At 57.5% G+C, this 57,671-nt stretch carries 49 protein-coding genes, 1 tRNA gene and 1 other RNA gene (1 of these 51 running past the window's edge); 14 read left to right on the top strand and 37 right to left on the bottom strand.

Annotated elements, in window-relative coordinates; genetic code table 11:
• The 3 genes from epmB to ABYM29_RS02680 all read left to right on the top strand — a co-directional run.
• Window positions 1-372, top strand: the end of a protein-coding gene (gene epmB, locus ABYM29_RS02690) for an EF-P beta-lysylation protein EpmB (protein ID WP_372861784.1). 642 nt of this gene lie to the left of the window's left edge; 372 of the gene's 1,014 nt are visible here — the last part of the coding sequence; its start codon lies off the left edge, out of view; it ends in the stop codon at window positions 370-372.
• Between the two features lie 71 nt (window positions 373-443).
• Window positions 444-2,258, top strand: a complete 1,815-nt coding sequence (locus tag ABYM29_RS02685; protein ID WP_372861782.1) for a hypothetical protein — start codon at window positions 444-446, stop codon at window positions 2,256-2,258.
• Window positions 2,259-2,299: 41 nt separating this feature from the next.
• Window positions 2,300-4,306: an EAL domain-containing protein gene (locus ABYM29_RS02680; protein WP_372861780.1), complete on the top strand. Its 2,007-nt coding sequence runs from the start codon at window positions 2,300-2,302 to the stop codon at window positions 4,304-4,306.
• Here the strand turns inward: ABYM29_RS02680 and serB are convergent.
• Entirely contained in the window at window positions 4,282-5,523 is a 1,242-nt protein-coding gene (gene serB, locus ABYM29_RS02675) for a phosphoserine phosphatase SerB (protein ID WP_372861778.1), read from the bottom strand. The two genes, ABYM29_RS02680 and serB, sit on opposite strands and share 25 nt — an antisense overlap.
• 177 nt (window positions 5,524-5,700) lie before the next feature.
• On the opposite strand from serB, the gene ABYM29_RS02670 reads away from it, so the two are divergent.
• Window positions 5,701-6,903, top strand: a complete 1,203-nt coding sequence (locus tag ABYM29_RS02670; protein WP_372861775.1) for a hypothetical protein — start codon at window positions 5,701-5,703, stop codon at window positions 6,901-6,903.
• On the opposite strand, the gene parC is transcribed toward ABYM29_RS02670, so the two are convergent.
• Window positions 6,900-9,158 carry a DNA topoisomerase IV subunit A gene (gene parC / locus ABYM29_RS02665; protein WP_372861772.1) on the bottom strand — a complete coding sequence of 753 codons (2,259 nt, stop codon included), beginning with the start codon at window positions 9,156-9,158 and terminating at the stop codon, window positions 6,900-6,902. The genes ABYM29_RS02670 and parC overlap by 4 nt on opposite strands.
• A gap of 120 nt (window positions 9,159-9,278) precedes the next feature.
• Between parC and ABYM29_RS02660 the strand changes: the two genes are divergently transcribed.
• On the top strand, window positions 9,279-9,533 hold the full coding sequence (locus ABYM29_RS02660) for a hypothetical protein (protein ID WP_372861770.1): 255 nt from the start codon (window positions 9,279-9,281) through the stop codon (window positions 9,531-9,533).
• Between the two features lie 3 nt (window positions 9,534-9,536).
• On the opposite strand, the gene ABYM29_RS02655 is transcribed toward ABYM29_RS02660, so the two are convergent.
• Window positions 9,537-9,713 carry a hypothetical protein gene (locus ABYM29_RS02655; RefSeq protein ID WP_372861767.1) on the bottom strand — a complete coding sequence of 59 codons (177 nt, stop codon included), beginning with the start codon at window positions 9,711-9,713 and terminating at the stop codon, window positions 9,537-9,539.
• Window positions 9,714-9,810: 97 nt separating this feature from the next.
• Here ABYM29_RS02655 and ABYM29_RS02650 point away from each other — a divergent pair, with 97 nt between their 5' ends.
• Window positions 9,811-10,293, top strand: a complete 483-nt coding sequence (locus ABYM29_RS02650) for a peptidylprolyl isomerase (protein ID WP_372861764.1) — start codon at window positions 9,811-9,813, stop codon at window positions 10,291-10,293.
• On the opposite strand, the gene ABYM29_RS02645 is transcribed toward ABYM29_RS02650, so the two are convergent.
• From ABYM29_RS02645 to rlmE, 17 genes are all read right to left on the bottom strand, one after another.
• Window positions 10,290-11,129 carry an alpha/beta hydrolase gene (locus ABYM29_RS02645; RefSeq protein ID WP_372861762.1) on the bottom strand — a complete coding sequence of 280 codons (840 nt, stop codon included), beginning with the start codon at window positions 11,127-11,129 and terminating at the stop codon, window positions 10,290-10,292. The two genes, ABYM29_RS02650 and ABYM29_RS02645, sit on opposite strands and share 4 nt — an antisense overlap.
• Window positions 11,111-12,952 (bottom strand): DUF4105 domain-containing protein, encoded by a 1,842-nt coding sequence (locus ABYM29_RS02640; protein ID WP_372861760.1) that lies wholly within the window; start codon window positions 12,950-12,952, stop codon window positions 11,111-11,113. The genes ABYM29_RS02645 and ABYM29_RS02640 overlap by 19 nt, the downstream gene beginning before the upstream one ends.
• Before the next feature lie 64 nt (window positions 12,953-13,016).
• On the bottom strand, window positions 13,017-13,499 hold the full coding sequence (locus tag ABYM29_RS02635) for a DUF3015 domain-containing protein (protein WP_372861757.1): 483 nt from the start codon (window positions 13,497-13,499) through the stop codon (window positions 13,017-13,019).
• Between the two features lie 173 nt (window positions 13,500-13,672).
• Window positions 13,673-15,784, bottom strand: coding sequence for a polyribonucleotide nucleotidyltransferase (gene pnp / locus ABYM29_RS02630; protein WP_372861754.1), 2,112 nt, complete (start codon window positions 15,782-15,784; stop codon window positions 13,673-13,675).
• Between the two features lie 75 nt (window positions 15,785-15,859).
• Window positions 15,860-16,129, bottom strand: a complete 270-nt coding sequence (gene rpsO, locus ABYM29_RS02625; protein ID WP_372861752.1) for a 30S ribosomal protein S15 — start codon at window positions 16,127-16,129, stop codon at window positions 15,860-15,862.
• Window positions 16,130-16,257: 128 nt separating this feature from the next.
• Window positions 16,258-17,193 (bottom strand): tRNA pseudouridine(55) synthase TruB, encoded by a 936-nt coding sequence (gene truB, locus ABYM29_RS02620; RefSeq protein ID WP_372861749.1) that lies wholly within the window; start codon window positions 17,191-17,193, stop codon window positions 16,258-16,260.
• Between the two features lie 2 nt (window positions 17,194-17,195).
• Window positions 17,196-17,585, bottom strand: a complete 390-nt coding sequence (gene rbfA, locus ABYM29_RS02615; protein WP_372861746.1) for a 30S ribosome-binding factor RbfA — start codon at window positions 17,583-17,585, stop codon at window positions 17,196-17,198.
• 27 nt (window positions 17,586-17,612) lie between these two features.
• The gene (gene infB / locus ABYM29_RS02610) at window positions 17,613-20,369 is read right to left on the bottom strand and encodes a translation initiation factor IF-2 (protein WP_372861744.1); all 2,757 of its coding nucleotides are present in this window, start codon (window positions 20,367-20,369) and stop codon (window positions 17,613-17,615) included.
• A 29-nt stretch (window positions 20,370-20,398) separates the two neighbouring features.
• On the bottom strand, window positions 20,399-21,901 hold the full coding sequence (gene nusA, locus ABYM29_RS02605) for a transcription termination factor NusA (RefSeq protein ID WP_372861742.1): 1,503 nt from the start codon (window positions 21,899-21,901) through the stop codon (window positions 20,399-20,401).
• A 44-nt stretch (window positions 21,902-21,945) separates the two neighbouring features.
• Window positions 21,946-22,401 carry a ribosome maturation factor RimP gene (gene rimP, locus ABYM29_RS02600; protein WP_372861739.1) on the bottom strand — a complete coding sequence of 152 codons (456 nt, stop codon included), beginning with the start codon at window positions 22,399-22,401 and terminating at the stop codon, window positions 21,946-21,948.
• A 355-nt stretch (window positions 22,402-22,756) separates the two neighbouring features.
• Window positions 22,757-22,842, bottom strand: a tRNA-Leu gene (locus ABYM29_RS02595).
• 6 nt (window positions 22,843-22,848) lie between these two features.
• On the bottom strand, window positions 22,849-23,226 hold the full coding sequence (gene secG / locus ABYM29_RS02590) for a preprotein translocase subunit SecG (protein WP_372861737.1): 378 nt from the start codon (window positions 23,224-23,226) through the stop codon (window positions 22,849-22,851).
• Window positions 23,227-23,982, bottom strand: a complete 756-nt coding sequence (tpiA, locus tag ABYM29_RS02585) for a triose-phosphate isomerase (protein ID WP_372861734.1) — start codon at window positions 23,980-23,982, stop codon at window positions 23,227-23,229.
• A gap of 61 nt (window positions 23,983-24,043) precedes the next feature.
• Window positions 24,044-25,378, bottom strand: a complete 1,335-nt coding sequence (gene glmM / locus ABYM29_RS02580; protein WP_372861824.1) for a phosphoglucosamine mutase — start codon at window positions 25,376-25,378, stop codon at window positions 24,044-24,046.
• Window positions 25,379-25,380: 2 nt separating this feature from the next.
• Window positions 25,381-26,250 (bottom strand): dihydropteroate synthase, encoded by an 870-nt coding sequence (gene folP, locus ABYM29_RS02575; RefSeq protein WP_372861731.1) that lies wholly within the window; start codon window positions 26,248-26,250, stop codon window positions 25,381-25,383.
• Window positions 26,251-26,256: 6 nt separating this feature from the next.
• Window positions 26,257-28,203, bottom strand: coding sequence for an ATP-dependent zinc metalloprotease FtsH (gene ftsH / locus ABYM29_RS02570; protein ID WP_372861823.1), 1,947 nt, complete (start codon window positions 28,201-28,203; stop codon window positions 26,257-26,259).
• 134 nt (window positions 28,204-28,337) lie between these two features.
• Window positions 28,338-28,961 (bottom strand): 23S rRNA (uridine(2552)-2'-O)-methyltransferase RlmE, encoded by a 624-nt coding sequence (gene rlmE / locus ABYM29_RS02565; protein WP_372861729.1) that lies wholly within the window; start codon window positions 28,959-28,961, stop codon window positions 28,338-28,340.
• Window positions 28,962-29,074: 113 nt separating this feature from the next.
• On the opposite strand from rlmE, the gene ABYM29_RS02560 reads away from it, so the two are divergent.
• Window positions 29,075-29,383, top strand: coding sequence for a YhbY family RNA-binding protein (locus tag ABYM29_RS02560; RefSeq protein WP_372861727.1), 309 nt, complete (start codon window positions 29,075-29,077; stop codon window positions 29,381-29,383).
• 25 nt (window positions 29,384-29,408) lie between these two features.
• On the opposite strand, the gene greA is transcribed toward ABYM29_RS02560, so the two are convergent.
• From greA to grpE, 9 genes are all read right to left on the bottom strand, one after another.
• Complete coding sequence (greA, locus tag ABYM29_RS02555; protein WP_372861724.1) at window positions 29,409-29,894, bottom strand: transcription elongation factor GreA; 486 nt, start codon at window positions 29,892-29,894, stop codon at window positions 29,409-29,411.
• A complete protein-coding gene (gene carB / locus ABYM29_RS02550) occupies window positions 29,891-33,112 on the bottom strand; it encodes a carbamoyl-phosphate synthase large subunit (RefSeq protein WP_372861723.1) in 3,222 nt (1,073 codons plus the stop codon). The genes greA and carB overlap by 4 nt, the downstream gene beginning before the upstream one ends.
• A gap of 71 nt (window positions 33,113-33,183) precedes the next feature.
• Complete coding sequence (carA, locus tag ABYM29_RS02545) at window positions 33,184-34,332, bottom strand: glutamine-hydrolyzing carbamoyl-phosphate synthase small subunit (protein WP_372861720.1); 1,149 nt, start codon at window positions 34,330-34,332, stop codon at window positions 33,184-33,186.
• A gap of 244 nt (window positions 34,333-34,576) precedes the next feature.
• Complete coding sequence (locus ABYM29_RS02540) at window positions 34,577-35,005, bottom strand: acyl-CoA thioesterase (RefSeq protein ID WP_372861717.1); 429 nt, start codon at window positions 35,003-35,005, stop codon at window positions 34,577-34,579.
• 3 nt (window positions 35,006-35,008) lie between these two features.
• A complete protein-coding gene (gene dapB / locus ABYM29_RS02535) occupies window positions 35,009-35,821 on the bottom strand; it encodes a 4-hydroxy-tetrahydrodipicolinate reductase (RefSeq protein ID WP_372861715.1) in 813 nt (270 codons plus the stop codon).
• Window positions 35,822-35,832: 11 nt separating this feature from the next.
• A complete protein-coding gene (locus ABYM29_RS02530) occupies window positions 35,833-37,203 on the bottom strand; it encodes a YihY/virulence factor BrkB family protein (RefSeq protein ID WP_372861712.1) in 1,371 nt (456 codons plus the stop codon).
• A gap of 81 nt (window positions 37,204-37,284) precedes the next feature.
• A complete protein-coding gene (dnaJ, locus tag ABYM29_RS02525; protein WP_372861710.1) occupies window positions 37,285-38,412 on the bottom strand; it encodes a molecular chaperone DnaJ in 1,128 nt (375 codons plus the stop codon).
• Window positions 38,413-38,598: 186 nt separating this feature from the next.
• Window positions 38,599-40,524 (bottom strand): molecular chaperone DnaK, encoded by a 1,926-nt coding sequence (gene dnaK, locus ABYM29_RS02520; protein ID WP_372861708.1) that lies wholly within the window; start codon window positions 40,522-40,524, stop codon window positions 38,599-38,601.
• A gap of 135 nt (window positions 40,525-40,659) precedes the next feature.
• Window positions 40,660-41,232, bottom strand: a complete 573-nt coding sequence (gene grpE / locus ABYM29_RS02515; protein ID WP_372861705.1) for a nucleotide exchange factor GrpE — start codon at window positions 41,230-41,232, stop codon at window positions 40,660-40,662.
• Window positions 41,233-41,440: 208 nt separating this feature from the next.
• Here grpE and recN point away from each other — a divergent pair, with 208 nt between their 5' ends.
• The gene (gene recN / locus ABYM29_RS02510; protein WP_372861703.1) at window positions 41,441-43,108 is read left to right on the top strand and encodes a DNA repair protein RecN; all 1,668 of its coding nucleotides are present in this window, start codon (window positions 41,441-41,443) and stop codon (window positions 43,106-43,108) included.
• 57 nt (window positions 43,109-43,165) lie between these two features.
• On the opposite strand, the gene fur is transcribed toward recN, so the two are convergent.
• A complete protein-coding gene (gene fur / locus ABYM29_RS02505; protein ID WP_372861701.1) occupies window positions 43,166-43,582 on the bottom strand; it encodes a ferric iron uptake transcriptional regulator in 417 nt (138 codons plus the stop codon).
• A gap of 74 nt (window positions 43,583-43,656) precedes the next feature.
• Between fur and ABYM29_RS02500 the strand changes: the two genes are divergently transcribed.
• Complete coding sequence (locus ABYM29_RS02500; RefSeq protein WP_372861698.1) at window positions 43,657-44,061, top strand: outer membrane protein assembly factor BamE; 405 nt, start codon at window positions 43,657-43,659, stop codon at window positions 44,059-44,061.
• 7 nt (window positions 44,062-44,068) lie between these two features.
• Here ABYM29_RS02500 and ABYM29_RS02495 read toward each other — a convergent pair whose 3' ends face one another.
• The 3 genes from ABYM29_RS02495 to ABYM29_RS02485 are packed head-to-tail and all read right to left on the bottom strand — an operon-like array spanning window position 44,069 to window position 46,197.
• Window positions 44,069-44,380 carry an RnfH family protein gene (locus tag ABYM29_RS02495; RefSeq protein WP_372861696.1) on the bottom strand — a complete coding sequence of 104 codons (312 nt, stop codon included), beginning with the start codon at window positions 44,378-44,380 and terminating at the stop codon, window positions 44,069-44,071.
• Window positions 44,370-44,804, bottom strand: a complete 435-nt coding sequence (locus ABYM29_RS02490) for a type II toxin-antitoxin system RatA family toxin (protein ID WP_372861694.1) — start codon at window positions 44,802-44,804, stop codon at window positions 44,370-44,372. The genes ABYM29_RS02495 and ABYM29_RS02490 overlap by 11 nt, the downstream gene beginning before the upstream one ends.
• A 22-nt stretch (window positions 44,805-44,826) precedes the next feature.
• Window positions 44,827-46,197 carry a sodium-dependent transporter gene (locus tag ABYM29_RS02485; protein ID WP_372861692.1) on the bottom strand — a complete coding sequence of 457 codons (1,371 nt, stop codon included), beginning with the start codon at window positions 46,195-46,197 and terminating at the stop codon, window positions 44,827-44,829.
• Window positions 46,198-46,284: 87 nt separating this feature from the next.
• Here ABYM29_RS02485 and smpB point away from each other — a divergent pair, with 87 nt between their 5' ends.
• From smpB to ABYM29_RS02470, 3 genes are read left to right on the top strand one after another with little or no spacing between them, the layout of a single operon-like run.
• Window positions 46,285-46,764 carry an SsrA-binding protein SmpB gene (gene smpB, locus ABYM29_RS02480; RefSeq protein ID WP_372861689.1) on the top strand — a complete coding sequence of 160 codons (480 nt, stop codon included), beginning with the start codon at window positions 46,285-46,287 and terminating at the stop codon, window positions 46,762-46,764.
• A 19-nt stretch (window positions 46,765-46,783) separates the two neighbouring features.
• On the top strand, window positions 46,784-47,281 hold the full coding sequence (locus ABYM29_RS02475) for a histidine phosphatase family protein (RefSeq protein ID WP_372861687.1): 498 nt from the start codon (window positions 46,784-46,786) through the stop codon (window positions 47,279-47,281).
• A gap of 27 nt (window positions 47,282-47,308) precedes the next feature.
• Entirely contained in the window at window positions 47,309-47,932 is a 624-nt protein-coding gene (locus ABYM29_RS02470) for a methyltransferase (RefSeq protein ID WP_372861684.1), read from the top strand.
• On the opposite strand, the gene ppk1 is transcribed toward ABYM29_RS02470, so the two are convergent.
• Entirely contained in the window at window positions 47,929-50,058 is a 2,130-nt protein-coding gene (gene ppk1, locus ABYM29_RS02465) for a polyphosphate kinase 1 (protein WP_372861682.1), read from the bottom strand. The genes ABYM29_RS02470 and ppk1 overlap by 4 nt on opposite strands.
• Before the next feature lie 139 nt (window positions 50,059-50,197).
• Between ppk1 and ppx the strand changes: the two genes are divergently transcribed.
• Together ppx and ssrA are read left to right on the top strand one after the other, a co-directional pair.
• The gene (gene ppx, locus ABYM29_RS02460; protein ID WP_372861679.1) at window positions 50,198-51,706 is read left to right on the top strand and encodes an exopolyphosphatase; all 1,509 of its coding nucleotides are present in this window, start codon (window positions 50,198-50,200) and stop codon (window positions 51,704-51,706) included.
• A 53-nt stretch (window positions 51,707-51,759) separates the two neighbouring features.
• Window positions 51,760-52,119, top strand: a transfer-messenger RNA (tmRNA) gene (gene ssrA / locus ABYM29_RS02455).
• Window positions 52,120-52,177: 58 nt separating this feature from the next.
• On the opposite strand, the gene ABYM29_RS02450 is transcribed toward ssrA, so the two are convergent.
• The 3 genes from ABYM29_RS02450 to ABYM29_RS02440 all read right to left on the bottom strand — a co-directional run bounded on the left by ABYM29_RS02450 (window position 52,178) and on the right by ABYM29_RS02440 (window position 56,764).
• On the bottom strand, window positions 52,178-53,152 hold the full coding sequence (locus ABYM29_RS02450; RefSeq protein WP_372861676.1) for a DUF169 domain-containing protein: 975 nt from the start codon (window positions 53,150-53,152) through the stop codon (window positions 52,178-52,180).
• 84 nt (window positions 53,153-53,236) lie between these two features.
• Window positions 53,237-55,876 (bottom strand): TonB-dependent receptor, encoded by a 2,640-nt coding sequence (locus ABYM29_RS02445; protein WP_372861674.1) that lies wholly within the window; start codon window positions 55,874-55,876, stop codon window positions 53,237-53,239.
• Between the two features lie 66 nt (window positions 55,877-55,942).
• A complete protein-coding gene (locus ABYM29_RS02440; RefSeq protein ID WP_372861671.1) occupies window positions 55,943-56,764 on the bottom strand; it encodes a hypothetical protein in 822 nt (273 codons plus the stop codon).
• Window positions 56,765-57,671 lie beyond the last annotated feature (907 nt).

Here is a 57,671-nt window from a genome sequence, read left to right as displayed (position 1 = left end):
AAGCAACTGAGCACCGTGGTCGTCGTGCACGCCAACCACCCAAACGAGCTGGACACACAGAGTAGCCAGGCACTGCTAAACTTAAAAAACGCGGGATTTACCCTGCTCAACCAGAGTGTACTGCTGCGCGACATCAACGATGATGCAAACACCCTGGCTGCACTGAGCCACCGACTATTTGCCTGCGGCGTGCTACCCTACTATTTGCACGTACTGGACAGAGTCACCGGCGCGGGGCACTTCCACGTCGACGACACGCGGGCACAGCAACTTGTCCGCCAACTGCTGGCCACGCTGCCGGGGTATTTAGTGCCGCGGCTAGTGCGTGAAGAACCCGGGCGCGACAGCAAAACGCCTCTTGCGCTATATTAAATAAACGCGTAAAAACATACAGTTATTAGCCATCACACCAGTGATGTATAGCGATTTAAAAACGGGATACCATGAACAGCACACCGAGCCTGCTGGTACCGCTGCCGGAAATTAACCGGCACCAACACAGCTTATTTCCCCTGAGTGCCGCGGCCGTCGGCAAGTGGCTGGAGACACTGCCGCTTGCCAACCTAGGTGAAACTACCCGCAGCCTCTACCAAGCGTTGAACGAACTCAGCCATGTGCGCTGCAAAGGCCGCGACCGCCTCGACATCCTCGAGAAGATCCGCCCCCATGTGCACTACATCACAAAAGGGCTTTCTCAGCACTACCTCAACAAGCCGATCGTACTACCCGAAAAAGCAGAAAAAATCGTCCAGCTGACAGACACCCTCAACACCCTGCTCGCCCTTGGTTACTGCCAGGCCTTTGTAAACCTGGAGGTGGAGTCGCGACTGCTCAAACCCAAAGACGCGCTGGCCACCTGCCTGCACCGTGCGCTCACCGAATACAGCTGCATGCTACTGCGCAGTTACCAGCTCTACCGGACACCGCCGCGCCGCTTTTGGCGCAACCTGCACCATATTTACCACAGTGTGCAGACGCAAAAATTGAGCCGACTGCGGGTAAGTGACCGCCAGCAAGGCAGCTGCACCCTGCAACAGGCCTATCTGCGGCCGTTAATTCTGGCCTGCAGTCGCTGTTACCAGTTACCCCAGCGCTATATCGACCAGGTCTTCCTCGGGCTGCGCTACTGGACCGAGGAAATGGAGCTTCGCCACAAGGGCCTGGAGAGCTGCGTATTTCTCCTCGACCCAGATCAAGACGCGCCGCCGCTCTACCGCGAACTGGCCTCTAAAGCGCCGGCGCCGGGCTGGCTGGGCATCGACACCAAAGCCCTGCAGGGCGGCAGCGCAAGCTTGCTCAACCTGATTCCAGACAGCAAACTCAGCACCGAATTCAGAGTTCCCGAAGCGATTCTCGGCCAACTCAGTATGGCCTGGAGTGCCGCCACCGCCCGCGCTGCCGAGCGCGTGCCCTGCAATGAGGCCGCCCTGATTACCGTGGGCATGAACCCGACCCACTACTACGCGGCCAACCAGGCCGAGTTTGAACAATTCCAAATCGAGGGCGATGACGCAGCGTCGCGCCCCGATCCCTACAGTGCCGCCGACAACAAGCCTAAAAGCGATGTCTGGGCCCAAGGCAAAAGTCGCGACGGCCGCGATTACGATCGCAAGTCCGAACGCGACACCCAGTGGGGCACTCATCGCGGCGAAAACAACGACGTCGAAAACATCGACTACAGCCTGCCCGCAGATCAAAACGGCACCAGCAAAGTCGACACTCAATACCAGTATCTGCGCGCCCGCTTGATGGACAGCAGCAGCGCCGGCTATCGCATTGAGTGGCCAGATACCGTCGCCTCAAGAATCCGCACCGGCGAAGTCATCGGCGTAAAAACCAGCGATTACGAAAGCTGGCGCATCGCCGTAGTGCGCTGGATGCGCAGCGACGACAGCCATCAAATGGGCGTAGAAGTCATCGCCAGCGCCGCTACAGCCTACAGCGCCCGCCTGGTGCAATCAGGTCTCGCCGTGGATGAATTCCAGCGCGCCCTGCTGCTACCCGGCGGCGACAAAGACAGCGGCCCGCTAGTGATGCTCGCCAGTGTCGCCAGCCTGACACCCGGTCAAACTGTCGAGCTGGTTCGCCCTGGTCATGTCATGAGAATAAAACTCGACGAAATCCGGGACAGCTCAAATTCCTACAAGCTGTTCAGCTATCAAGATCTGCGACGCCAACAAAAAATCCCCACCGAACAAGTTATCGCAGAGCGTGACGAAGGCGACAGCGACTTCAACAAACTATGGGATATCCTGTAAAGAAATACGCCACGCTGCGACGGCGATGCTTCTGAGGCAATATGACCCGCAATTCCGCAACCAAACTGCTGTTCATCGGCCTGTCAGACGACGACGTCGAGGACATTATCAGCACCTTCAGGCGTGCCGGCAAAGTCGCTCACAGCCAAGTGGTTGGTGACGGCCCGGCCCTGCAGAAACTGCTCGATGACGGCAGCTGGGATCTCATTTTTTTCAACGGCCTGCGCTCGCCACTCCCCATTGAGCAGTGCGGTAAAATACTGCGCCATGGCAATCTCGACCTGCCCGTTATTTATCTTAACGATGACGACGACATTCCACTCCCGGACGAATCGGTCAGCCTGGTGCTCAGCCCGCACAACCGCGCACGGCTATTCCTCATCGCCCAGCGAGAACTGCAAGCCCTCTTTAGCCGTCGTGAACTCGCCGCCACCCGTGCAGCCCTGCAAGAAGAACAGCAGCGCAATGCCCTGCTGCTCAGCTCCCACCAAGAAGCAATAAGCTATATCACCGACGGCATGATCATCGACGCCAATGAGCTATTTTGCGAGCGCATGGGTTACGAGGAACTGGACGGTTTCCCCATTGTCGATTTAATCTGCAACAAGGATCAGGAACGCTTTAAAAACGCCTTGAAAAAGCAGGTCAGCGGCTCAGAAGTCAGCCAACTGGAAGTCAGCTTTCTGTGCGCCGACCACAGCGAACTAAAGATCCCGATTAGTTGCAACAGCGCCACCTATGATGGTGAGGCCTGCATCCAGCTGACCTTACACGAATCTGGCGCCGAGGCCAGCAGCGCCCTGCTCGACCCGACAACAGGGCTGAACAACCACAAACACTTCCTTAGGTTGCTGCAAGATTTTGTTGATTCGCAGCGCAACAGCAACAGCTCCTTAGTGCTATTGCAGCTGGACGGCTACGACGAGCATCGCCAAGAGCTCAACCTACAGGGCTGCGAGCAGCTCATTCAGCGACTGAGTGAGCGCCTGCAAACTCTGCTGCCGGCGCAGTACTACGGGCGCATCGGCGACGACCTGTTCGCCGCCATCGCCCACCACGTCCCCAGTCAGCGGGCTTTGGAAATCAGCCAGGAATTACTCAAAAGTATCGAGACAGAGATTATCGAAGTCCGCAAACAATCGCGGCAATGCAGCTTCAGTGCCGCCATTATGCCAATCAACCACCTCACCCCGCCCCACGCGCCGGTGCTGCTGGACAGCTGCTTTGAAACCCTGCAAAAAATCTCCGAAAGCGGCGGCAACCAAGCCCAGATCTATCACCGGGATCGCCAGCAACTGCAGAGCAGCGCCGAAATCAACACCCTGATTGACGAGGCCTTTGCCGACCAACGGTTACAATTACTGTTCCAGCCCATTATCAACCTCAGCGATGCCGAGGGCGATTACTACGAGTCCTATCTAGACATCCGCGACTGGTCTGAGGGTGAAGTCACTGCCGGTGAAATGCTCAGGGTTATCGAGAAAGAACCTCAGAATAACAAACTAGACCGCTGGATTATTGTCGAAACCACCAAGCAACTCGCCAAAAAACGCGCCACTGGCGACAATACCAAGCTCACTATCAACCTGAGCGGCAATGTCTTTCACGACCCGGAATTTTGCTCCTGGCTCAGCGTGGCCATGAAGGCCGCGGGCCTGCCAGGCGCCGCCCTCACCCTGCAATTTAGCGAAGAAAGCATCTCCAACTCGCTCAAGCCCGCACTGGACTGCTGCCGGCAACTGGCCTCGCTGGGCGTTGGTTTGGCAGTGCGCAATTTTGGCCGCAACCAGGGCGGCAACAAGTTCCTGGAACACATCAAACCGGCACTTATCAAGCCCGGCGTGCGCAAAACCGACAGCCTCAGTGCGGATGAAATCCGCGAAATCATTGCCGGCGGTCGGCGTCTAAACAGCCGTGTATTGATCCCAAATGTCAGCAGTGCCGCCAGCCTGGCGGTACTGTGGCAACTGGGGCCAGACTTTATTCAAGGCAGCTATGTGCAAGACCCCGTACCGGATATGTCTTACGAATTCGCCGCCTTTGGCTGAGTCGATGCGCTGCTCAGGCGATCACTAATACCCAGCAAATAGAGAATACCGTCCAGGCCCAGAGTAGAAATCGACTGCTTGGCGTTTTCTCTGACAATTGGCTTGGCGCGAAACGCGATGCCCAACCCGGCGATGCTCAACATGGGCAAGTCGTTTGCGCCATCGCCGACGGCGATCACCTGCTCCATATCAATACCTTCGCTGCGGGCAATTTCACGCAGCAGTTCCGCCTTGCGCTGTCCATCGACTACCACCCCGCTGACCTCACCGGTCACCCGGTCGTTTTCAATGGCCAGCTCATTGGCGTAGACATAGTCGATACCCAAGCGCCGCTGTAAGTAGTGACCAAAGTAGGTAAAGCCACCCGACAAAATGGCGGTTTTGTATCCCAGCTGCTTTAGGGTAGACACTAGCCGTTCGGCACCTTCGGTGATCGGCAAGCTGTCGGCAATACCCTCTAGCACCGACTCATCCAGCCCTTTCAACAGGGCAACCCGCGCGGCGAAACTCTCTTTAAAATCGATTTCACCGCGCATTGCCCGCTCGGTAATCTCCGCCACCTGTTCGCCGACGCCAGCCGCCCGCGCCAGCTCGTCGATCACCTCCGCCTCGATCAAGGTCGAGTCCATATCAAAGGCCACCAAGCGACGGGTTCGCCGAAACATGCTGTCTTCCTGATAGGCAATATCAATGTCCATCTCGCTGGCAAGCTGTAACAGCTCGCGACGAAAATCCGAGGCATCGGCCAAATTTCCGCGCACCGACAACTCCACCGAAGCCTTGGACTGCTCATCGACTCCCTCCAGCGGCACCCGCCCAGACAGGCGGTCGATACGGTCGATATTCAGGCCGTAGCGCGACACGATCTCGGTAACATGGGCAATGTGACGAGCACTGATCTTGCGCGCCAGCAAGGTCACGATATGGCGCTGCTTCCCCTGGCCGGCAACCCACTGTTGATAGCTGTCGGCAGCGACCGGCAAAAAGCGCACCTGCAGGGCCATCTCGTGACAGCGAAACAAAATATCTTTCAATATGCTGGCCGCTTCGGTACCGGCCGGCAACGACACCAGCAAGCCCAGCGACAAGGTGTCGTGGATCACCGCCTGGCCGATATCCAATACCGCCACATCATGGTCAGCGAGAATACCGGTAATCGAGCTGGTTACCCCCGGACGATCATCGCCGGCGATATTAATCATTATGACTTCGTTCACACTGCCCCCTTGGTTTGGCGCTATTGTAGCGGTACAGCTCCGCGCGCCCAAGCGCCGCACCCACTTTATCGCCATTTGCCTCAATCGCCGCCATACATATCTTCAGCAACATGCCATGGTGCCAGCAGGCTTGTTATACTCGCCCCAGCCCCAACCACTCGGCTATGGACCAGCACAATGCTGAAACAGCTATTACGCCTGCCACTCTCCGCCAAAAGCGGCCTGATCGCCGCGCTGATCTGCGGTGTAGCCGGCCTCACGCTGCTCGTCACGAGCATGACCGCCAGTAAACAAATCCTGCTTGAAACCACTCAGCTGATCGGCCAGCAATGGACCAAGCAACTGGCCTCGCAGAGCCAACAAGCGCTGCTGCGCAACGACCGCGTCAGCCTGCAGGCGATATTGCAGGATTATATCGACAGTCCACTTATCGTCTACGGCAGTATCGAAAACGCCCGCGGAGAAGCCGTTGCCGAGGCCGGAGTATGGCAGGAACAACAGCTGAACTACCGCGCCGGCGTCGCCGCCGATGGCCGCCTGGGACAGGTTAAACTGGCGCTGGGCAGCGAAATTATCGGCAATGAAATACGCGACCTGGGTAAAACCCTCTTGCTGCTCACGGCTATTCTTTGCTGCCTGAGCTACGCCATGCTCGCCGTACCGATGCGCGGCATCGAGCGCCAGCTTGAGCGCGCCCGTGCGCGACTGGCACAACCACTGCTGGATGACCACAGCGATTATCTGGGCCGCGACGCCCTCGGCGAACTCCTCACCGAGATACACAACCCCAAGATCCGCCTCATGCAGGCCGGCGACAAACGGTATTGCGACTACTATGTGTTGCACTGCCACTGGCAGGCCTATGACGACCTACAGGAAAAAATGACCGCCGAGCGCTTTGAGCAGCAACTGCAAACGGCCTTCGCGCGCAGTGAAGCCATCGCCAGACTGTATCACGCCGAACTACTGCTGCTGCGCCACAACGGCGTCACCCTTAGGTTTTTTGACCTCGATGACTGCGACCCACCGCTGTTCCGCGCACTGTGTGCCGCAGAGCTGCTACAAAAACTGGATCGCAGCCTAAAGATTCGACCGGGAATAGCCAGGGTATGCAGCGAAGGCAATGACTGGCACTGCCAAGCTGCCGAGTGTATCGCCATCGATCGCCTACACTGCGCCACTGCAGACGGCGACGGCATTTGGCTGGACAACAACTGCAGCAACCACCCTCGACTAGACGCCTGGGTCAGCTGCCGGAGCAATCGCGTGGGCAGCCTAAAATCGCCTTACAACGAGTTGCTAGAGCGCCAACACGTGCAACTGAAAAACCTCGCCCTGGAACAGCTGCAACGCCGCCCCGGTGACAGCGTGGACACCTAGCCAGCCGCAATCAGCTCCACACCATCCACTTTTTGGAAGCCGCGCGGCAATTTGTGGCCACGGCGGCCGCGCTCGCCGAGATAGTGCTCCAACTCGGCAAGTTTCAATGACAGGTGACGCTTGCCCGACAATACCTTAATACTGTCAGCCGCCCCCATAACCACCATCGCCACCAAATACTCGTCACGGCTGGCAACCCGGGCACCGGGGATACCCATTAACTTGTTGCCCTTACCCCGCGCCATCACCGGCAAGTCGCTCACCGGGAACAGCAACATGCGCCCCTCGCTACTAATCACCACCACGTAGTGGTCCTGCAACGAGGCCACCGCGACCGGCGCCATCACTCGACCGCCTTTGGGTAGCGTCAGGGTGGCCTTACCGGCCTTGTTTTTACTGTGCAAATCCCCCAGCTTGGCAATAAACCCATAGCCCGCATCGGAGGCCAGCAAATAATGACGGTCATCGCTCCCCATCATCATGCCGGAGAAGCCCACCCCTGAAGGCGGATTAATCCGGCCGGTCAGCGGTTCACCCTGGCCTCTGGCCGACGGCAAGTTATGGGCGGCCACGCTGTAACTGCGGCCCGTGCTATCTAAAATCAATACCGACTGATTGCTGCGGCCGCGCGCCGCCAGCTTGAAGCGGTCACCGGATTTGTAACTGAGCGCCGTCGGCTCAATATCGTGGCCTTTGGCGGCGCGAATCCACCCCATCTCCGACAACACCACCGTCACCGGCTCGGCGGACACAATATCTTCCTCCGCAAATGCTCGAGCCTCGCCGCGCTGTACTAGGGGCGAGCGGCGGTCGTCGCCATACTCCTCGGCGGCAGCCAGTAACTCCTTGCGCACCAGCGTTTTCATCCGGCGAGTCGACCCCAGCGTAAGTTCCAGCTGGTCGCGCTCGGCGGCCAACTCTTGCTGTTCACCGCGGATCTTCATCTCTTCTAACTTGGCCAGGTGGCGCAGCTTCAACTCGAGGATGGCTTCGGCCTGGGTATCGCTCAGCCCAAAGCGCGCCATCAACACCGGCTTGGGCTTGTCTTCTTCGCGAATAATGGCAATAACTTCGTCGATATTCAGGAAGGCAACCAGCAAGCCATCGAGAATATGCAGCCGCTTAAGCACCTTGTCTAAACGGAATTCCAAACGGCGACGCACAGTATTGGTGCGAAACTCCAGCCACTCACCAAGAATCCGATCGAGACTTTTAACTTGCGGGCGACCGTCTATGCCGATCATATTCATATTGACGCGATAACTGCGCTCAAGGTCTGTAGAGGCAAACAGGTGATTCATCAGCGCCTCGGTGTCGACGCGATTTGAACGCGGGACAATCACCAGGCGAGTTGGATTTTCGTGGTCGGACTCATCGCGCAGGTCGACAACCATCGGCAACTTTTTCGCCTGCATCTGCTGGGCAATTTGCTCCAGCACTTTCGACCCCGAGGTTTGATGTGGCAACGCGGTGATCACAATGTCGTCCTGCTCCTCCTGCCACACAGCGCGCATCCGCAGCGACCCGCGACCGCTCTCATAGATCTTACGGATATCCTCTGGAGAGGTGATCAGCTCGGCGTCGGTAGGGAAATCCGGCCCTTTGACATGCTCGCAAAGCTCAGCCACCGACGCCTTGGGCGCGTCCAGCAAATGAATACAGGCACTGACTACCTCGCGCAAATTGTGCGGCGGGATATCGGTGGCCATACCCACGGCAATACCCGTAGTGCCGTTGAGTAAAATATTGGGCACCCTTGCCGGCAACATCGCCGGCTCATCCCGCGCGCCATCAAAATTAGGTATCCAATCGACTGTGCCCTGAGCCAACTCACTCAGCATCACCTCCGCGTAGCGCGTGAGTTTGGACTCGGTGTAACGCATAGCAGCGAAGGACTTGGGGTCATCCGGCGACCCCCAGTTTCCCTGACCGTCAATCAACGGGTAGCGATACGAAAAGTCCTGAGACATCAACACCATCGCCTCGTACACCGCGCTGTCACCATGCGGGTGAAACTTACCGATAACATCACCAACAGTACGCGCCGACTTCTTGTACTTGGCGCTAGCCTTCAAGCCCAGCTCGCTCATCGCATAGACAATACGGCGCTGCACCGGCTTCAAGCCATCGGCAATATTGGGCAGTGCACGATCGAGAATGACGTACATGGAATAATCCAAATAGGCCTTCTCGGTGTAGGTTTTCAATGGGATCTGTTCAACGCCATCGGTGCTGATCACAATATTCTCAGACATAGACTCGGCTAGTTCCTCAGGTTTCCAATATTTCCGCAGATCGGCCCATACGTGTAATTACGAAGCGTTTTGGCTGCGAGGTCATCCTATACTTTTCCCACATCAAGAGAGGGTTACGACATGGCCATGCCAAAAGTAGTCACGCTGTCCGAGTATCGGGAAAGTACTCAGCAGATGCAGATCGACGACATTAGCGCACAGGCGTTTTTGTTTCTACAGGAACAGGCAAACGAGAACAATGTTCCTATGCGTAAATTGCTGATGGAACACCTGCTCGGCATTGCCTGCGTCGTTAAAGCCGTGGAAGGCCACGATGAAGCCCAAAACTGGCTGGCACTCATCAGCGCAGAGATAGACGAAGGCATGGCGCACTAAACTCTAGTGCGCGGTGGTTTTGCGACGCCCACAACGCTGACATTTATACACACTCACTAAACGCCCCTGCTTCACATCAAACTGGCTGTTTTTCTCCACCTTCCACTTGTGATGCCCCTCTCGGCACAGGCTGCTCTTCAACGGCGGCTTGCGCGGCGCAAATTTAACCACATCCCCCATGCTCACCCCCAATTTTCACTACCGCCACCCACGACGGGAGCTTACTATACGCACCGGAAAACACATCCGCAGTCAGCCTATTATCGCAGGGGGAATCATGGAGATCGACAACAATAGTGTAGTGGCATTCCACTACGAGCTGCGCGACAGCGCCGGCAACACCTTGGAAAGTAATTTTGGCGAAACCGCCACACTTTACCTGCACGGCGCCAACAACATCATTCCCGGCTTGGAAAAAGCCCTAGCCGGCCGCGCCGCTGGCGATGAATTTGAAATCACCCTGCCTCCCGAACAGGCCTATGGCATGGTAAAAGAGGGCCAGCAACAGCGGATTCCCGCCAAATATCTCAAACACGAGGGCAAGCTCAAAGTTGGCCAACTCGTGCGCTTCAACACCGACAAGGGCAGCCACAGCGCCACCGTCATCAAAGTGGGGAAATTTTCCGTCGACGTTGACACCAACCACCCACTGGCAGGCCAAACCCTGAGCTTCCGAATTGCGATTGACTCTGTCCGCGCGGCGACTGCCGAGGAAATCGAGCACGGCCACGCCCACGGTGAAGGCGGGCACCAGCATTAATCTGCAAGGCTGTCCGCAATAAAGTCCAGCAGTCTCTGGCGGCTTAGCCGGTCGTGAAAACTGCCGATATGACCACCGTCGTAAAGATACAATTGCTTGGGTTGCGCGGCGCGCTCAAACAGCCGCTGGGCGTGCTGCACACCGACTACCGTATCCTGGCGCCCGTGCACAATTAGCAGCGGCGCCCGGGGCAACTGCGGCAGAGCGTCAATCAAATCGTAGCCCTTGGGCATCGCCCACGCTACGGGCAACTGCAGCAACCAGGTCAACGGCGCTTTAGCTGCTTGCTCGCGAGCAATACTGGCGTAATCGGCAAAACCGGCATCGAGAACTAGGCCCTTAAGCCGCCCGGCCAGCGCCTCGCGCTCACGGGCAACGGCTACGCCCATCAGGCTCGCCCCCAGACTCTGCCCAAAGCCAAGCAAAGGCAGTGGAGCTGCGTCGCCCTGCGCCAACAACCAGTGCCAACTGGCTTGCAAGTCCGCCACGGCATTGTCCAGCGACGGCCGCCCCGGGGAGCGACCATAGCCCCGGTAGTCTACCAACAACACATTGATACCCTCCGACGGCAACCAGTAAACGCTGGCGAGATGGGTGCTGATATTTTCGGCATTACCGTGGGCAAACAGCAGGGTCGCGCGCGGCTCCTGGGCCGGCAGCCACCAGCCATGCAGGGCGCTGTCGGCGACCGGAATACTGACCTCGCGATAGGCCAGCCCCACCGCTGCCGGATCGCGCAGTAACTGCCGCTGGGGGTAGAACAGCAGCGCCTCACAACCGGTCAACAACAGCACCAACAGTAAGGCGCTGCAACGATTTAAAAATAGTGCCGCCATGCCAGCTCCACGCCCGTGGACCGTCCCCAAGGTTGGTCGCGATGATCAATAGCCAAACGCATCCCCCTATCTGTCGACCACTGATAATTCGCCGCCAGCCGATATTGCTTGCGCTGGCCGGCACCCGAAAAGTCCAACAGCTCGGCCGAGGTCTCCAACGCCAGCCGCTCACCCTGCCACAGCAGCCCAGAGCGCAGGCCCGGCGCCACACGCCAATCCTGGCGAAAATCCGGATTGTACTCCGAACGCAGTGCTGGCATCACATAGCCGATGCCGCCCAGCAGTGACCAGCTCGGACCCGCTGCGGCACTGAGCTGGGCAACCAGCGGTTGGCTAGGCGCATCGTCAAGGCGCTCGAGCCCCAACTGAACCTGCCAGCTAAGCGGCGAAAACAAAGCGCCGCGGGGCGACAGTGAGCGAATGTTGAGCAAATCGAAGCCTTGCAAACGCAGCCCCTCGCGGTCCTGCCAGCGCAATTTCACATCCCCCATTACCAAGCTCGCGCCCAGCGGATACCCCAGCACCGGGTCCATGGCATCGTGGTAACTGATTCGCCAGTTCAGGTCAGCATATTCCAGCCCCTTACTCCCCCCAGCATGCCCACCACCGAGTTCACGATGCCCCAGACTTATGGCCAGTAACGACGTCCGATGACCGTCGTCCGGCCGGCCGGGACGGTCCACCGCCGGCAAGCGGGATGCACCGCCACGCTGAGCCCCGCGCAGCAGAGTGAGACTGCGAGCCGCGATATCGGCACGGCGCTGCTGACGGCTTTGCTGATAACGAAGGTAACGGTAGGCCGCCAGATAGATTTGCGCAGACTGCTCGTCGGCAACATCGAGCGCATCGAGGCTCTGTAACTTGCCCTCGGCAAGCCGGCGCACTAAATCATGCTGCTCGACCGGCAGCTGTGCCATTAGCGCATCCAACTCCAAACGCTTAGACGGCCGGTAGCTTATGCCGTCGACCATCGCCGCCTCCGCGACCGCGCGCACGGTGTCCACCGGCATCGCCGCATAGGCAAAGGAGCTGGTTAGATCAACACCTGGCCGCGCGACCTCGAGCAACTCCAGCAAACGGTAGGAGCAGTTTTCGTCAAAAAAGAAGTAATCAAAATTAATATCCCGCAGCTCCCAGACATGCCGCAGCAGCCGGTCGATTTCGACGGCGCTCAAATTCAGCCGGTACTCCCACATATCGCGGTTTTCCAAATGTGTGTATTCCTGAATCTTCTGGTAGTAAGGCTGCATACTGAACAAACCGGGGTAGCCGCCAAACAGCCCGCGGTAGGCATACAGCAGATCGTTTTCGCCCGGCGGAATATTAGCGCCGAAGTTCAGCGCATAGGAGAGAAAGTCCGACTCAGCGCGCTCACCCGCAGGGTCCAGGCGCAAAAAGGTATGACCGTACATCGACGAGGGACTATTCAGGTAACTCGACGCCAACACCAATACGACCGACTCAATATTGAGTTTATCGCGCCACTGCTGGTAGGCCTCACAGCGCTGCTGTGTGTCGGCAATTAAACCCCGCTGTACCATCCACTGTTCACGGGCGGGATACTGGCAACGCATCGCGGGCCGCTCAGTAAACAGCTCTACACTGGCACGCAACTCGACCAGAGGGTCGCGGTGGCCGCGTTCGGCAATAAAAAACTGCGGGTCATCGATATAGCTGGTAGCGCCGCCCCGGGGGAAGTGCAGTAGCGCTCGCCACTGTTGCTGAGCGGCCAGTGCGGCCTCTGCGCTACTGTCATCCCCTGCCTGGGCAGGCGCGCTGCTAAGCACAAATAGCAGCGCCACGGCAACACAAAAGCTCAACATATATAACGCCCAAAAACGGCAAAACGGCCCCGCAGGGCCGTTAACAAAATTTCCCACCACTAAATTAAGACACGTACTTCGCCAATCTCTCTTCGCGCAGCATCACGTTAACAATGGCGTTCATCAGCGCCTCTGCATCCACCTCAGCAGAGGGAAACAGCTGATCAAAATTGTCGTGCAAAACGGCCTTAAACACTTGGCGGTCCTCCTCGGCAATGCCCATAGAAACAGCCACTGCGGTCAGTGCTTCACCGTCGCCTAGAGCAACATCTTCGGAGAATTCCTCCATGATTTGACCAAGATTGATCATCGACTTACCGCCGTAGGTCAATGTACCGTCAGCCGAACAACCGTTAGTACCCGACGTCATACCAAACGTTGCATTGCCCGAAGTGCCATTCGTCACCGAGGCAACCAAATGAGAGGGCAGACCGGATTGGCCAGCAAATAGCATATTTCCCCAACCGCAGTTCGAGCCACCCGGCGCCACTGCCATAGCGGTGCTGGAAGCCAATAGAAATGCCGATGCCATCAATACTTTATTCATGCCTTATCCTCGTTGTGTTGTGCAAAGTCCATCTACCTGCAGGCCGAGCCTATCACAGCACGGCCGCTTGTCTAGCACCGACATCAACAATGGCGCGACGCCGGTAACCCGCATTTTCTTCAGGCATAAAAAAACCCCGCGAGGCGGGGTTTTAACGAGCCGCTAGCAGCGGTTTACTCCTCTGCAGGAGTCGCTTCCTCGGCTTCAACTTCTTTCATTGACAGCTTGATACGGCCGCGCTGATCAACATCCAGCACTTTTACCTTCACTTCCTGACCTTCTTTCAAGTAGTCGCTGACATTTTCAACGCGCTCTTCAGAGATCTGGGAAATATGTACCAGGCCATCTTTGCCGGGCAGGATATTGACGAACGCACCGAAATCAACAATGCGAGCAACTGTACCGACATAGGTCTCGCCAACTTCCGCCTCGGCGGTAATGGCCAGTATGCGCTCAACCGCAGCGTCACGCGATGCCGCATCAGCGCCGTAAACGCGTACTGAGCCGTCATCTTCAATGTCGATCTGCGCTTGGGTTTCTTCGCAAATGCCGCGAATCGTCGCACCGCCCTTGCCAATGATGTCGCGAATCTTGTCAGAATCGACCTTCATGACATGCATGCTTGGCGCATTGTCAGAAACATCCTCACGCGAGGCCGACAGTACCTGATTCATCTGACCAAGGATGTGCAGACGCGCCTGCTGAGCTTGCTCCAGCGCCACTTCCATAATCTTCTGAGTGATACCTTCGATCTTGATATCCATCTGCAGCGCAGTCACACCATCGGCGGTACCGGCCACTTTAAAGTCCATATCACCCAGGTGGTCTTCATCACCGAGGATATCGGTCAATACGGCAAAGCGTTCGCCTTCTTTTACCAGGCCCATGGCGATACCGGCAACCGGCGCCTTCAGCGGCACACCGGCATCCATCAATGACAAGCTGCCCACACAGACAGAGGCCATTGAACTGGAGCCATTGGATTCAGTAATTTCTGAAACCACGCGAATCGTGTAGGGAAACTCTTCGGGGCTGGGCAACACTGCTTCCAGGCTGCGACGCGCCAGACGGCCGTGGCCAATCTCACGACGACCGGTGCTGCCCATACGGCCGCACTCGCCCACCGAGTAGGGAGGGAAGTTATAGTGCAGCATAAAGTTGTCTTTATACTCACCCTGCAATGCATCAATGAACTGCGCATCGCGCGTCGTGCCGAGCGTAGCAACACCAATCGCCTGGGTTTCACCGCGGGTGAACAAGGCTGAACCGTGCGACTTATTCAACACGCCCACTTCAACGGCGATAGGACGAACGGTGCGGCCATCGCGGCCATCGATACGCGGCTCACCATTCAAGATACGCTGGCGAACAATTTGTTTCTCCAGCTTGGCAAACACCGCCTTAACATCTTCGGCGCTGTATTGTGCATCGTCGCCAGTGGCCAATGCCGCAACCGCCTGCTCGCGCAGCTCACCCACTTTGGCGTAGCGCTGCATCTTGTCGGTAATGCGATAGGCCTCGCCCAGACCGGCCTTGTAACCCTCGGCAACAGCACCCAACAAAGCGGTGTTCTCTTGCTCGGGCTGCCAATCCCAAGCAGGCTTGCCCGCTTCAGCGGCCAACTCTTGGATAACTTGGATAACCGCCTGCATTTCCTGGTGAGCGTAAAGTACCGCGCCCAACATTTGGTCTTCGCTCAGCTGCTGGGCTTCAGACTCAACCATCAGCACGGCATCTTTAGTACCGGCAACCACCATATCGAGCAAGCTGGTTTCCAGCTCGGCGAAACTCGGGTTCAGAATGTAGCCATCTTCAGCAGTGAAACCCACGCGCGCCGCACCGACCGGGCCGGCAAATGGCACGCCGGAAACCGCCAGCGCTGCCGAGGTACCAATCAGCGCAGCAATATCGGGATCATTCGCCTTGTCGGCAGACATCACCGTACAGATGACCTGCACTTCATTCTGAAAGCCCTTGGGAAACAATGGGCGAATGGGGCGGTCAATCAGCCGAGAGGTCAGCGTCTCTTTTTCAGAGGGACGCGCTTCGCGCTTGAAGAAACCGCCAGGGATTTTACCCACCGCATAAGTGCGCTCTTGATAGTGCACAGACAGCGGAAAGAAATCTTGACCAGGCTTGGCAGATTTTGCTGCCACAGCAGTACACAACACCTGGGTTTGGTCGATAGTAACCAATACCGCACCGCTAGCCTGACGGGCTATGCGACCGGTTTCTAGCGTGACGGTTTTGCCGCCCCACTGAAATGTTTTAGTAACGGGATTCACCGAGTAATTCCTCCCAAAATGGGGTTTATATAAAGTAATAAGGGGGCCTTTAAGGCCCCCCCACTTTTTCTTTTTTTAGCGACGCAGACCCAAACTTTTAATCAGTTTGCTGTAGCGATCTTGGTCTTTGCGTTTCAGGTAGTCCAGCAGTTTACGGCGCTGGTTTACCATGCGGATCAAACCACGACGTGAGTGGTGATCTTTTTTGTGGCCTTCAAAGTGGCCTTGCAGCTTGTTGATATTAACAGTCAACAGGGCAACCTGGACTTCCGGTGAACCGGTATCGCCCTCGGCAGTTTGGTACTCTTTTACAACTTCAGCTTTCTCAGCGGCAGACAGTGCCATAACATTTTCCTCTTCTGATATGCATCAATAATCGAGCCTGACCGTGCATATCTACAGACAGGTTCGGAAGGCTGTGCCTTCTTCTGGTACCGCGGCTTGAGCCACAAGGCCAAACCAGCGGCGCATTATCACATATTTGCCAGCAAACGACGAGGCGCAAGGCGACCATCGTCCAACAATTCACCAACACCGATAAATTCCGCGGCTGTATCGCCCGGGCCATACAGCCGGAACCGCTCGCCGCTGGGCAGGCGCGGCACAAAAACCGGCTGTCCCTGGCGTAAAAAATCCGCCGCCGCAGCACCTAACTCAGCCGCCGGCAAGTGCCCCAGCGCCGAATCCACCGGCAGCAGCAAGGCATCCAACTCCGCAAAGGCCTCACGGTCACGCAACGGCTGCAAATCATCAAAATTCAGCGCCTGCGATTCAACAAAAGGCCCGGCCTGCAATCGCCGCAACGCCGACACATACGCCCCCACACCCAGAGCCGCCCCCAAGTCCTCGGCCAGCGAACGAATATAGGTACCCTTGCTGCAGTGCACCAAAAAGCTCGCCTCGGCGCGCGGGCCTGGCGCAAAGCTTTCCATGTCAAACCGCGAAATCCTTACTGGCCGCGCCTCTCGCTCAACCTCCAGCCCCCTGCGCGCCAGCTCATACAGCGGCTTGCCGTCCCGCTTTAGCGCCGAGTGCATCGGCGGCACCTGCAGGATATCTCCGCGAAACGCCGGCAGGGCGGCCTCGATATCGGCCGCGCACAAAGCACTGGTATCGCATTCTGCAATCACCTCACCCTCTGCATCACCGGTGCTGCGGCGCTCACCGAACACCACGCTACAGCGATAGACTTTATCGGCATCGAGGAGGTATTGCGAAAACTTGGTGGCCTCGCCAAAACAAATCGGCAACACACCACTGGCCAAAGGGTCCAAAGCCCCCGTATGCCCAGCTTTTGCCGCCTTGTAAATCGCTCGCGCGACAATCATGGCAGAATTTGAACTGCGCTCGAGAGGCTTATCCAAAATGAGAATGCCGCTAACTGCGCGGCCTTTGCGACGACGACCCAAACTCAGGCCTCGTCGTCATTGTCTGCCTGACGGCTGCGATCCGAATCCACCGCCCGCTGGATCAACGCACTGAGGCGCTGACCGCGATCGATAGACGCATCGTAGAAAAACCGCAGCTGTGGCGTAGTACGGGCATTGTTCACTTTGGCGATATGGCTGCGCAAATAGCCCGCAGCCTTGTTTAAGGCCGCCAGTGCCTCTGCAGCCTCTTCCGCCGAGTCCTTGCCCATCACCGTCACGTAAATTTTGGCGTGGCTCAAGTCGCGACTCACTTCGGCATCGGTCACGCTGACCATGCCAATCCGTGGATCGCGCAATTCAAGCTGGATCAAGGTGCCCAGCTCGCGCTTGAGAAAATCGGCAATGCGGGCCGTGCGACTGAATTCCTTCATTGGCACGAACCTCGCTGCGGCGCCAAATTACAGTGTGCGGGCAATTTCTTTCACCTCAAACACTTCGATCTTATCGCCGGGACGAACATCTTTGTAGTTCTTCACGCCGATACCGCACTCCATGCCATTTTTCACTTCACTGGCATCGTCTTTAAAGCGGCGCAAGGATTCCAACTCGCCTTCGTAAATCACCACGTCGTCGCGCAGTACACGAATTGGCTTGCTGCGATACACCGTGCCCTCTACCACCATACAGCCAGCGATATCGCCAAACTTCGGCGAACGGAACACATCGCGGACTTCGGCAATACCGACAATCTCTTCGCGCATTTCCGGGCTGAGCATGCCGCTAAGCGCAGATTTCACGTCGTCGATCAGATCGTAGATCACGCTGTAGTAACGCAAATCCACACCTTCACTTTCGGCAAGCTTGCGGGCACTGCCATCGGCGCGCACATTAAAGCCGAACATCACCGACTCGGAGGTCATCGCCAGGTTCACATCAGACTCAGTGATACCACCGACACCACCGGTGACGATGTTTACTTTGACCTCGTCGTTGCCGAGATCCAGCAATGAGGCCTGAATCGCCTCGAGCGAACCGCGCACATCGGCCTTGAGCACCACATTCAGCGTCTTGCGGTCACCGGCTTCCATGCTTTCGAACATGCGGTCGAGTTTCGCAGCCTGCTGACGCTTGATACGCTGCTCGCGCTCGCGCACCTGTCGGAAATCGGCCACTTCACGAGCGCGCTTGTCATTTTCAACAACGACAAAGCCATCGCCCGCTTCCGGCGTGCCATCAAGACCCAGAATTTCAACCGGGATAGAAGGGCCAGCTTCTTTCACTGGCTGGCCATTCTCATCCAGCATGGCGCGCACACGACCAGAACACTGCCCAGCCAACACGATATCGCCCTGCTTGAGGGTACCCTGCTGAACCAATACAGAGGCAACCGCACCCCGACCCTTGTCAAGCCGCGACTCAATAACCATACCTTGCGCAGGAACGTCTTCAGCCGCTTTCAGCTCAAGCAACTCGGCCTGCAGCAAGATTGCGTCGAGCAAGGTATCAATACCATCGCCACTGTGCGCTGACACATAACAGAACTGCGTATCGCCGCCCCATTCTTCAGAAATCACTTCTTTCTGAGAGAGCTCATTTTTAACGCGCTCGGGGTCGGCCCCCTCTTTATCCATTTTATTAACCGCAACTACCAGCGGCACTTCTGCGGCGCGGGCATGGGCAATTGCCTCTTCCGTTTGCGGCATAACACCATCGTCGGCAGCCACCACCAGAATAACAATATCCGTACTCTTGGCACCGCGCGCGCGCATGGCGGTAAACGCCGCGTGACCCGGGGTATCCAGGAAAGTAATCATGCCGTGGCCGGTTTCGACGTGGTAGGCACCTATATGCTGGGTAATACCGCCGGCCTCACCACTGGCAACTTTAGCCTTGCGAATATAATCAAGCAGCGAGGTTTTACCGTGATCGACGTGACCCATTACCGTCACCACTGGCGCCCGCGGCTTCAAGGTGCCATCACCCGTCTGTGCAACCAGTGTTTCTTCCAACGCTTCTTCGACAGCATCGTCAGAAACAAACTTAACCTTATGCCCCATCTCTTCAACAATCAGCTGGGCCGTTTCCTGGTCCAGTGGCTGGTTGATGGTGACCATCATGCCCATTTTCATCAATTCCTTGATGACTTCGGCAGCCTTCACCTTCATCTGCTGCGCCAGTTCACCGGCACTGCTGGTTTCACCGATAGACACCTCGTAAACGATCTTCTCGGTCGGCGCCTGGAAGGCGTGGCGCTGCTGATCTTCAGGTAACTTCAGCGTCTTTTTCTTACGGCGACCAGCTCCGCGATCATTATCGAATTCGTCGCGACGGCCTTTACCTTTTTTACCTTTCTTGCCCTTTGAGTGATCGTTGTCGCTCGTCGGAGCAGCACGCAGGTGGCGCGGACCCGCCGGCTTTTTGTCATCGACAACTGCGGCGCGCTCCTTGCGCTTGCGCTCGCGCTCTTCTTCCTCGCGTTTTTTATCCGCCAGTACGGCCGCGCGGCGCTCTTTCTCACGCTGCTCTTCTTCCTTACGGCGCAAAATTGCGCGCTGACGAAGAATTTCAGGGTCGACATCACGGAGATCTTCCTCTTCAGGCTTCTCCTCAACGTACTCATCCTGGATAATCGGCGCAGGCGCAGGTGCCGGCTCTTCGGCGACAACTTCTGGCTCACTGGCGACTTCAGGTTCAGCGTCGGGCTCGTCCGCAACGACCTCGGCAAGCTCTTCCACAGCGGGCTCAACAACCTCGGGCTCGGCCTCCGGTTCCGGCACTTTTTCAGCCACAACTTCAGCCGCAGCTTCCGGCTGAGCCACTTGCTCTGGCTCGCTGTCCACGACGTTTGCTTGTTCTGCCGCCTCCAACGCGGCGCGCGCCGCCTCTTCAGCCTCGGCCTCAGCGGCCATTTCGGCCGGATCGCGCTTCACATAGGTCCGTTTTTTACGCACCTCGATATTCACGGTCTTTTTACCAGCGCCAGAACCCGTTTTCAGAGTACTGATTGTTTTACGCTTTAAGGTTATCTTGCGCGGCCCCTCGGTGGATTCACCGTGGCTGCGCTTTAGAAAGGTGAGCAGAGTTTGCTTGTCTTCATCGGACACACTTTGGTCCGCCGAGCTGTGTGACAAACCGGCTTCCTTCATTTGCCTAAGCAGACGCTCCACAGGTGCGCCAACAACTTCGGCTAGCTGGCTCACGGTAACTTCAGCCATTCATTATCTCCCTAAACTGTACGACTCGCTTAGCTTGCTGATTCGTCTTCGTCGGCAAACCAGGGGGCACGGGCGGTCATAATCAACTCAGCAGCCCGCTCTTCAGTCATATCTTCAATATCGAGAAGATCTTCAACGGCTTGTTCAGCCAGATCTTCCATCGTTACAATGCCGCGGCTAGCAAGGATGAACGCAAGGTGTTTCTCCATGCCATCCATCGTCAGCAGGTCTTCTGCTGGCTCGACAGCATCTAGTTGTTCTTCACTTGCGATCGCCTGGGTCAACAAGGCATCCTTCGCGCGCGCACGCAGCTCGTGCGCAATATCCTCGTCAAAGCCCTCAATAGCCATCATTTCTTCCAACGGCACGTAAGCAACTTCTTCCAGCGTGGTAAAACCTTCCTCTACCAGCACTTCAGCTACATCTTCATCAATATCCAGGCTTTCCATAAAGGACTCGATAACCTGGCCTGACTCCTGCTCGTGCTTGGCCGCCATTTCTTCAACGCTCATCACGTTGATCGCCCACGTGGTCAGCTCACTGGCTAAGCGCACATTCTGGCCGGCGCGACCAATAGCTTGCGCCAGGTTGTCTTCGGCAACACCAACATCCATGGTGTGCGTATCTTCATCAACAACAATAGATTCCACTTCAGCGGGCGCCATCGCATTGATAACCAGCTGCGCGGGATTATCGTCCCACAAGATAATGTCGACACGCTCGTTACCCAGCTCACCGGACACCGCCTGAACACGCGAACCGCGCATACCAACACAGGCGCCAATGGGATCGATACGGCCATCATTAGTTTTCACCGCAATCTTGGCCCGTGAACCCGGATCGCGCGCTGCAGCGCGAATCTCGATAACGTCCTCGGACACTTCCGGCACTTCAATCTTAAACAGCTCAATCAGCATTGCTGAGCAGGCGCGACTGAGGAACAACTGGGGACCTCTTGCCTCCGGGCGCACATCTTGCAAAATGGCCCGCACCCGATCATTAATACGGAACACTTCGCGACCCACCAGCTCCTCGCGGGGCAACAGCGCTTCGGCATTATTTCCCAGATCGACAATAATGCTGTCGCGGGTCACTTTCTTCACTGTGCCATTAATCAACTCACCAACGCGGTGTGAGTATTCCTCAACCACCTGAGCACGCTCAGCTTCACGCACTTTTTGCACGATCACCTGTTTGGCAGTCTGAGCAGAAATGCGCCCGAAACCCACATTTTCAATCTGCTCTTCATAAACATCGCCGGCTTTTAGCTCGGCATTATGCTCATGGGCCTCTTCAAGTGTGAACTGAGTACCCAGCAACGCCATCTCATCATCGGGCATAACTTCCCAACGACGGAAGGTCTCGTAATCACCGGTCAGGCGATCAATCACAACGCGGATATCCGAATCTTCCTCGTAGCGCTTTTTTGTCGCAGTGGCCAAAGCCTGTTCCATCGCTTCAAAGATAATGTCCTTGGACACGCCTTTTTCGTTGGATACTGCTTCAACTACCAGCAATATTTCTTTACTCATCGTCCGCCTCTATTCCGTAGCCGGCTGTTATGGTTAATCGCTCCCTAAAAACGGGGAACGATCTGTGCTCTATCAATCTGATCAAAGGGCAGCAGGTATTCGTGTCCGTCGAGCTGGACCACCACCTCGTCACCCTCTATCGCCACCAAACGCCCAAGAAATTTACGCCGCCCTTCAAAGGCAATACGTAAACGAATGTTGATATCACTGCCGATAAACTGGGCGTACTGCGACAAGTGGTATAAAGGGCGGTCCATCCCCGGCGACGACACTTCGAGAGTGTATTCACCAGTAATCGGATCTTCCACGTCCAGCACGCCACTAACTTGGTGACTCACCTTCGCGCAGTCATCCACCGAAATACCCGCCTCGGCATCAATATAGATACGCAGCATGCTGCGCCGTGCGTGAGATTGGTAGTCAATCCCCCACAACTCAAAACCCAGCGCCTCAACACCCGGTCTCAACAGTTCTTCAAGCTTGTCGCTCTGTGCTGACAAATTTCCTACCCACCAATAAAAAATGGGCCCAAGGCCCACCATCGAAATTCCCTGTCGACCGCCTTAAAACCACACCTGGGCGATACGAAAAAGCCCCTGCGTAAGGGGCTTTTTAAAAAACTTCCACTAACATCAAGCAAGTCGCCCTACGCATCAGACCGGCTAATGCTCGCCGCGCTCTGAGCCGACCTGCTCCAAGGAGGCGAAATTATAGACAGTCACTCCCCGAAGGTCAAGATCAGCAGACGCTATTCGCAGCCGCGCCGCCGATAACCCCACCCCAACCACAAGCCGCACCGGGCCAAAAATCACGCCAACAAAAAAGGGGCCTGTACAACAGACCCCTTCTTCAATTTGGTGCCGAAGGCGGGACTTGAACCCGCACGAGCTAAGCTCACTACCCCCTCAAGATAGCGTGTCTACCAATTCCACCACTTCGGCTTATTCTTACCGCCCCTCAGGCAGGTCACCGCCCTCAGCCATCGGCACATCCGATACCGCCGGCGCAACAGGGATCTCCTGATCAGGGATCGGCGCAACCTCGCGACTCTCCTCAAGAACAGGGACGTCAATAATATCGTCACTGGCAACACTGCGCTGCTTGGCCACATAAGCCAGGGACAGACTCGTGACAAAAAACAGCGTTGCCAGGACCGCGGTCGCGCGGGTCAGCACATTACCACTACCGTCACTGCCAAACAATGTCTGCGACGCACCCGCACCAAAAGAAGCACCCATATCGGCACCCTTTCCCTGCTGAACCAAGATCAGACCAATAATGGCCAACGCCGCCAGCACGTGCACAATTAATATAATTTGTTCCATTTACTCCGCCGCCCGACAAATTGCGGAAAATTCCTGCGCATTCAATGATGCGCCACCGACCAAGCCGCCATCGATATCAGCTTGGCTAAAAAGCTCAGCAGCATTTGCCGCCTTCACACTACCGCCGTAGAGAATTCTTATCCCGGCGGCCAACTCTGTACTGCGCTCAGCGACCAAGCCGCGGATAAACGCGTGCACTTCCTGAGCCTGCGCCGGCGTTGCCGTCTTCCCCGTGCCAATCGCCCAAACGGGCTCATAGGCAACTATCAACGAAGCCAATTCCGACACCGGCAACAAATCGAACACCGCCTGAATTTGCTCAGCAACAACTTCCAGCGTGCGCCCCGCGTCCCGATCAGCCTCAGACTCACCGACACAGAGGATCGGCAGCAGCCCGGCATCGAGCACACATTTCACCTTGCTCGCGACCAGCTCGCTGCTTTCGCCATACATCGCACGGCGCTCCGAGTGACCAACGATCACATACCGACAACCAATATCCGCCAGCATTTGCGCCGACACTTCACCGGTATAGGCACCCTCACCCGGTTTCTCGCAAACATTCTGCGCACCGATCGCGACAGGACTACCACTTAACAATGACCGCGTGTCGGCAAGGTATACCGCACTGGGGAATACCGCTATATCGACCCGCGGCTCCGAGGGCAGTTCGGCCTTCAGGGCCGCCAGCAAATCACTGATAGCCGCACGGCTACCGTGCATTTTCCAGTTCCCAGCTACCAGCTTGCTACGCATACCATTTCCCTTAGCGCAAAATGGGCGCCAATCTTACATAAACTTATAGGCACATACAACATCAGCCTGCCAGGCTTTCAACACAGCCCGCCAGGCGCTCACACAATTCCAAAACCTGCCGGCGGTCGCGCCCCTCTACCATCACCCTAATCAGCGGCTCAGTGCCCGAAGCGCGCAACAATACCCGCCCCTCGTCACCCAGCTCACTTTCAACAGCGGCGACACCAGCTTGCAACTCGGCATTCATCAAATCTACCGCTGCCGCCGTACGGACATTAATCATGATCTGCGGCAACATCCGCAGAGGGGCGCGCAGCGCAGCCAAACTCTCCCCCCGGCCACACACGGCCGTCAGCACCTGCAAGGCCGCAACAATGCCGTCACCGGTAGTACTGACGTCCGCACAGATAATATGACCGGAGTTCTCCCCTCCCAGGGAAAAACCGTGCGCATTCATCTGCTCTTTGACATAGCGATCGCCCACCTTGGCCCGCACAAAGGGAATACCCAAGTCCTGAAGCGCCAACTCCAGACCGAGATTAGACATCAGCGTGCCCACCACCCCGGAGCAGCTGCCCGTGCGCCGCTGCTGCTCGGCAGCAATGATATACAGCAACTCATCGCCATCGACCAACTGGCCGTCGCAGTCGACAAACAACACGCGATCACCATCGCCATCGAAGGCTATTCCCAGATCAGCCCCCTCTTCCACCACCCGGCGGCACAGCGCATCGGGGTGGGTAGAGCCGACCTCGGCGTTGATATTCACACCGTCCGGCGCCGCGCCCATTACCACCACTTCCGCGCCCAGCTCGCCAAACACCGCGGGAGCGACGTGGTAAGTCGCGCCGTGAGCGCAATCCAGCACCAACTTCATACCGGCCAGTGACAGCTCAAAACCGACGGTTGACTTGCAATATTCAATGTAGCGACCGGCAGCATCATCAATACGCTGCACTTTACCCAAACCAGAAGAACCCACGGTGGTCATCGGCAGATCCATCGCCTCCTCAATGGCCGCCTCAAGTTCGTCAGGCAACTTGCTGCCCTCGGCGGAGAAGAACTTAATCCCATTGTCGTAATACGGGTTGTGGCTGGCACTGATAACGATCCCCGCCCGCCCCTTAAAGGTCCGCGTCAGATAGGCAATGGCCGGCGTCGGCATAGGACCGAGCAGACTGACATCAACACCGGCGGCAACCAAACCCGCCTCCAGCGCCGACTCAAACATATAACCGGAGATACGCGTATCCTTGCCAATCAGTACCCGACTGCGCCCCTCGCGAGCGAATACCTGACCAACCGCCCAACCGAGCTTGAGCACAAACTCCGGTGTAATCGGAAACTCCCCCACCCGACCGCGCACGCCGTCGGTACCAAAATATTTTCTTGCCATCATCAGAATCCTTTTAATGCAGCAACCACTGCCAATGCATCGGCCGTCTCACGCACATCATGGGCGCGCACTATCGCCGCACCGCGCTCAGCGGCGAGCGCCGCCAGCGCAACACTCCCCGGCATCCGCTGTTCAACAGGCCGACCGGTAATCTCTCCGACCATCGTTTTCCGCGACACCCCGACCAGCACGGGGTAACCCAGCGCACACAGTGCCGGCAGCTGGGAAAACAGCCGCAAATTATGCGTGAGATTTTTACCAAAACCAAAGCCGGGATCCAACACAATACGATCCGCGGCAATTCCTGCGGCGGCACAAGCAGCCACCCGCTCGCGCAAAAAGCCCTCAACCTCGCCCACCACATCATCGTAATAAGGCCGGCGCTGCATCACCCCCGGCTCGCCGCACATATGCATCAAGCAAACTGGCAGCCCCGACTCTGCCGCAGCCTGCAGGGCTCCTTCGCGAGTCAGTGCGCGCACATCATTAATCAAACCAGCACCCACTTTCGCCGACTCGCGCATCAGCGCCGCGGAACTGGTATCTACCGAAATCACCGTATCAAAACGCTCGGCCACCGCCGCGACGACAGGCAACACCCGGTCTAACTCCTCCGACCCGGCAACCGGCGCGGCCCCGGGACGGGTCGACTCCCCACCCACGTCGATCAAGGTGGCGCCGTCGGCCAACGCCCGCTCCACCTGAAGCAACACGGCATCCAACTGCACTCGGCCCGCACGATGAAAACGACCGCCGTCCGAAAACGAATCTGGCGTAACGTTTATCACGGCCATTAGCTGGGGGGTAGACAGGTCTAAAACACGATCGCCACAGCGGAGCTGTGGCGATACCGAGGGACTATATGTAGCCATAGAATTTTAGTGGTCGCTAACCGAGTCCACAAAGGGATCTTCAGGGCCGCGCTTGGGCGGCGTCTGAGGCTGCTCGTCGACCTCATCAACGGGGCGTGACTGGCCGCCACGACGGTTTTGATCGTCATCCCAACCCGCGGGACGGCGCGGCTTGCGCCCGGCCATGATGTCATCGATCTGCTTGGCATCGATAGTCTCGTACATCATCAGGGCTTCAGCCATGACATCCAATTTGCCGCGATTTTCCTCAAGGATTGCCTGAGCCTTGGCGTAGCATTCATCGATAATACGGCGAACTTCCTCATCGATTTGCCGGGCCGTTTCACCCGACACACCCTTACCAGGCTGCGCCGCGGAACGCCCCAAAAACACCTCTTCGTCAGCATCGTCGTACATCAGCGGGCCCATCTTCTCCGACAGCCCCCACTTGGTCACCATTTTACGCGCAATATCGGTCGCCCGCTGAATATCATTGGATGCACCGGTGGTGACGCCATCTGCCCCCAAAGTAATTTCCTCGGCGATACGACCACCAAATAGCGAGCAGATCTGACTGATGATGTGTCGGCGACTGAGGCTGTAGCGATCCTCTTCAGGCAGGAACATGGTCACACCTAAGGCGCGACCACGAGGAATAATACTGACCTTGTACACCGGGTCGTGCTCGGGCACCACGCGACCAACAATTGCGTGGCCCGCCTCGTGGTAGGCGGTATTAAGCTTCTCTTTTTCCGACATCACCATCGACTTGCGCTCAGCGCCCATCATAATTTTGTCTTTGGCGAGATCAAACTGCTCCATGCTCACTAGGCGCAAATTGGCACGCGCCGCAAACAGCGCCGCTTCATTGGCCAAATTAGCCAAATCAGCACCGGAGAATCCCGGTGTACCGCGCGCGATTACCGCCGCATCGACGTCGTCGCCCAGCGGCAGCTTGCGCATATGCACCTTCAAAATTTGCTCGCGACCGCGAATATCAGGCAAGCCCACCACCACCTGGCGGTCGAAGCGACCGGGGCGCAGCAAGGCCGGATCGAGAACATCGGGACGGTTGGTCGCAGCGATAACGATAACACCGTCATTCACCTCAAAGCCGTCCATTTCCACCAACAATTGGTTGAGGGTTTGCTCACGCTCATCGTGACCACCACCCATACCGGCGCCGCGGTGGCGACCCACAGCGTCGATCTCATCGATAAAAATAATACAGGGCGCCTGTTTCTTGGCCTGCTCAAACATGTCGCGCACCCGCGAGGCACCGACCCCGACAAACATCTCAACAAAATCAGAGCCAGAAATCGAGAAGAACGGCACCTTCGCTTCACCCGCGATGGCTTTAGCCAGCAGCGTCTTACCGGTACCAGGGGGACCAACCATCAACACGCCGCGAGGGATACGACCACCCAAGCGCTGAAACTTGCCCGGGTCGCGCAAAAACTCGACCAGTTCCTGCACATCCTCCTTGGCCTCATCGACACCGGCAACATCGGCAAAAGTGGTCTTGATCTGATCTTCACTGAGCAGCCGCGCCTTGCTTTTACCAAAGGCCATCGGGCCGCCTTTACCGCCCCCGGCACCGCCCTGCATCTGCCGCATAAAGAACATAAAAATGGCGAGAATGATCAGTATCGGAAAGCTGGCAACCAACAACTGCGTCCACAGACTCTGCTGCTCCGGCTTGCGCCCCTCCACAACCACATCATGCTGCAGTAGGTCATCAATCAACTTGGGATCGTCCAATAGCGGCCGCACCGTCTCGAAACGGCTGCTGTCATTGCGCTCACCGCTAATCACCAAGCCGTCGATCACCACCTTGCGGACGCGTTCACTCTGCACTTCAGAGATAAACTGAGAGTAGTTGAGCTGCTCAGTGGGCGACTGCACACTGAAATTATTAAACACCGTCAGCAGCACCGCGGCGATAACCAGCCACAACAGTAAATTTTTAGCCATGTCGTTCAAAAACCGATCCTCATATCGCAAACTGCGCAGAGCCGGATAATGGCTAGGCGCAAAGCCCTAGCCTCCACTCTACTACAGAAATTCCGCGCCCTCCATTTACAAATGGCGCAGTAGGCAGGCCCCGATCAGCCGCGGTGACCGCGCCCCAGCAGGTAAACCTCACGAGAACGGGGCCGCGACGCCGCAGGCTTGCGGGTAATGACCTTATCAAAATGACTGCGCATTTCCCGAAAGTACTCGTCGAAACCCTCGCCTTGAAATATCTTGGTTACGTAATCGCCGCCGGGGCGGAGCACTTGACCCGCCATATCCAGCGCCAACTCACAAAGATACATTGAACGCGGCTGATCAACATCTTTCACCCCACTCATATTGGGGGCCATATCCGAAATTACAAGGTCGGCGCGCTGATCCCCCAATGCGGCCAGCAGCGCATCGAACACCGACTGCTCGGTAAAATCGCCCTGAATAAACTCCACCCCAGCCAGGGTATCCATCGGCAAAATATCCGAGGCCACTACGCGACCGCGGTCGCCCACCAGCTGCGCCGCCACCTGCGACCAGCCACCCGGCGCACAACCGAGATCGACAACACACATACCAGGCTTAATCAGGCGATCTTTTTCCTGTATTTCCAACAACTTATAGCAGGCCCGAGAACGATAGCCCTCCTTTTGGGAACGCTTCACATAGTGGTCATCAAAATGCTCTTTCAACCAGGCGCCGCTGGACGATGATCGTTTTGCCAATGTTCTAACCCCTTTTTGCGACCGGCGCCGAGCTGACGGCGCGCAGGTGTATCGCTAACAGTATACCTTTCCCGTACAATACCGCTCCCGCAAACCGATACAGTCCGAAAACCATGAAATCAATGACCGCCAGCGACAAAAAACACTTGCGCAGCATCGGCCACAAACTAAATCCTGTCGTAATGATCGGCGACCGAGGCCTGAGCGAAGGCGTGGAACTGGAATTGGAGCGGGCCCTAGAGGACCACGAATTGATCAAGGTGAAGGTCAACATCGCCGATCCCGGCGAGCGCCGAAAGCTGATTGATCAGCTCTGCGAGGGCCGACGCGCCCAACTGGTACAGGCAATTGGCAAAATAGCACTGATCTACCGCGCCGCCAAAAAACCCAATCCCCGGCTATCAAATTTGCTGCGCGGCTAAGCCAAACCCGCGCGCAGCAAAAACCTCACTCAGCCAAGTGCTGAACCTGGTCGATTTCGTATTCAACATCACCGCCCGGCGCCGCGACCACTGCCACATCACCCTCTTCCTTGCCGATCAGCGCACGGGCAATTGGTGACGTTACGGAGATCTTCCCCGACTTCACATCCGCCTCATCCTCTCCGACGATGCGGTAAGTCACCTCTTCGTCAGTCTCGCAGTTAATCAGCGTAACCGTGGTGCCGAAAATCACCTTGCCGGTATAGGGGATGCTGGTGATATCAATCACCCGCACATTAGACAGTTTGCTCTCAATCTCCTGAATACGGCCTTCGCAAAAGCCCTGCTGCTCGCGGGCAGCGTGGTATTCAGCGTTTTCTTTCAAGTCGCCGTGCTCACGCGCCTCGGCAATCGACTGGGTAATGCGCGGGCGATCGACGGTTTTCAAGCGCTTCAATTCATCGCGCAGCGCCTGCTCGCCCGCCACAGTCATCGGTGTTTGCTGACTCATTTTACCAGCTCCTTGTGCACATCCTGCAGACGACGCACTGTGCGCTCCTCACCAAAAGCCAGCGCCTGGCAAATTGCCTCAGCCCCCGCCAGGGTAGTGGTGTAGCTGACTTTATTGGCCAGCGCCGAGCGCCGAATCAACGAAGAGTCAGCAATCGCCTGCTTGCCTTCTGTCGTATTAATAATCAGGTCGATATCGCCGTTTTTCACCATATCAACAATATGCGGGCGACCTTCCATCACCTTGTTCACACGCTGACACTTCAGTCCGGCCGCCGCCAACACCTTGTGGGTACCCCGCGTGGCGCAGAGCTCAAAGCCCTGCTCCAACAGCTGCTGGGCAACTGCCACCACACCCTGCTTGTCCGGGTCGCGCACCGAAATAAACGCCGTGCCCTCGGTCGGGAAGAACTCACCCGCACCGCGCGCCGCCTTGGAAAAGGCCTCGGCAAAACTCTCGCCCAAGCCCATCACTTCGCCAGTGGACTTCATCTCGGGGCCGAGAATCGGGTCGACACCGGGGAACTTGTTGAACGGGAATACCGCCTCTTTCACCGAGTAGTAATCAGGAACCCGCTCTACAGTGAAATCCTGATCCGCCAGACTGGTGCCCGCCATACAGCGCGCAGCCACCTTAGCCAATGAGATGCCGATACACTTGGACACAAAGGGCACGGTGCGCGACGCGCGAGGATTGACCTCGATCACATAGATCTCGCCATCCTGCACCGCCAGCTGCACATTCATCAGGCCGACCACGCCCAACTCCAGAGCCATGCGCTTGACCATTTCGCGCATCTTATCCTGGGTGTCGGCATCCAGTGAGTACGGCGGCAGTGAGCAGGCCGAGTCGCCCGAATGCACGCCGGCTTGTTCGATGTGCTGCATAATGGCACCGATCACCACCTGCTTGCCGTCGGACACCGCATCGAGGTCGACCTCAACCGCGGCGTTCAGGAAGTGGTCCAGCAGCACCGGTGACTCATTCGACACCTTCACCGCTTCGCGCATGTAGCGCTCCAGCTCTTCCTCTTTGTAAACAATCTCCATGGCCCGACCACCCAACACATAGGACGGGCGAACCACCAGCGGATAGCCAATTTTTGCGGCGGCGGCCAGTGCGGCCTCTTCCGAGCGCACCGTAGTGTTCGGCGGCTGCTTCAGGTTCAGGCGCTCAATCATCTGCTGGAAGCGCTCGCGGTCTTCTGCGCGGTCAATCGCTTCCGGGCTGGTGCCAATAATCGGCACGCCCGCCGCCTCGAGGTCGCGCGCCAGCTTCAATGGCGTCTGTCCGCCAAATTGCACGATCACCCCCTTGGGCTTCTCCTTGGCGACGATTTCCAGCACGTCTTCCAGGGTGATGGGCTCGAAATACAGCCTGTCGGAAATATCGTAATCGGTGGACACGGTCTCGGGGTTACAGTTGACCATAATGGTCTCGTAACCGTCTTCGCGCATGGCCAGCGCGGCGTGCACACAGCAGTAGTCAAACTCGATGCCCTGACCGATACGGTTGGGGCCGCCGCCAATAACCAAAATCTTCTCGCGATCGCTGGGCTGCGCCTCGCACTCCTCCTCGTAAGTGGAGTACATATAAGCGGTTGAGGTGGCAAATTCTGCCGCACAGGTATCGACGCGCTTATACACCGGGTGCACACCCAGGGCGTGACGACGGCCGCGCAGCTGGCGCTCACTGACCGCCAACAGCACCGACAGGCGCTGATCGCTAAAGCCCTTGCGCTTCAGACGACGCATCTGCTCGGCATCGATATCCGACAGCGCGACTTTCTTCAGGGCGTTTTCCGACTTCACAATGTCTTCGATCTGCACCAGGAACCAGGGGTCAATCCACGAGTGCTCGTAGACCTCCTCTACCGTCATTCCAGCGCGGAAAGCATCCGCCACATACCAAATACGCTCGGGGCCGGGATTCGTCAGCTCGGCAATCAAAATATCGCGGGCATCGTCGCGATCCACATCGATCTTGTGTTCAAAGCCCGACGAGCCCACTTCCAGACCGCGCAAGGCTTTCTGCACCGACTCTTGGAAGGTGCGGCCAATCGCCATCACCTCGCCCACCGACTTCATCTGGGTGTGCAGCTTGGACTGCGCCTCGCCAAACTTCTCAAAGGTAAAGCGCGGCAGCTTGGTCACGACATAGTCGATGCTCGGCTCGAACGACGCCGGCGTGGCACCGCCAGTAATATCGTTTTGCAGTTCGTCCAGGGTGTAGCCAACCGCCAGCTTGGCCGCCACCTTGGCAATCGGGAAGCCGGTGGCCTTCGACGCCAGCGCCGAGGAGCGCGATACCCGCGGGTTCATCTCGATCACCACCAGACGACCGTCTTGCGGATTCATACCAAACTGAACATTGGAGCCACCGGTTTCCACACCGATCTCACGCAGTACCGCGCAAGAGGCGTTACGCATGATCTGGTATTCTTTATCGGTCAGCGTTTGCGCCGGCGCCACGGTGATGGAGTCACCGGTGTGCACGCCCATCGGGTCAAAATTCTCAATCGCACAGATAATGATGCAGTTATCATTGCGATCGCGCACCACCTCCATCTCGAACTCTTTCCAGCCGATCAGGCTTTCATCGATCAACAGCTCGTTAGTCGGCGACAGATCCAGACCGCGAGTACAGATCTCCACGTACTCTTCTTTGTTGTAGGCAATACCGCCGCCGCTGCCACCCATGGTGAACGAGGGGCGAATAATCGCCGGGAAGCCGATCGAGTCCAGCACCTGCAGAGCTTCTTCCATGCTGTGGGCTATGGCTGAACGCGGCGTCTCCAAGCCGATGCGCTTCATCGCCTTGTCGAACAGCTGGCGATCTTCCGCCATGTCGATCGCTTCTTTCTTGGCGCCAATCATTTCGACGCCGTACTTTTCCAGCACACCCTCGCGATCAAGATCCAGAGCGCAGTTCAGCGCCGTCTGGCCACCCATGGTCGGCAGCAACACATCGGGGCGCTCTTTCTCAATAATCTTCGCCACCGTCTGCCAGGTCACCGGCTCAATATAGGTGGCGTCGGCCATCGCCGGGTCGGTCATGATGGTCGCGGGGTTAGAGTTTACCAGGATGACCCGGTATCCCTCTTCGCGCAGCGCCTTACAGGCCTGGGCGCCAGAGTAGTCAAACTCACAAGCCTGGCCGATAACGATCGGACCAGCACCAAGGATCAGAATGGATTCTATGTCGGTTCTTTTGGGCATGATGTCTCCGCTTTACGCTGACGGGGCCGCAACCTGCGACGCCCGCATGCGCAGGACGCAATCCGAAATTCTCAACCGGCCTTTTGGGCCTGAATTAACTCAATAAAGTGATCAAACAAGGGCGCAATATCGTGCGGCCCCGGGCTGGCTTCAGGGTGGCCCTGGAAGCCAAATGCCGGCGCATCGCTGCGCTCCACACCCTGCAGGGAGCCGTCAAACAGCGACTTGTGGGTCACCGTCAGCGTGGCCGGCAGGCTGTCTTCGTCTACGGCAAAACCGTGGTTCTGACTGGTAATATGCACCACCTTGCTGGCCAGGTCCTGCACCGGGTGGTTGGCACCGTGATGACCGAACTTCATCTTCACCGTCTTGGCGCCCGAGGCCAGCGACAACAGCTGGTGGCCAAGGCAGATGCCAAACACCGGCAAACCGGCCGCGACAATTTCTTTGATGGCGGCGATCGCGTAGTCACAGGGCTCCGGGTCACCGGGGCCGTTGGACAGGAACACGCCATCGGGCTTCATCGCCAACACGTCGGCAGCGGGCGTGGTCGCCGGCACAACCGCCAAACGGCAGCCGCGATCGGCCAACATGCGCAAAATATTGCGTTTTACGCCAAAGTCATAAGCAACCACGTGGTGAGGCAACTGCTCGTCACCAAACACCTTGTGACCTTCGCCCAGCGCCCAGCTGCCTTCGCGCCACTCGTAGCGCTCGGCGGTGGTGACTTCCTTGGCGAGATCCATGCCCTTGAGGCCACCAAAGCCCCGGGCCAATTCCAGTGCCTTCGCCTCATCGTCACTGCCGAGAGCATCGCCGGCCAACAGGCAGCCCCCTTGGGCACCCTTGTCGCGCAAAATACGCGTCAGACGACGGGTATCGATTTCGGCAATGCCGACAATATTGCGCTCGCGCAGGTAGTCAGACAGGCTCTGCTCGCTGCGGAAACTGCTGGCCATCAGCGGCAGATCACGAATCACCAAGCCGGCCGACCAAATTTCGGCAGCCTCTTCGTCTTCGCTGTTAACACCGGTATTACCGATATGGGGATAAGTCAGCGTCACGATCTGACGCGCATAGGAGGGATCGGTAAGAATCTCCTGATACCCGGTCATGGCGGTATTGAAAACGACCTCGCCTACCGAATGCCCGTGCGCACCGATCGCAACGCCCCGAAAAATACTGCCGTCTTCTAGGGCGAGTATGGCTGTAACCGTCAAGATAACCTCCTGGATCAGACTTGCGGCCGAGAGTCACCGCCGGCAACAGCCGGAACGACAACCAGGGAACCACAGAGGAAAATACGCGTGCAAAAAAGCGAGATGGGGTAATCCTCATCTCGCTCTCCTGCGGGGTCTCGGGCCTGCTACAACCCGGCGCCCAAATCTGAAGCGCGATTTTACGCGAAAGCGGCGCCAGAATCCACCGCAGACTGCAGCTAGCGGCGGGCCGTTAATGTAACTATTACGCCTTGAGCGCCGCCAGCAATTCCGCCGGCGCATCGACCGCACGACCACTCTGCAGGGACATCATCAAATGGGCGGTTTTTGCCAGCGCCACCAGCCGGCCGCTCAGCGACTCCGTCACACGGTAGGCAATGTCAAAACCACAGCGATGAAAGTCATTGGCCGCCACCTCAAAACACAGGGTTTCACCGTAGTGCGCCTCACTCAGATAGCGCACCGCCATATCGGCATTGACCATCGCCAGACCGTCGTCGCGACCGCCCTCACGCACCCCCCGCCCAGACAGGAAACGACCGCGAGCCTCGTTGAGCAGGCCGATCAGCGCATCGTTACCCAAATGGTTGCCCGCGTTAATGTGGCTGCGCAGCAGGGCAATCTCCGTGCGAAAGACAAAGGCCTCAGGCAGACTAAATTCCAGCTTTGCCACGCCCTAACCCGCCTTCAGCCCCAACACATCCTGCATGTCGTAACGACCAGCAGCCTGAGCACTCAACCAAATCGCCGCGCGCACCGCACCGCGACCAAAAGACATACGCGAGCTGGCCTTGTGCGTAATCTCCACGCGCTCGCCATCGGCACAGAACATCACCGTGTGATCGCCGACAATATCGCCGGCGCGCACCGTGGCAAAACCAATGGTGTCGCGCTCGCGGGCACCGGTCTGACCCTCGCGACCGTATACCGCCACCTTGTCCAGGTCGCGACCCAGCGCATCGGCCACCACCTGACCCATGCTCAGCGCCGTACCCGACGGCGCATCCACCTTGTGGCGGTGGTGGGCCTCGTAGACCTCAATATCCACATCGTCGCCCAATACCCGCGCCGCCATGTCCAGCAGGGTAAAGCAGAGGTTAACGCCAGTACTGAAATTCGATGCCTGGCAGACCGCGATCGGCGCGACCAAGCGTTCCAACTCAAGTTTCTGCTCGGCATCAAAACCGGTGGTACCAATCACCATCCCCTTGCCTGCCGCCGCGCAGACCGCTGCGTTCGCCAGGGTTGCCTGCGGCGCAGTAAAGTCGATCAGCACATCAAAGTCGGCCGCGACCTGGGCAATATCGCCCACCACCGCCACACCACACTTCCCCAGGCCCGCCAGCTCACCTGCATCGGCACCAATCAGGCTACTTTCCGGGCGCTCGATCGCCGCCGCCAACTCACAACCCTCCGCCAGCGAAATCGCCTCTATCAAGGTCTTACCCATACGCCCTGCGGCACCGGTCACAGCAATCTTTACAGTCATAACACGTCCAATTACTTACTATTAGTTATCAACACCGGCGACACATCTTCAGTCCCCAGCGCCATCTCTTTCACACTGACATCCGCCAATGCCGCATCAACGGCTCCGTCGATCTTGCGACGAATCTCGGCCACGCCGTTTACCTCACGGCGGCGCCCAGCACCACCAAACACCGCGTCCCCACCCTCGTTGCGCACGGCATCAAGCACATCTCGCAAGCTCACCGCCTCCAGCGGCGCACTGGGCAAATAGCGCGGCGGGTCCTCGTGGTTCTCCGTCACCAGGCCGGCGCGATCCAGGGCGCGCAACACCCTCGCCACCCCCTGGATCTGCACCCGCAGTCGCAACACATAATCGGAGGCCGTCATCGGCCGGCGCCCCTCGTAATAGCGCTGCGCCAAAACCGCCATAATTTCCAGCGCCAAATCTTCCTGCTGGCGGATACTCATGTCGCCACTGCGTCGCGAGGGCACCACATATTCCGGATGCTGAACATAGAAAGCAACGCTGCTGCCGACCAACAGAATCAACCAACTGATGTACATCCACATCATAAACAGGATCAAAATGGCAAAACCCGAATAAATCGCGTAGGTACCACTGTCGCTGGCCGACACCACCACACTGCCAAAGCCCCAGCCCAGACTCTGAAACAACACCCCGGATACCAAGCCCGCCATCGCTCCGGCACGGAAGGTCACCCGAGTATTGGGAATAAACATATAGAAGAAGGTAAAGGCCGCGATGATCATCACATAGGGCGCAACCGCCGTAAGCACCGCCACCAGCTGAGCAACGAAAGGCAAGTACTCACTTGCCTCCTCGACCGCACCACCACTGAGTACGCTGGCCGACAAACCGATAGCCGAGAACACCAGCAGCGGCCCAATCAGCATCACACTGCCGTAATCCGCAAAACGTCGACCAATACTGCGGTGCTGCTCAAGTCGCCAGATATAGTTAAAGGTCGCCTCAATTTTCTGGATCAGCGACAACGCCGTATAAAACAGCAGCGCAATACCAAAGGTACCGAGCACACCGATTTTGACATTGTCGATAAAGCCGATGATCTTCTCGGTAATCTCAACACCCTTCTCTCCCATCGGCGCCAGAAACTGCAGCATGATGGGCTCCAGCTGCTTATTGTGCATGCCGAAGGCCTTTAGCACCGAAAAGCTGACCGCCAACATCGGCACCAGCGACAGCAAGGTGGTATACACCAAACTCATCGCCCGCAGCGTCAGCTCACCCTTGGCAAGGTCATCCAACACCACATAGACATAGCGCAAGGCGTGAATCGCGCGCTGGCGCAGCGGACTGTAGTCCGCCACCGCTGGCGACCACAGCCGCTGAGCAACAAAATGATTGAGGGTTTTTTCCATAAATCGTCGTCCAACCCGAAGTACAGGGTCTCAGGATGGAGAAAAAAAAGGGGTAAGTCGAGAGGGGCCGAAGCCCCGCCCTTACAACTTCATCTCGTCGAAGAAATCCTTCACGCCGTCAAACCAGCTCTTCTTGCGCGGCGACTGCTTGTCATCGCCGTCGAGGCTCGCCTGAAACTCTTCCAGCAACTCCCTCTGGCGCTTGTTCAAAGAGACCGGCGTTTCAACTACCACTCGACAAATCAGGTCGCCCGTACTGCCGCCGCGCACCGGCGCAATGCCCTTGCCGCGCAGTCGGAAAGACTTGCCAGTCTGCGTCTCCGCAGGAATTTTCAACTTTACACGGCCATCCAGCGTCGGCACATCCAGTTCGCCACCCAGCGCCGCATCGGCAAAGCCAATGGGCACTTCGCAGTGCAAGTGCTTGCCGTCGCGCTTGAAGATGGGGTGAGGGCGCACCGACATCTGCACGTACAAGTCACCGGCCGGGCCACCATCTGGACTGGCCTCGCCTTCACCACCCAGGCGAATCCGATCGCCGGTATCCACCCCTGGCGGCACTTTCACCGACAGCGTTTTAGTTTCCTCAACCCGGCCCTGGCCGCGACAGTCACGGCAAGGATCAGAAATAATCGTGCCACTGCCGCGACAATTTGGACAAGTCTGCTGCACAGCAAAAAATCCTTGCTGCATACGCACCTGCCCCACCCCATTACAGGTACCGCAAGTCAGCGGCGAAGACCCCTTCTTGGCACCACTGCCGTCGCAGCTCTTGCAGCCCACCAGACTGGGAATACGGATCTTCGCCGTGGTGCCGCGCACCGCCTGCTCGAGATCAATCTCCAGGGTGTAGCGCAGATCCGCGCCGCGCTGCGGGCCGCGCTGACGACCGCCGCCACCGCCACCAAAAATATCGCCGAACACGTCGCCGAAAATATCACTAAAGCCCGCACCGCCACCGCCGCCGAAGCCGCCGGCACCGCCGCCCACCGCCTCGTGACCAAAGCGATCATAGGTAGAGCGCTTTTCCGCATCCGACAGCACTTCGTAGGCCTCAGTGGCCTCCTTAAAAATATCTTCCGCCCTGGGGTCATCCGGATTGCGGTCCGGGTGATTTTTCATGGCAATACGACGATAGGCTTTCTTAATTTCCTTCTCGTCGGCGTCCCGGGCCACGCCCAAAATTTCGTAGTAATCGCGTTTTGACATTGGCTCGCTTCACGCTTGACCGGCAGCGGGAGCCGCTGACACAGCCCCACAATCGGTATATAAATTTAAACTCTCAACACACGCGAAACGGGAGTGGGCAAAACGCCCTGCAAAACCATCAGGCTTTAGCGTCCCCCGTCTCCCGTTCGGCAATCCGCAAGGCGGGGCCAAAGCCCCGCACAATACTTACTTCTTGTCGTCGTCTTTGACTTCCTCAAACTCAGCGTCGACCACATCGTCGCCAGCCGCAGAGCTCTCGGCCTGCTCACCGGTAGCCGCCTCAGCTTCGGCGGCCTGCTCGGCGTACATCTTCTGCGCCAAACTCGCCGATGCCTCACCCAGCTCCTTGCTCGCCGCTTCAATGGCCTCCACGTCGTCGCCTTTCAGTGCCTCGTCGACCTTGACCAGCGCCGCCTCAATCGCCGACTTCTCGTCGTCGCTGGCTTTATCGCCCGCTTCCTCGAGTGTCTTGCGGGTGGCGTTCGCCAAACCCTCGGCGTTGTTGCGCGCTGTCACCAGAGCCTCGAACTTCTTATCAGCCTCGGCATTGGCTTCTGCGTCGCGCACCATTTGCTCGATCTCGTCCTCATTCAAGCCGCTGGAAGCGGTGATGCGGATCGACTGCTCTTTACCTGTGGCCTTGTCTTTGGCCGACACGTGCAAAATACCGTTGGCGTCGATATCGAAGGTCACCTCGATCTGCGGCAAACCGCGCGGCGCCGGCGGGATATCGGCCAGGTCAAAGCGGCCCAGCGACTTGTTGGCCGAAGCCTGCTTGCGCTCACCCTGCACGACGTGAATGGTCACCGCCGTCTGATTGTCTTCAGCCGTCGAGAACACCTGCGACTTCTTGGTCGGGATGGTGGTGTTCTTCTCGATCAGCGGCGTGGCCACGCCACCCATGGTCTCAATACCCAGGCTCAGCGGGGTCACATCGAGCAGCAATACGTCTTTCACGTCGCCAGACAGCACCGCACCCTGCAGCGCGGCACCCATGGCTACCGCCTCATCGGGGTTCACGTCACGGCGCGGCTCTTTGCCAAAAAACTCGGTCACTTTGGCCTGCACCAACGGCATGCGGGTCTGACCACCGACCAGAATCACCTCATCAACCTCGGAGGCCGACAGGTTGGCGTCCTGCAGAGCGATCTTCATCGGCTCCAGCGAACGCTTCACCAGGTCTTCCACCAGCGACTCCAACTTGGCGCGGCTCAGCTTCACCACCAAGTGCTTGGGGCCGGTGGCATCAGCAGTGATATACGGCAGGTTTACTTCAGTTTGCTGGCTGGATGACAGCTCAATTTTCGCCTTCTCAGCGGCTTCTTTCAGGCGCTGCACTGCCAGTGAATCGCCCTTCAGATCGATGCCGTTTTCTTTCTTAAACTCTTCCGCCAGATAGTCGATCAGGCGCATATCAAAATCTTCACCACCCAGGAAGGTGTCACCATTGGTCGACAACACTTCAAACTGGTGCTCGCCATCCACTTCGGCGATCTCAATGATGGAAATATCGAAAGTACCACCACCCAGGTCGTAAACCGCTACTGTGCGATCGCCCTTGGCCTTGTCCATACCATAGGCCAGTGCCGCCGCAGTCGGCTCATTGATGATCCGCTTCACTTCCAAACCGGCAATACGGCCGGCATCTTTAGTGGCCTGACGCTGTGAATCATTGAAGTAAGCCGGCACGGTGATAACCGCCTCGGTCACTTTCTCGCCCAGGTAGTCCTCGGCGGTCTTTTTCATTTTCTTAAGCACTTCCGCAGAAATTTGCGGCGGCGCCATCTTCTCGCCCTTCACTTCAACCCAGGCATCGCCATTATCCGCTTTGCAGATACCGTAGGGCACCATTTTGATATCTTTCTGAACAACATCATCCTCAAAACGGCGGCCAATCAAGCGCTTCACCGCATACAGGGTGTTGTTGGGGTTGGTGACCGCCTGGCGCTTGGCGCTTTGACCCACCAGAATTTCTTTGTCGTCGGTATAGGCGACAATAGACGGCGTGGTACGGCCGCCTTCGGCATTTTCAATAACCTTTACCTTGTCACCATCCATAACCGCCACACAGGAGTTGGTGGTTCCGAGGTCGATACCAATAATTTTAGCCATAACTGCTCTCCGCATTCGCTATTTACTGCGCGGGGCGCACTGCCCCCAATTCTGTACTCTTGCTGTAGATATTGGCCCATATCGGCAAACTTCAAGGCCCTTGGACACATCTCCCAGCGTAATTAGTTGGCGGACTTAGTCCGCCTTAGCCACCACCACCATTGCGGCGCGCAATAGGCGGCCGTTAAGGGTGTAACCCTTCTGCATCACATCGATCACCGTATTGGGCTCAACACTCGGGTTGGGCACCATCGCCATCGCCTCGTGAAACTCAGGGTCAAAGGGCTGACCCATCGGGTCGATACGCTCGACGTTGTGCCGCGCCAGTGCGTCGAGTAACGACTTGCGCGTCAACTCGACACCTTCCAAAATCGGCTTCAGCGCCTCGTCCTCGGCATCGGCCGCCGCCAGTGCGCGGTCGAGATTATCTGCCACGCTCAACACATCGCCGGCAAACTTTTCCAAAGCAAATTTACGGGCATTCTCGGCATCCTTCTCCGCCCGGCGGCGCACATTTTGCGCCTCGGCAACCGCGCGCAGGGCCTGCTCTTTAGCGTCAGCCGCCTCCTGGCGGGCCGCCTCCAGCTGCCCCTGCAGATCCCCACTCTCCACTTCAACCTCAGCGGCCGGCTCACTCTGCGGAGCTTGATCCAACTGTTCAGACGACGATTCCTCTGCCACCTGCGCCTTATCTTGTTCCTCTGCCACTCTCGCAGCCTCCTATTAAGCAACGCGGCACTGCCGCTGCAATACCTATACACCCCGCTGCGGGGCGAGCTTCCCCGTCTATGGGGGCGCCGCTGGCGTTTTCAAGGCCGCGGGCAATTTTTTAACCGTCGACCAACCGACAGGCTTGAGTCCCCACTACCAACTACTGTATAAATAACCAGACCTTTATACCTCGGGAGCCACCGCCATGCTGGTTCATCTAAGCATCAGCAACTTTGCCATCACCGAAGCCCTGGAAATCGAGCTACAAGCCGGCATGACCGTGCTCACCGGCGAAACCGGCGCCGGCAAATCCATCATGCTCGACGCCCTGGGACTGACCCTGGGCGACCGCGCCGACAACAGCGTGGTGCGCGCCGGAACGGAGCGCGCCGATATCCATGCGGAATTTGATATCCGCGACATCCCCCGCGCCCGCCAGTGGCTGCGCGAACGCGAGCTGCTGGCCGGCGACGAGTGCATGATGCGCCGAGTCATTACCAAGGAGGGTCGCTCGCGCGCCTATATTAACGGCCAGCCGGCGACCGTACAGGACGCCCGCGAACTCGGCGGCCTGCTGATCGACATCCACAGCCAACACGCCCACCAGTCACTGCTAAAAAAATCACATCAGCGCGAATTGCTCGACGCCTTTGCCGGTGCCAGCGAACTCAGCGCATCACTGGCAGAAGACTGCAATCACTACCAGCGACTCAGCAAAAAACTGACCGAGCTGGAAAGCCGCCTGGACGAACAGAACGCCCAGGAACAACTGCTGCGCTACCAGCTTGAAGAGCTCGACCGCCTGGACATCCAGCCCGGCGAAATAGAAGAGCTGGAAATCCTCCAAAAACAACTCGCCAATGCCGAGCAGATCCTCGCCGCCAATCACCACAGTCTGGCACTGTGCCGCGAAGGCGAAGTCAATGCCATGGGCATTCTCCACCAGGCGCTGTCATCGCTGAGCAGCTGCCAACACGGCCATCCCGCACAGGAATCGGCCATGTCGCTAATCGAGAGCGCCCGCATTCAAATAGAGGAAGCCGCCAGCGAGCTGCAACGAGTCACCGACGAAACCGAACTCGACCCACAGCGCCTAAAAGAAGTAGAAGAGCGCCTAGACGCCATCTACCAAACCGCCCGCAAACACAAAATACAACCAGAAGAACTGCCCGCCCTGCAGGAATCACTACAGGCACAACTCGAGCAACTGGACGCCACTGACGAAAAGCTGGACAGCCTGCGCAGCGAGCGCAAACAAGTGCTAGACGACTATCGCAGCAAAGCCCAGAAACTCAGCAAACTGCGCCGCAGCGCCGCCGGGAAAATGCAAAAACGCATAGAGGCCAAGCTCGCTGAACTGGCCATGAAACACTGCCGCATCGAGTTCGCCATCAGCCCACTGGCCGACGACCAGCCACACGCCCACGGCGATGAGGACGTGGAGATCCTTATCCGCAGCAATCCCAACGCCGCCATGGGACCACTACACAAAATCGCCTCAGGTGGTGAACTGTCGCGCATCAGCCTGGCCATCCAAGTGGTCACCGCCCAAGTTGCCGCCGTACCCACCGTGGTCTTTGACGAAGTGGATGTCGGCATTGGCGGCGCCACCGCGGAGATCGTCGGCCAGCTGCTTAACGACCTGGGCAAACGCAGTCAGGTGCTGTGCGTCACCCATCAGGCTCAGGTAGCCAGTCAGGGCAATCACCATATCCGCGTGAAGAAGACCGGCAATAAAAACGGCTTGCGCACTGAGTTACAGCCACTGACCGACGACCAAAAAATAGAGGAAATTGCGCGCATGCTCGGCGGCGTTGCCATCACCGAAAACACCCTGGCTCACGCCAGAGAAATGCTGGGTATTCGCCATTAGCCAGAGAGCCGGCAGGCATCGCGCCTGCCGGAACAAACACCATTCAGCAAGACGAGCTTACTTGGCCTTCGGTCGCACGTAGAGCACTAGACTGTGGTCAACCAGCTCGAAACCGCGCTCTTCAACCAGCTTGTGTTGGCGCTGTTCGATCACTTCGTCGTAGAACTCAATGACCTCACCGGTTTCCATACACACAATATGATCGTGGTGCTCGCCTTTCGCCAACTCAAAAACGGAGTGCCCCGCCTCAAAGTTATGTCTCACCACCAAACCTGCGGCTTCGAACTGAGTCAGCACCCGGTACACGGTGGCCAGCCCCACATCTTCACCAGACTCCATCAGCGACCGGTACACATCCTCAGCACTGAAGTGCTGGTTTTCAGCTTCGGCCTGTTCAAGCAACTGAAGAATTTTCACCCGGGGCAGGGTGACTTTAAGTCCCGCCTTGCGGAGCTCTTGATTTTCGCTTGACATAAAGCACTGACCTTAGCGTTGTGTTGAGGTTTGCGCTATTATCCCCGCCTCTGCGAGCGATTGGAACCCTGACTATGTTTTTGCGTATTGCCACTGCCAGCCTGCTTCTGCTGCTCAGCGCCTGTAGCTCTCTGGAGTTTCCCGGCGTCTACCGACTGCCGATAGACCAGGGCAATATCGTCACCCAGGAAATGGTTGATCAACTGGAAATCGGCATGAGCCGCAGCCAGGTAGAATATGTCATGGGCTCACCGCTCATTCGCGACAGCTTTAATCCAGATCGCTGGGATTACGTTTATACCCTGAATCAAGATGGCAAGCCCGCCGAGCGCAACCAGCTCAGCGCCTTCTTCGAAGGCGACACACTGGTGCGCATCGTCACCGACGTCAGCCCCTCTGCCGAAGGCAAAATCGGCACACAGTCACCGGCCCCAGAAGCAACGCCAGAGCCCGCGAAAGACCCGCAGCAAGCGCAATAAGCCCCGCTCAAGCCTCCCGGCGCGCCTTAGCTTTCGCGGCGCGCTGCTTGCGCACCTCTTTGGGGTCGGCAATCAGCGGTCGATAGATTTCCACCCGATCGCCGTCCTTCAGCACCTCGACATCCGGCTTGCTAACCACCTTGCCGAACACACCGACATCAGCGGCCAACAGATCCAAGCCGGGAAACTGCTTATCCAGCCCCGACTGCATCACCGCCTCGCGCACGGTCGTGCCGCTGGGCAGCTCCAATGCCATAATGCGCTGCTTGTCAGGCAGCGCATAGGCCACTTCAACATGTATCGTCTGATTATTTTCCATATAGCTCATTCGCACGTTTGACTAGGGCATCGACCAAATTATTAGCCACCGAGTTAAACAACTGCCGGGTCGCCGCCCCCACCAGCGCGCCGCTCAAGGCAAAGCGCAATTGCAGACTCACCTTGCAGGCCTTGTCACCCAGGGCCAGTAACTGCCATTCACCGCGCAGCTTCTCAAAGGGGCCGTCGACCAGATCCAACGCAATAGCCCGCGGCGGCGTCAGCGTATTGCGAGTAGTAAAACTCATTCGAATCCCCGCCCGCGACAGATCCAAACGCGCCTCCATACTATTGTCATCGACAGCCAAAACTTCGGCGCCGACACAGCCGTCCATATACTCGGGGTAGGCCGCCACATCATTAATCAGCTGGAAGATTGCTTCTGATGAGTATGGCAGCAAGGCACTGCGGCGAATATCGTTCATGCGGAGGGTTTCCGGTGTTCAGTTACATCTGAAGGCGCTGGTACAAGCCCGCAGACAGCAGACACAGTAGCGCTAACGGCGCAATATACCGCAACAACACCAACCAAAGCCAAAAAAAGCCCCGCTTCAGCCAGTGATCGCGACTGCCATACACCGCGGCGGGCACCCGCCAGGCCGCAAACAGCACAAAACACAGGGCACACAGCGGCAATAAAATATTAGCCACCAGAATATCCAGCCACTCCATAACCCCGCGCGACCACAGCATCAGCGATGTTCCCGGCTGCAGTGACATCAGCGCCGCATCCCCCACCAACATCACCGACAGCCCCGCGGCTCCGGCCGCCAACCAGCGCGGCAGCGCCCAGCGTTCGACCAGATAGGCGACCACCGGCTCCAGCAGCGCCACCACCGTCGTCAGCGCCAGGATACTCAACAACACATAAAAGCCAGTGCCGGCAATATCGCCAAACACCAAATTGCCAAAGCTGTACGGCAGACTGACAAACAACAGCGCCGGCCCCTGACCGGCGACAATATGCTGGTCGCTGACCAGCGCAATAATCATCAAGCCGCCGAGCAGCATCACCGCCGTATCAATAAAAACCAAGGCCGTTAGCTGGCGGGTGATCGAACGCCCCGAAGGAAAATACGCGCCATAGGCCATCAGCGCTGCCGTGCCCAATGCCAGGGCAAAAAACGCCTGCTGCAAGGCCGACAATAGCCCCCACCAGGAAAAGTCTGCCGGCCGGAACTCAAACAGCGCGCGCCACGCCGCCGCGTAATCACCCAGCTCGTAACTGAAGTACAACAAGCTCAGCATCACCAGCAACATCACCGGCAGCAGAATACGCAGCACCATCGCCATGCCGCGATTAACGCTGACCGACGACAGCAGCACCGCCAGCAGTAAAAACAGCCGGTGCGAGTCCCGCATCAGCTCTGGCGAGGCCAGCAGCTGCTGAAACTCCGCCGCCACAGTGTCCAAGCTGGCAGCATCCATTAATCCCGAGGACATTTTGCCGATATAACTCAGCAGCCAGCTCGCAGCAACACTGAGGTTGGCGGCCAGTAACAAGGCGGACAACGCCGCCAACTGAGTCACTAACGACCAGTGACGGAATACCCCGGAAGCATGCGCCAGTTGATCTACCGCGTGGATGGGGTTGGCGCGGGCGCGCACCGCGATGCGCACCTCGGCGACCGCCACCGGCAGCATCACCAGTAACAAAAAGGCGATATACGCCAGCAAATACACCGCACCACCTTGGGCGGCGACCTGCTGGGGGGCGATCCAAAAGTTGCCAAGACTGACAACCAGTCCGGTCGCCGCCGCCAAAAAAGTCCAGCGACTCGACCAGATACCCTGGACTTTGTTTTTAATGAGGGCCATATACCGCCGCAGGAAAGTGTTCAAAGCAGCGCTCTTTTTACCTGAGCGCCATAGGTTTTGCCAGCCAGTCACTCTATAATCGCCGGCATGAGTAAAAAGAAACCAGCAACGAACAGCGGCACCATCGCCCTCAACAAGAAGGCGAAGCACGACTACCACCTCACAGAAAAATTTGAGGCCGGGCTAGCCCTGCGTGGCTGGGAGGTAAAAAGCCTGCGCCAGGGCAAGGTGCAAATCACCGACACCTATGTGCTGCTCAAGGACGGCGAAGCCTTCTTGCTGGGCGGCAATATTACACCGCTACTGAGCGCCTCCAGCCACGTCGTCACCGACCCCAGCCGCACGCGCAAGCTCTTGCTTCACGCCAAGGAACTGCGCACACTGGAGGAGGCGACCCAGCAAAAGGGCTACACTTGCGTGTGTACCGCCCTGTACTGGAAAAAGCACCTGATCAAAGCAGAAATCGCGCTCGCCAAAGGTAAAAAAGACCACGACAAGCGCGAGACGGAAAAAAACCGCGACTGGGATCGCCAAAAGCAGCGCGTATTGCGCCAACACAATTCATGAGCGAAGCACGCCTGAGCCAATGAAAACTCTCTATCTGCTGCGGCACGCCAAATCCAGCTGGGACGACGATCAGCTCAACGACGCCGATCGCCCCCTCACCCGCCGCGGCAAGCGCGACTGCGCCCTGGTCGCCCAGGAGCTGGAGCGCAGCCAGCGCCATTTCCAGCACGTGTTCTGCAGCACCGCCACTCGCTGCCTCGAGACCCTGGCGCGCTTTCGCGCCGAGTCCGACGTGCTCGACCAGGCGGAAATCCACCCCGTTGAAGCGCTGTACACCTTCGAACTGCAAAACCTGCTGAGCTGGCTAAAGGAACTGGGCAACCAGCATGACCAGGCCCTCATCATCGGCCACAACCCGGCGCTGCGCGAACTGATCAACTACCTCTACCACGGCAAGCTCGACCACCTCGGCACCTGCACCTTTGTCGAGCTGGAGGTCAATGTGGAATACTGGGACCAGCTGCGCACCGACAGCGCCAAACTGGTTGAACTGATCCGCCCCAAGCAACTGCGCTAACTCCAGGCACAAGGAAATCGTCGCCGCATGAGCGAACCCGAGGTTCTCAAGAACATCCGCATCGTTCACGATGTCCTGATTCTGAAAAAAAGCCACAAACTGGTTCGCCGCATGCAGCGCGCCCTGGCCGAGCCGGAAATACACGGCTACCAGGTGTGGGGCTCGTCTTTCCTGATCATGGATTACCTGCTGCAACACCCGCCGCGCAGTGGCAGCAAGATCATGGAGATCGGCTGCGGCTGGGGTATCCTCGGCATTTTCTGCGCCCAGCACTTCAAGGCAAAAGTCACCGCCGTGGATGCCGACGAGCACGTCTTCCCCTACCTCGACGCCCACGCCCTGCTCAATGACGTCAGCATTAAACAGCGCGTAGCCCGCTACGAAGAATTGACCGCCGCCGACATGAAGGGACACAAAGTCTTGCTCGGCGGCGACATCTGCTTTTGGCCAAAACTGGTGCAACCGCTGTTCGAGGCCATTGAAACCGCACTGGCAGCCGGGGTAAAAACGGTGATCATCGCCGACCCCGGCCGGCCGCCCTTTCACAAGCTGGCGCGCAAATGCGAGAAGGCCTTTGGCGCCGAGCTACTTGAGTGGCAGGTAACAACACCGAAATCGATGAGCGGCGAACTGCTCGTCATTCAGCGCTAATCGGCCGATTTTTTCTTGGCCTTCTTAGGCTTGCTGCGCGGCCGGTAATCCAGCTTTGCCAGGCGCGGCAGCTTTCCCGTTTCCAGGTAGCTGTGAATCTGCAGCTGTGAACGCAATTTCTGTGCGCTTTTTTTCCGCGGCCGGAAGTCATTGCTCTGCGCGGCATCAATCACCCGCGCCTTCACATTGTCAGCCCACTGAATATCAATAATATTCTGAATGCGCTGCTGCAGCGCCGGGCTGTAAATGGGGCAGCTCACCTCAACGCGAAAATCGATATTGCGGGTCATTAAATCGGCGGAGGAAATAAAATACTTTGGCTGGCCAGCATTGTGGAAGATATACACCCGCGGGTGCTCCAGAAAACCGTCGACGATGCTGATCGCCTCAATATTGTCGCTCAGCCCCGCCACCCCCGGCACCAGCGAGCACATGCCGCGCACAATCAGTCGCACCGGCACCCCGGCCTGACTGGCCGTATACAGGCGGTCAACCAGCTCGCGATCCACCAAATTATTGCACTTCAAGGTGATCCCGCAGTCCTCGCCGCGGCGGGCGGCGGCGATCTCGGCGTCCACATGCTCCAACACCCGGTCGCGGCTGTTCAGTGGCGACACCGCCAGGTGCTTAAACTCGTGGCGCTTGTAGGTGTAGGCAATAAAATCAAACACCTTCGCCACCTCATCACCGATCTCCTGATCGTAGGTCAGCAGGCTGAAATCGGTATACACCTCGGCGGTTTTTTCATTGAAGTTGCCGGTACCCACGTGGCTGTAGTACTTCTGCACACTGCCTTCCTGACGGGCAATGGAAATCAGCTTGCTGTGCACCTTCAGCCCCGGCACCCCCAGAATGACATTCGCCCCGCCGTCGGTCAGACGCTGCGACAGGGCAATATTGGCCTCCTCGTCAAAACGCGCCTGCAGCTCCACCACCACCGTCACCTCCTTGTGGTTGGCCACCGCATTCAACAGCGCATCCACCACATGGGAATTCGACGCCACCCGATACAGGCTGATGCGAATCGACTTTACCGCCGGGTCAATCGCCGCGGTCTTTAACAAGTCGGTCAGGTAGTCAAAGCTGTGGTAGGGGTAAAACAGCAGGATATCCTGCTCGCGCATACAGCTCAGAATATTGTCGGCGGCGTCGATCTCCGGCACCCGTATTTTGGGCAGCGGCTTGCTGTCCAAATAAGCCGGCCCGAGATTGGGGAAGCCCATAAAATCCTTGGAATTGTGATAGCGCCCGCCGGGAATCATCGAGTCCAGGCGGCCAATCCCCAGCCGGCGCACTAGGTACTCCAGCAGATCATTGGGCATTTGCGCATCGTAGACAAAGCGCACCGGGTCGCCCTTGCGGCGGCGCTTCAAACTCAGCGTCATTTTCTCCACAAAGGTCTGGGTCACCTCTTCGCCCAGTTCCAGCTCGGCATCGCGGGTCAGCTTCAGGGTATAGGCCTCGGCCGACTCCAGCGGAAACACCCCGCGAAATACCTGGGGCAGACAAACACGGATAATATTTTCCAGCGCAATCAGCACCTTGCCCTGCTTGCCCCGGCGACCGGGAATGCGCACAAAACGCGAAATACGGACGGTGGGCACCTCCAGCAGGGCAAAGCGAGTCTGCCCTTGGCAGCTCAGTTTAATAGCCAAATAGATCGACGCATCATTGAGTTCCGGCATCGGCGTGGCGTCATCCAGCACAATCGGCACCAGCTCCTGCTGAATCTGCGCATTAAAATACTCGCGCACATAGGCGGTCTGGGCCTCATCGAGCTGCTTCTCGTTAATGACATAAATCTTGCGGCGGCGCAGCTCCTTTAAATTGGCGTTGTAAATCGACTCGAAACGCTGCTGCAGCCGCAGCACCTTTTGCCGAATTTCCTCCAGCAGCGCCTTGTACTCCTCCTGCTTAGACGGGGTAGAAAACGCCGCCAGGCGCCGCACATCGGCCACCCGCACCCGAAAAAACTCGTCGAGATTATTAGAGAAAATCCCCAGGTAGCGGATGCGCTGAATAATCGGCACCGTCGGGTCAGCCGCCTCCTGTAACACCCGGTCGTTGAAGGACAGCCAGCTCAGCTCCTTGGCCACCCAAGCCCGTTCGCCGTTCGTATCGCTCATACCACCTACCTTTTCCGTTTAGGGAGCGCCTGCGCGCACAGCAGCCTAGCCCGCCGATATGTCACCCTGATGACAGTGTACGACGGTCGCATTTGCCCTGCACAGGCCTTACACTCATTGCTCACAAGGGATTTTTTGCATGGCACAGAACAGCGACTCCTACGCCGCCCTCGACATTGGCTCAAACAGTTTTCACCTGCTGATTGCCAGCTTTCAAGACGACAAACTCCGTATTATCGACCGCCACAAAGACATGGTACGCCTGGCCGCCGGCCTCAGCGACGACGGCGAACTCAGCGACGCCGCCCAGCAGCGCGCGCTCGACAGTCTGGCCAAAATCGCCAACCGCCTGCGCGGCGTGCCGCGCCAGCAAATTCGCATCGTTGGCACCAACACCCTGCGCGACGCCACCAACGCCGGCGGCTTTATCCGCCAGGCCGAGGCCCTGCTCGGCGTGCCCATCAATATTATTTCCGGCACCGAAGAGGCCCGCCTGGTTTACCTCGGGGTCGCCAACGACCTCGCCATCGAACAGCAAAAGCGCCTGGTGATCGACATCGGCGGCGGCTCCACCGAACTGGTGGCCGGCAAACGCAGTCCCAAATTGCTCGAAAGCCTCGCCATGGGCTGCGTCAGCTACAGCATGCGCTATTTCGCCAATGGCGAGATCAGCGAAAAAGCCTTCAAGCGTGCTGTCAATGCCGCCCGCCAACAGATCTCCGCCTATGTAGAACCGTTTCGCGGGCAGTGGCAGGAAGTGGTGGGCGCCTCGGGCACCATCCGCGCCATCAGCAAAATTCTCGGTGAACTACAGCTCTGCGATGCCGGCCAGATCACCGCCGACGGCATGCAGGGGCTGAAACGGCAACTGCTCAAGGCCAAACACGTCAGCGCGCTGTCGCTACCCGGCCTCAGCGACGAGCGCCGCGAAGTCTTTCCCGGCGGCTTCGCGGTACTCTACGCCCTGTTTAAAGAAATGGAGCTGAGCGAACTGCATATTTCCAACTACGCCGTGCGCGAGGGCATTGTCTACGACCTCGCGGGCCGACTGCACCACCAAGACCAGCGCGACGACACCATTCGCCAACTGATCGAGCAATACCATATCGACGCCGAACAGGGCAGCCGCATAGCCGAATTGTGCAAACGCTGGCTGCCGGCGCTGGAGCCGCGCATGAACAGCGACTACCAAGAGGCCGAAAAACTGCTGGTCTGGGCCGCCCAATTGCACGAGCTGGGGCTGGCCGTCGCCCACGGCGGCTACCACAAACACGGCGCCTATATCCTCGGCAACGCCGACCTCTCCGGCTTCTCGCGCCAGGAACAGGCGCGCCTGAGCATGCTGGTGCTCAACCACCGGCGCAAACCCAAAACCCTGGGCATCGCCGAATACGGCGTCAATCCCGACTGGATGATGGCCTGCCTGCTGCGCCTGGCCTGCATCTTCTACCGCCGCCGTCAGGCATTCGCACTGACCGACGCCATTAGCCTCAGCAGCCCCAGCGACGACTGCATCAAACTGTCAGTTCCGCAGAACTGGCTGCGCAGCAACCCGCTCACCGCCGCCGACCTCGCCGACGAAGCCGAGCTGCTGAACAAAACCCTGAATATCCGCCTCAAGCTCGATATCCGCCGCGACAAGCACTGAACTTAGCTAGTGCCGCTGCGGTCGAAGTGTTACGATAACTCGTTGCAGAATACGGGGCCGATTTGGATTCGACGCCGGTTACAAAACTCTGTGGTGCATGCCGTGAGGACAGCGAATCACGTTAATCCAAAGCTGTAATTGATATAGTTGCCAACGACGACAACTACGCTCTAGCGGCCTAAACCCCTGCTAGCGGTTGCTACCGGATGCTTGTAAACGGGACGCAACCGTCAGATAGAACAAGCTAGCGGTGACGTTTGTCTGAGACCGATCCGCGAAACCTTTAATCAGAATCGCCAACTACGTCCTGACCGTTGGGCTGTATGCGGCTAAATCAATAAACGGAAACTAAGCATGTAGAGCCCTGAGCGGCGGACTGGCGGACGGGGGTTCAATTCCCCCCGGCTCCACCAACTTAAAAGGGAGAACTGATCGCAGTTCTCCCTTTTTTATTGCCCCGCCTGCCTTAAACTAATTTAAAAACTTCAGGTACTTCCCTGCCCCGGAGCTTTCCATTTGCTCTTCGATAACGGCACGGGTAATCAGTGTATAGCCCTTACTCTCCGCAAAGTCTTCGATATTACCCACAGCGAAACCACGCACAAAGCGCGGCGAGCGCGCCACTAGCTCTATGGCTTCGCACTCCCAGTTCATGCTGATTTTCAGCCCCTTTTCCTTGGCCAGCTTATTGGCGGCGTCGTCGCTGCGCGCGGCCGCCTTGGCTTCTTTAGCGCGTTGACGCTCCCAATATTCGGAGTCTTCCGGCCGAGTCGCCTCGTATATGCCTTTAACATCGGGCATTTCGCCAAACAGCTTAACCAGATTATCGGCCCAGCGAGTGGGGATAATAACGAACAGCTCTTCGGGCTTGAGCTTGTTGTTCATTCGGCCACCCATGTCGCCCGGCGTCAGCACCACATTTTCTTCAAACCAGGGGCTAACGAACAGGTCGGTGCAGAAGGAGCCGCCGGCCGCCGAGGCAGGCTGCACGCCGTCTTCAACAGCGCGCGCTGCGGCAATTTGGCAGGCCCAGGCCGGGGTGCAGACCACCGCGATCCAGTCGATGTTTACGCCCTCGGGCACCTTGTCCAGCGGTGCGGTGCCTATGGCGCGCACCGTGCCCTGGGGCAGCACGGACTTGCCGGAATTGAGGGCATAGGCAGAGTCTTCGTTGTAAACCGGAATATAGTCGGTGAGTATGCGCCCCGAACGGATTTGCTCATTGCCCTCGTGAACACCGGTGATAAAGGCGCCGTGCAAACAATCTTGGTACTCGCGGTCAAAGTAAGCCAACGCGCCATCGTCCATGGCGTGACGCAGTATTTGGCAGGGGTCTACCTTAAAACCCTGGTACTGCGGCGGGATGTCTTTTTCGAACAGGCTAACCGCCACAGCATTGCCGCGAATTTTACCTTCCAGGGCTTTGCAAATTCCCTCGATGTTCATAGTGCCTTCTCCTCTATGCTTAGAGTTAATCGCTATTGTTATTAAGTTTGCTTGTCGTGTAGAGACCTTTAATGCGCTGCGACATCACAGCGCATATTTCACACTGGCTCCGTAAGACGGGCCGGGCAGCTTGCTCACCAGGTACTGATTAAAGATGGTGATGTAAAACGCGTATGAGGCAACATCTTCGTCGAGTATGTTTTTGCCCCACAGATTCACTGTCCAACGATCATCCGGGCTGCTCAGATTCAACGAGGCATTGGTCACGGTGCGCTCGGGTAGCGTGGTGACATTCAGCGGGGTGACAAACTGCTTGGACTGGTAGTTGGCATCCACACGCGCATTCATATGCCAGGCAGAGAACAGCGGAAGATTCAGGTTCAAACCGATATTGGCCTGCTGACGCGAGCTGCGCGGCATTTGATTGCCGCCGACATCACCATCGTCCGGGCACACATCACTGGCGGCGCAATCAACGCGATTGGTAGCCGGCGAGAACACCACACCCTTTTTATAACTGGCGTCGTTGTAGGTGTAACCCAAGTCGATATTGAAGAACCGATTGATGTTGTACATCACCTCCAACTCAATGCCATAGCTGACGGCATCACCCACGTTGGCAATCAAATCACTGCTCGACAGCGAGGCATTAACGGGTGGCTGCGGCCCCTGCAGGTCGCGCCAGTCGATATAAAACAGCGCACCATTAACGATCAAGCTGTTGTGGAAAAAACTGTTTTTCGACCCCACTTCCAGGTTGTAACTTTGCGCTACCTTGTAGGTGAGCTGAGACTCCGCCTCGGCGTTGTTAAAGCCACCGGTTTTCAAGCCCCGCGCCAGCGCCACAAACAGTTTTTGGTCGTCATTGATTTGATAGTCCAGGGTCAAGCGCGGCGTAAAATAGCGATACACCTTGCTGTCCTCGGGCACGATAATGCCGTCGACCAGTGTGGTTTGGTCGGGCCGCCCACTGCCATTGCCGCTCACCGAATCGGGCGGCAGCGGCACGATGGGATCCTCGCCGACGCTGTAGGTGAAGGTCTGGCCATCGGCAATGGCAAAGGAGTCTGTCAGGCGCTTAACACTCTTTTTCTCGATACTGTAACGGCCCTCCAGGGTCGCAGCCAGCCGCTCATTGATATCGATGCTCAGCGAGGCAAACAGTGCGTAAATCTCATCCTCAAACTCCGACCATTCGCCCTTGGCCTTGGCGTGCTGGCGGCTGCCCTGGTCCCACACGATGGGCGCCGTCGCCGTGGCCTCGGTGAGTATCGGCGAGGGCGCCGAGGTGGGCGTATTGCAGTTGTGGATATTTTCTGCGGTGTCGGCATTACACAGCGAGTTCAAAAATAACTGCACCCACTCGGTGTCTTGTACCACCGCGTGATAGAACCCGCCGCTCAGCAACGTGCTTTCACTGGCCAGCCAGTCAAAGCGCAGCTCATTGGAGAAGGTCTTGGCGTCGATATTGGGTCGGCCGCTAAACGAGTTGATACGGGTTATACCGTTCTCGCCACCGAGCAGTGACAGGGGGATATTGGTGGCAATACGCTGGCCCTTTATCGGGTCTTCACCGCCCGGCCCCCCGGTGGTTTCGGAGAAGTGATCGGCGTAGCCAAACAGGTAGTGGGCACTGAGGCTATCCGACAGATCCCAGTCCAGCGCAAAGGTGTAAAAGTCGGTATCGCCCTGCGCACCGATGCCACGCGGATCGATAACGATGCCCGCAACCCGGCGATCGGACACGTCCGAGGCGGCATTGGGCAACTCGCCGCAGTACAGGGTATTGCCCGACACCATTTGATTGCCACTGATATCAGGCTGGGTGGAGTAGTTACAGTTGAGGTCGTTCTCCTCCTCAGTACGCAAGCCAAAGCCGGTGGCCCCCAGGCCGGAAATCATATAACCCGGCTGCGTCTCGCGCAGCACTTCGCTGCGATAGTAGCCCAGTCGCATCGCGAGACTGTCGGTGGCCTGAAAGCTAAGGCCAATATTGATCGCCTCGTCATCCCAGCCACCAAGGCGCCCCCGGGTATTGGGGCCTGCCGGATTGGCGTCGGCCACCGGGTGATCGTTGCGGGTGTGGCCATCGTAGCGACTCAAGCCATAACCGGCCCTCACTAGCCAGCGCCCGTCTTCGGTTATCGGCCCCCCCACGGCGACACGGAGATCTTCACGCTCATCGCTGCCCACCATCAGCGACACATAACCCGACAGCTCGTCACTGGGTAAGGCCGGAATATAATTGACCGCACCCGCGAAGGCATTGCGGCCATACAGGGCATTTTGTGGCCCCTTAACCACCTCGATGCGCTGCATATCGACCAGGCCGATATTGAGCATGCTCTGACGCGGCAGGTACACACCGTCCATAAAAAACGACACATTCTGCACCCTGGCAATGGTGAACTGCGGCGCCAGACCGCGAATAACCGCATTGCTGTGGTGCCCCGAGGTGATGCTGCCATCGAAGGTAAAGCCCGGCGTGGCGGCGGCAATATCTTCCATACCCGTAAAACCGCGCTGGGCCATGTCCTGGGCAGAAAATGGCGTGATCGACACCGGCACATCTTGCAGCGACTCCTGGCGCTTACGTGCGGTGACCACGACCTCTTCCATGCCGTGTCCCGCCGTGGCGGCCTGCTTGACCGCCTGCCCCTCGGCCGCAGCTAACTGAGCCACTGCCAGCGATACCGCCGGCAAGGCTTTTCTCAATGCTCTCATTACGCGCTCCAATAGCACTTTATAGTTTGGCGGCCGCAGCGAGCGGCCCAGCTTGATAGGTATCGACTAGTAAGGTGCGCCTATCGCCTTGAGGTGGGGGTCATTCTCGGGGTCTTCGGCCACATAGCCGCCGCCGTGCACCAGGCCAAACACAAAGGGATGGCGCTTCGCCGGTGGGGTTATCTCCTTGCTCCAAGGCGCCGGCATGCGCATGGCAATCGAGCAGCCGGTCAGAGCCAGCGCCTGCAGGGCGATAAAGATCCAGTAGGCGTCGTAGACCACGAAATAGATCAAGCACAGCGTGACATTGGGAATATGGGTGCAGGGCACTTTCCACTTAATGGTCCAGGCCGTGTCGTGCTCGGGGGCGATATACACGTCCCAATACAGGTCTTGCCAGAGGTACTGCCACACTGAAATCAGACTGTAGGCAAGCAGAAACACCGCCCAGGTTGGCCACTGCGGGCCAATATTGGCGGACATATGCCAAAAGCCGAGAAAACACAGCGGGTAGCTCACGCCCCAGCACAGGCCAAACAGCAATTGGGCGGGAATATCCAATTTACGACCAAAGCGCAGCGTCCACTTGGCCCAGATGCCCCAATAGGCGATCAGCACAAACACCAACAGTGCCGCAGTAAGCGGCAGCCAGTAGCGACTGCTGCTGGCCGCTGCGGGAATAAAGGGCGTTGCCAGTGCCGCTTCTGTCGCCCCGCTAAGCCAGGCAAACAAAAAGCAACAACCGAAATAAATGAAAGCACGCAACCACGCGGCTATCGGCGAAAATACCTCTGCCGGGTGGTTGCGATAGCGCAATACATAGAGCAGCAATAGTGACAGCGTTGCCAGTGCAATACCGGCATGTATTGAATCCAGGTTAATCGCCAAAGTCTGATCCTCCTACCCAGAGCACCAGCAAGGCAGGACGCCCCCAGCAAGCACTCGAAAGTGTAAACATTCTATTGTTATATCTTTATGCAAATAGGGATGCAACTACTTTTTTGCCACCCACCGCCTCACCCCTTGTGCGCCCAATGCGGCAAGCGGCAACGAGCGAGTGGCAAGAAAGGAATAAACGGCATGACAGCTTTACGGACGGCAACCATGCCGCCACGACCCGAGCAATGGGCAGCGTCGTTTACCGTGAAAGAGACTGCCCGTAGGGAAAGGCCCAGCCAAAACCGCCAGGCAATTTGCCTTCTAGACAGGGCTTCGCAGCTCGGAACTGCTTGGGTTAAGATGGGGAAAATGTCTCCATTGAAGGAGGCTATGCCATCATCAAGGAAGCGCTAGTACATGGACGACTCAAAGAGCCCAAGACCTCGTCGGGCAGGCGGAAAATCCTACTTCACCCCCAAGCTATCGAAGCGCTTATCGATCAACACAACCGTGTTGATAAATGCGAGTTCGTATTCACCGACCCAAAATCAGGCCAGCGCTGGGCATCAGACCAACCCTTTAGGAAACGCGTTTGGATACCGGCATTAGAGAACGCTGACGTAAAGTACCGAGAGTGCTATCAAATTAGACATACTTTTGCGTCACAGATGCTCAAGGAAAACGTAAATCCGCTTTGGCTAGCTTCTCATATGGGTCACAGTGATTGGGGAATAATAAGAAAAATTTATGGCAGATGGATTCCACAATAATCCTTCAGAATTATATTTAATAGAGTTTGAGAATGGAACTTCATGGTTCCGTTCAAAAAATGAGAACCTAAATACTTATGTTTTAAAATTTTGGTTTCTTTTAAATAACCAACTATTTCGCATAGCACAAACAGTTCGTACAATGG

This window comes from Spongiibacter sp. (assembly GCF_041602295.1).
Lineage (GTDB): Bacteria > Pseudomonadota > Gammaproteobacteria > Pseudomonadales > Spongiibacteraceae > Spongiibacter.
Note: the sequence above shows the minus strand (reverse complement) of the source record. Positions and strands in the feature narration are given on the sequence as shown.

What these genes read in the sequence shown, in the direction of transcription:
- ABYM29_RS02685 (WP_372861782.1), top strand. Translation starts at nt 444, where the DNA reads ATGAACAGCACACCGAGCCTGCTGGTACCGCTGCCGGAAATTAACCGG.
- ABYM29_RS02680 (WP_372861780.1), top strand. Translation starts at nt 2,300, where the DNA reads ATGACCCGCAATTCCGCAACCAAACTGCTGTTCATCGGCCTGTCAGAC.
- ABYM29_RS02670 (WP_372861775.1), top strand. Translation starts at nt 5,701, where the DNA reads ATGCTGAAACAGCTATTACGCCTGCCACTCTCCGCCAAAAGCGGCCTG.
- parC (WP_372861772.1), bottom strand. Translation starts at nt 9,158, where the DNA reads ATGTCTGAGAATATTGTGATCAGCACCGATGGCGTTGAACAGATCCCA.
- ABYM29_RS02660 (WP_372861770.1), top strand. Translation starts at nt 9,279, where the DNA reads ATGGCCATGCCAAAAGTAGTCACGCTGTCCGAGTATCGGGAAAGTACT.
- ABYM29_RS02655 (WP_372861767.1), bottom strand. Translation starts at nt 9,713, where the DNA reads ATGGGGGATGTGGTTAAATTTGCGCCGCGCAAGCCGCCGTTGAAGAGC.
- ABYM29_RS02650 (WP_372861764.1), top strand. Translation starts at nt 9,811, where the DNA reads ATGGAGATCGACAACAATAGTGTAGTGGCATTCCACTACGAGCTGCGC.
- ABYM29_RS02645 (WP_372861762.1), bottom strand. Translation starts at nt 11,129, where the DNA reads ATGGCGGCACTATTTTTAAATCGTTGCAGCGCCTTACTGTTGGTGCTG.
- ABYM29_RS02640 (WP_372861760.1), bottom strand. Translation starts at nt 12,952, where the DNA reads ATGTTGAGCTTTTGTGTTGCCGTGGCGCTGCTATTTGTGCTTAGCAGC.
- ABYM29_RS02635 (WP_372861757.1), bottom strand. Translation starts at nt 13,499, where the DNA reads ATGAATAAAGTATTGATGGCATCGGCATTTCTATTGGCTTCCAGCACC.
- rpsO (WP_372861752.1), bottom strand. Translation starts at nt 16,129, where the DNA reads ATGGCACTGTCTGCCGCTGAGAAAGCTGAAGTTGTAAAAGAGTACCAA.
- rbfA (WP_372861746.1), bottom strand. Translation starts at nt 17,585, where the DNA reads ATGAAGGAATTCAGTCGCACGGCCCGCATTGCCGATTTTCTCAAGCGC.
- infB (WP_372861744.1), bottom strand. Translation starts at nt 20,369, where the DNA reads ATGGCTGAAGTTACCGTGAGCCAGCTAGCCGAAGTTGTTGGCGCACCT.
- nusA (WP_372861742.1), bottom strand. Translation starts at nt 21,901, where the DNA reads ATGAGTAAAGAAATATTGCTGGTAGTTGAAGCAGTATCCAACGAAAAA.
- secG (WP_372861737.1), bottom strand. Translation starts at nt 23,226, where the DNA reads ATGGAACAAATTATATTAATTGTGCACGTGCTGGCGGCGTTGGCCATT.
- tpiA (WP_372861734.1), bottom strand. Translation starts at nt 23,982, where the DNA reads ATGCGTAGCAAGCTGGTAGCTGGGAACTGGAAAATGCACGGTAGCCGT.
- glmM (WP_372861824.1), bottom strand. Translation starts at nt 25,378, where the DNA reads ATGGCAAGAAAATATTTTGGTACCGACGGCGTGCGCGGTCGGGTGGGG.
- folP (WP_372861731.1), bottom strand. Translation starts at nt 26,250, where the DNA reads ATGGCTACATATAGTCCCTCGGTATCGCCACAGCTCCGCTGTGGCGAT.
- ftsH (WP_372861823.1), bottom strand. Translation starts at nt 28,203, where the DNA reads ATGGCTAAAAATTTACTGTTGTGGCTGGTTATCGCCGCGGTGCTGCTG.
- ABYM29_RS02560 (WP_372861727.1), top strand. Translation starts at nt 29,075, where the DNA reads ATGAAATCAATGACCGCCAGCGACAAAAAACACTTGCGCAGCATCGGC.
- greA (WP_372861724.1), bottom strand. Translation starts at nt 29,894, where the DNA reads ATGAGTCAGCAAACACCGATGACTGTGGCGGGCGAGCAGGCGCTGCGC.
- carB (WP_372861723.1), bottom strand. Translation starts at nt 33,112, where the DNA reads ATGCCCAAAAGAACCGACATAGAATCCATTCTGATCCTTGGTGCTGGT.
- dapB (WP_372861715.1), bottom strand. Translation starts at nt 35,821, where the DNA reads ATGACTGTAAAGATTGCTGTGACCGGTGCCGCAGGGCGTATGGGTAAG.
- ABYM29_RS02530 (WP_372861712.1), bottom strand. Translation starts at nt 37,203, where the DNA reads ATGGAAAAAACCCTCAATCATTTTGTTGCTCAGCGGCTGTGGTCGCCA.
- dnaJ (WP_372861710.1), bottom strand. Translation starts at nt 38,412, where the DNA reads ATGTCAAAACGCGATTACTACGAAATTTTGGGCGTGGCCCGGGACGCC.
- dnaK (WP_372861708.1), bottom strand. Translation starts at nt 40,524, where the DNA reads ATGGCTAAAATTATTGGTATCGACCTCGGAACCACCAACTCCTGTGTG.
- recN (WP_372861703.1), top strand. Translation starts at nt 41,441, where the DNA reads ATGCTGGTTCATCTAAGCATCAGCAACTTTGCCATCACCGAAGCCCTG.
- fur (WP_372861701.1), bottom strand. Translation starts at nt 43,582, where the DNA reads ATGTCAAGCGAAAATCAAGAGCTCCGCAAGGCGGGACTTAAAGTCACC.
- ABYM29_RS02500 (WP_372861698.1), top strand. Translation starts at nt 43,657, where the DNA reads ATGTTTTTGCGTATTGCCACTGCCAGCCTGCTTCTGCTGCTCAGCGCC.
- ABYM29_RS02495 (WP_372861696.1), bottom strand. Translation starts at nt 44,380, where the DNA reads ATGGAAAATAATCAGACGATACATGTTGAAGTGGCCTATGCGCTGCCT.
- ABYM29_RS02490 (WP_372861694.1), bottom strand. Translation starts at nt 44,804, where the DNA reads ATGAACGATATTCGCCGCAGTGCCTTGCTGCCATACTCATCAGAAGCA.
- ABYM29_RS02485 (WP_372861692.1), bottom strand. Translation starts at nt 46,197, where the DNA reads ATGGCCCTCATTAAAAACAAAGTCCAGGGTATCTGGTCGAGTCGCTGG.
- smpB (WP_372861689.1), top strand. Translation starts at nt 46,285, where the DNA reads ATGAGTAAAAAGAAACCAGCAACGAACAGCGGCACCATCGCCCTCAAC.
- ABYM29_RS02475 (WP_372861687.1), top strand. Translation starts at nt 46,784, where the DNA reads ATGAAAACTCTCTATCTGCTGCGGCACGCCAAATCCAGCTGGGACGAC.
- ABYM29_RS02470 (WP_372861684.1), top strand. Translation starts at nt 47,309, where the DNA reads ATGAGCGAACCCGAGGTTCTCAAGAACATCCGCATCGTTCACGATGTC.
- ppk1 (WP_372861682.1), bottom strand. Translation starts at nt 50,058, where the DNA reads ATGAGCGATACGAACGGCGAACGGGCTTGGGTGGCCAAGGAGCTGAGC.
- ppx (WP_372861679.1), top strand. Translation starts at nt 50,198, where the DNA reads ATGGCACAGAACAGCGACTCCTACGCCGCCCTCGACATTGGCTCAAAC.
- ABYM29_RS02450 (WP_372861676.1), bottom strand. Translation starts at nt 53,152, where the DNA reads ATGAACATCGAGGGAATTTGCAAAGCCCTGGAAGGTAAAATTCGCGGC.
- ABYM29_RS02445 (WP_372861674.1), bottom strand. Translation starts at nt 55,876, where the DNA reads ATGAGAGCATTGAGAAAAGCCTTGCCGGCGGTATCGCTGGCAGTGGCT.